General features: G+C 64.4%; 60 protein-coding genes and 1 pseudogene (2 of these 61 cut by a window edge). 29 read left to right on the plus strand and 32 right to left on the minus strand.

The window, feature by feature from the left end:
• A pseudogene (locus EGH24_RS01455) lies at positions 1 to 566 on the plus strand (aconitate hydratase) (it extends 1,408 nt beyond the left edge of the window).
• Positions 567 to 698: 132 nt separating this feature from the next.
• Complete coding sequence (locus tag EGH24_RS01460; RefSeq protein WP_142978394.1) at positions 699 to 1,190, plus strand: DUF4395 domain-containing protein; 492 nt, start codon at positions 699 to 701, stop codon at positions 1,188 to 1,190.
• A gap of 22 nt (positions 1,191 to 1,212) precedes the next feature.
• Here the strand turns inward: EGH24_RS01460 and EGH24_RS01465 are convergent, their stop codons facing one another.
• Positions 1,213 to 2,796, minus strand: a complete 1,584-nt coding sequence (locus EGH24_RS01465; RefSeq protein WP_142978396.1) for an FAD-binding domain-containing protein — start codon at positions 2,794 to 2,796, stop codon at positions 1,213 to 1,215.
• Positions 2,797 to 2,860: 64 nt separating this feature from the next.
• Entirely contained in the window at positions 2,861 to 3,703 is an 843-nt protein-coding gene (locus EGH24_RS01470) for a bacteriorhodopsin (RefSeq protein ID WP_142978397.1), read from the minus strand.
• Positions 3,704 to 3,843: 140 nt separating this feature from the next.
• On the opposite strand from EGH24_RS01470, the gene EGH24_RS01475 reads away from it, so the two are divergent.
• The 11 genes from EGH24_RS01475 to EGH24_RS01525 all read left to right on the plus strand — a co-directional run bounded on the left by EGH24_RS01475 (position 3,844) and on the right by EGH24_RS01525 (position 12,434).
• Positions 3,844 to 5,820, plus strand: a complete 1,977-nt coding sequence (locus tag EGH24_RS01475; protein ID WP_142978398.1) for a bacterio-opsin activator domain-containing protein — start codon at positions 3,844 to 3,846, stop codon at positions 5,818 to 5,820.
• A gap of 77 nt (positions 5,821 to 5,897) precedes the next feature.
• The gene (rimI, locus tag EGH24_RS01480; protein ID WP_142978399.1) at positions 5,898 to 6,392 is read left to right on the plus strand and encodes a ribosomal protein S18-alanine N-acetyltransferase; all 495 of its coding nucleotides are present in this window, start codon (positions 5,898 to 5,900) and stop codon (positions 6,390 to 6,392) included.
• A gap of 36 nt (positions 6,393 to 6,428) precedes the next feature.
• The gene (locus tag EGH24_RS01485) at positions 6,429 to 6,833 is read left to right on the plus strand and encodes a DUF5810 domain-containing protein (RefSeq protein WP_142978401.1); all 405 of its coding nucleotides are present in this window, start codon (positions 6,429 to 6,431) and stop codon (positions 6,831 to 6,833) included.
• Between the two features lie 22 nt (positions 6,834 to 6,855).
• Positions 6,856 to 7,272, plus strand: a complete 417-nt coding sequence (locus EGH24_RS01490) for a DUF5809 family protein (protein WP_142978403.1) — start codon at positions 6,856 to 6,858, stop codon at positions 7,270 to 7,272.
• Positions 7,273 to 7,392: 120 nt separating this feature from the next.
• Positions 7,393 to 8,622 (plus strand): translation initiation factor IF-2 subunit gamma, encoded by a 1,230-nt coding sequence (locus EGH24_RS01495; RefSeq protein WP_142978404.1) that lies wholly within the window; start codon positions 7,393 to 7,395, stop codon positions 8,620 to 8,622.
• 16 nt (positions 8,623 to 8,638) lie between these two features.
• On the plus strand, positions 8,639 to 9,010 hold the full coding sequence (locus EGH24_RS01500; RefSeq protein ID WP_142978780.1) for a DUF188 domain-containing protein: 372 nt from the start codon (positions 8,639 to 8,641) through the stop codon (positions 9,008 to 9,010).
• A gap of 1 nt (position 9,011) precedes the next feature.
• Positions 9,012 to 9,590, plus strand: a complete 579-nt coding sequence (locus EGH24_RS01505; protein ID WP_142978405.1) for a DNA-directed RNA polymerase — start codon at positions 9,012 to 9,014, stop codon at positions 9,588 to 9,590.
• Positions 9,591 to 9,788, plus strand: coding sequence for a transcription elongation factor subunit Spt4 (gene spt4 / locus EGH24_RS01510; protein ID WP_142978406.1), 198 nt, complete (start codon positions 9,591 to 9,593; stop codon positions 9,786 to 9,788).
• Between the two features lies 1 nt (position 9,789).
• Entirely contained in the window at positions 9,790 to 10,362 is a 573-nt protein-coding gene (locus tag EGH24_RS01515; protein WP_142978408.1) for a GTP-dependent dephospho-CoA kinase family protein, read from the plus strand.
• Entirely contained in the window at positions 10,355 to 11,716 is a 1,362-nt protein-coding gene (gene truD, locus EGH24_RS01520; protein WP_142978409.1) for a tRNA pseudouridine(13) synthase TruD, read from the plus strand. Before EGH24_RS01515 ends, truD begins: the two co-directional genes overlap by 8 nt.
• Before the next feature lie 184 nt (positions 11,717 to 11,900).
• Positions 11,901 to 12,434: a type 1 glutamine amidotransferase domain-containing protein gene (locus tag EGH24_RS01525; protein WP_142978411.1), complete on the plus strand. Its 534-nt coding sequence runs from the start codon at positions 11,901 to 11,903 to the stop codon at positions 12,432 to 12,434.
• A gap of 142 nt (positions 12,435 to 12,576) precedes the next feature.
• On the opposite strand, the gene EGH24_RS01530 is transcribed toward EGH24_RS01525, so the two are convergent.
• On the minus strand, positions 12,577 to 13,110 hold the full coding sequence (locus EGH24_RS01530; protein WP_142978413.1) for a DoxX family protein: 534 nt from the start codon (positions 13,108 to 13,110) through the stop codon (positions 12,577 to 12,579).
• Between the two features lie 130 nt (positions 13,111 to 13,240).
• Here EGH24_RS01530 and EGH24_RS01535 point away from each other — a divergent pair, with 130 nt between their 5' ends.
• The 4 genes from EGH24_RS01535 to EGH24_RS01550 all read left to right on the plus strand — a co-directional run bounded on the left by EGH24_RS01535 (position 13,241) and on the right by EGH24_RS01550 (position 16,938).
• A complete protein-coding gene (locus EGH24_RS01535) occupies positions 13,241 to 13,966 on the plus strand; it encodes a DUF2103 domain-containing protein (RefSeq protein ID WP_142978415.1) in 726 nt (241 codons plus the stop codon).
• 258 nt (positions 13,967 to 14,224) lie between these two features.
• On the plus strand, positions 14,225 to 14,692 hold the full coding sequence (locus tag EGH24_RS01540) for a hypothetical protein (RefSeq protein WP_142978417.1): 468 nt from the start codon (positions 14,225 to 14,227) through the stop codon (positions 14,690 to 14,692).
• A gap of 35 nt (positions 14,693 to 14,727) precedes the next feature.
• The gene (locus tag EGH24_RS01545) at positions 14,728 to 15,750 is read left to right on the plus strand and encodes a PAS domain-containing sensor histidine kinase (RefSeq protein ID WP_142978418.1); all 1,023 of its coding nucleotides are present in this window, start codon (positions 14,728 to 14,730) and stop codon (positions 15,748 to 15,750) included.
• A gap of 48 nt (positions 15,751 to 15,798) precedes the next feature.
• Positions 15,799 to 16,938: a PAS domain-containing sensor histidine kinase gene (locus EGH24_RS01550; protein ID WP_142978419.1), complete on the plus strand. Its 1,140-nt coding sequence runs from the start codon at positions 15,799 to 15,801 to the stop codon at positions 16,936 to 16,938.
• Between the two features lie 225 nt (positions 16,939 to 17,163).
• On the opposite strand, the gene EGH24_RS01555 is transcribed toward EGH24_RS01550, so the two are convergent.
• From EGH24_RS01555 to EGH24_RS01570, 4 genes are all read right to left on the minus strand, one after another.
• On the minus strand, positions 17,164 to 18,723 hold the full coding sequence (locus tag EGH24_RS01555; RefSeq protein ID WP_142978420.1) for a hybrid sensor histidine kinase/response regulator: 1,560 nt from the start codon (positions 18,721 to 18,723) through the stop codon (positions 17,164 to 17,166).
• A 111-nt stretch (positions 18,724 to 18,834) separates the two neighbouring features.
• Positions 18,835 to 19,944: a M20/M25/M40 family metallo-hydrolase gene (locus EGH24_RS01560; protein ID WP_142978421.1), complete on the minus strand. Its 1,110-nt coding sequence runs from the start codon at positions 19,942 to 19,944 to the stop codon at positions 18,835 to 18,837.
• A complete protein-coding gene (lysA, locus tag EGH24_RS01565; RefSeq protein WP_142978422.1) occupies positions 19,941 to 21,176 on the minus strand; it encodes a diaminopimelate decarboxylase in 1,236 nt (411 codons plus the stop codon). Before lysA ends, EGH24_RS01560 begins: the two co-directional genes overlap by 4 nt.
• 72 nt (positions 21,177 to 21,248) lie before the next feature.
• Complete coding sequence (locus EGH24_RS01570; RefSeq protein WP_142978423.1) at positions 21,249 to 22,088, minus strand: 2,3,4,5-tetrahydropyridine-2,6-dicarboxylate N-succinyltransferase; 840 nt, start codon at positions 22,086 to 22,088, stop codon at positions 21,249 to 21,251.
• Between the two features lie 254 nt (positions 22,089 to 22,342).
• Between EGH24_RS01570 and EGH24_RS01575 the strand changes: the two genes are divergently transcribed.
• Both EGH24_RS01575 and EGH24_RS01580 read left to right on the plus strand, forming a co-directional pair.
• Positions 22,343 to 23,038, plus strand: a complete 696-nt coding sequence (locus EGH24_RS01575) for a DsbA family protein (RefSeq protein ID WP_142978424.1) — start codon at positions 22,343 to 22,345, stop codon at positions 23,036 to 23,038.
• Positions 23,038 to 23,631, plus strand: a complete 594-nt coding sequence (locus tag EGH24_RS01580) for a hypothetical protein (RefSeq protein WP_142978425.1) — start codon at positions 23,038 to 23,040, stop codon at positions 23,629 to 23,631. The genes EGH24_RS01575 and EGH24_RS01580 overlap by 1 nt, the downstream gene beginning before the upstream one ends.
• Here EGH24_RS01580 and dapB read toward each other — a convergent pair whose 3' ends face one another.
• The gene (dapB, locus tag EGH24_RS01585) at positions 23,632 to 24,402 is read right to left on the minus strand and encodes a 4-hydroxy-tetrahydrodipicolinate reductase (RefSeq protein WP_142978426.1); all 771 of its coding nucleotides are present in this window, start codon (positions 24,400 to 24,402) and stop codon (positions 23,632 to 23,634) included.
• Complete coding sequence (gene dapA, locus EGH24_RS01590; protein WP_142978427.1) at positions 24,399 to 25,313, minus strand: 4-hydroxy-tetrahydrodipicolinate synthase; 915 nt, start codon at positions 25,311 to 25,313, stop codon at positions 24,399 to 24,401. Before dapA ends, dapB begins: the two co-directional genes overlap by 4 nt.
• Positions 25,314 to 25,667: 354 nt before the next feature.
• Here dapA and EGH24_RS01595 point away from each other — a divergent pair, with 354 nt between their 5' ends.
• The 3 genes from EGH24_RS01595 (at position 25,668) to EGH24_RS01605 (ending at position 28,415) form a co-directional block, all read left to right on the plus strand.
• Positions 25,668 to 26,282, plus strand: coding sequence for a hypothetical protein (locus EGH24_RS01595; RefSeq protein WP_142978428.1), 615 nt, complete (start codon positions 25,668 to 25,670; stop codon positions 26,280 to 26,282).
• 100 nt (positions 26,283 to 26,382) lie between these two features.
• Positions 26,383 to 26,841: a PH domain-containing protein gene (locus tag EGH24_RS01600; protein WP_142978429.1), complete on the plus strand. Its 459-nt coding sequence runs from the start codon at positions 26,383 to 26,385 to the stop codon at positions 26,839 to 26,841.
• Positions 26,838 to 28,415: a PH domain-containing protein gene (locus tag EGH24_RS01605; RefSeq protein ID WP_142978430.1), complete on the plus strand. Its 1,578-nt coding sequence runs from the start codon at positions 26,838 to 26,840 to the stop codon at positions 28,413 to 28,415. Before EGH24_RS01600 ends, EGH24_RS01605 begins: the two co-directional genes overlap by 4 nt.
• Before the next feature lie 6 nt (positions 28,416 to 28,421).
• On the opposite strand, the gene EGH24_RS01610 is transcribed toward EGH24_RS01605, so the two are convergent.
• A complete protein-coding gene (locus tag EGH24_RS01610) occupies positions 28,422 to 29,072 on the minus strand; it encodes a bifunctional 4-hydroxy-2-oxoglutarate aldolase/2-dehydro-3-deoxy-phosphogluconate aldolase (protein ID WP_142978431.1) in 651 nt (216 codons plus the stop codon).
• A gap of 227 nt (positions 29,073 to 29,299) precedes the next feature.
• Here EGH24_RS01610 and EGH24_RS01615 point away from each other — a divergent pair, with 227 nt between their 5' ends.
• The gene (locus EGH24_RS01615; RefSeq protein ID WP_142978432.1) at positions 29,300 to 30,817 is read left to right on the plus strand and encodes a winged helix-turn-helix domain-containing protein; all 1,518 of its coding nucleotides are present in this window, start codon (positions 29,300 to 29,302) and stop codon (positions 30,815 to 30,817) included.
• A gap of 50 nt (positions 30,818 to 30,867) precedes the next feature.
• Here the strand turns inward: EGH24_RS01615 and EGH24_RS01620 are convergent, their stop codons facing one another.
• Entirely contained in the window at positions 30,868 to 31,626 is a 759-nt protein-coding gene (locus EGH24_RS01620) for an ABC transporter permease (RefSeq protein ID WP_142978433.1), read from the minus strand.
• Positions 31,623 to 32,606 (minus strand): ABC transporter ATP-binding protein, encoded by a 984-nt coding sequence (locus EGH24_RS01625; protein ID WP_142978434.1) that lies wholly within the window; start codon positions 32,604 to 32,606, stop codon positions 31,623 to 31,625. The genes EGH24_RS01620 and EGH24_RS01625 overlap by 4 nt, the downstream gene beginning before the upstream one ends.
• A 254-nt stretch (positions 32,607 to 32,860) precedes the next feature.
• Here EGH24_RS01625 and EGH24_RS01630 point away from each other — a divergent pair, with 254 nt between their 5' ends.
• Positions 32,861 to 33,877, plus strand: a complete 1,017-nt coding sequence (locus tag EGH24_RS01630) for an aldo/keto reductase (RefSeq protein ID WP_142978435.1) — start codon at positions 32,861 to 32,863, stop codon at positions 33,875 to 33,877.
• Between the two features lie 24 nt (positions 33,878 to 33,901).
• On the opposite strand, the gene EGH24_RS01635 is transcribed toward EGH24_RS01630, so the two are convergent.
• From EGH24_RS01635 to EGH24_RS01650, 4 genes are all read right to left on the minus strand, one after another.
• Positions 33,902 to 34,138 (minus strand): SelT/SelW/SelH family protein, encoded by a 237-nt coding sequence (locus EGH24_RS01635; protein ID WP_142978436.1) that lies wholly within the window; start codon positions 34,136 to 34,138, stop codon positions 33,902 to 33,904.
• Between the two features lie 69 nt (positions 34,139 to 34,207).
• On the minus strand, positions 34,208 to 34,795 hold the full coding sequence (locus EGH24_RS01640) for a response regulator (RefSeq protein WP_142978437.1): 588 nt from the start codon (positions 34,793 to 34,795) through the stop codon (positions 34,208 to 34,210).
• Between the two features lie 106 nt (positions 34,796 to 34,901).
• Positions 34,902 to 35,594, minus strand: coding sequence for a DUF7546 family protein (locus EGH24_RS01645; protein WP_142978438.1), 693 nt, complete (start codon positions 35,592 to 35,594; stop codon positions 34,902 to 34,904).
• Positions 35,595 to 36,938, minus strand: coding sequence for a heme o synthase (locus EGH24_RS01650; protein WP_142978781.1), 1,344 nt, complete (start codon positions 36,936 to 36,938; stop codon positions 35,595 to 35,597).
• 272 nt (positions 36,939 to 37,210) lie between these two features.
• Here EGH24_RS01650 and coxB point away from each other — a divergent pair, with 272 nt between their 5' ends.
• Both coxB and EGH24_RS01660 read left to right on the plus strand, forming a co-directional pair.
• Complete coding sequence (gene coxB, locus EGH24_RS01655) at positions 37,211 to 37,939, plus strand: cytochrome c oxidase subunit II (protein ID WP_142978439.1); 729 nt, start codon at positions 37,211 to 37,213, stop codon at positions 37,937 to 37,939.
• Positions 37,940 to 38,121: 182 nt separating this feature from the next.
• Positions 38,122 to 39,903, plus strand: coding sequence for a sensor histidine kinase (locus tag EGH24_RS01660; RefSeq protein ID WP_142978440.1), 1,782 nt, complete (start codon positions 38,122 to 38,124; stop codon positions 39,901 to 39,903).
• A 16-nt stretch (positions 39,904 to 39,919) separates the two neighbouring features.
• On the opposite strand, the gene EGH24_RS01665 is transcribed toward EGH24_RS01660, so the two are convergent.
• Positions 39,920 to 40,570, minus strand: coding sequence for a hypothetical protein (locus EGH24_RS01665; RefSeq protein WP_142978441.1), 651 nt, complete (start codon positions 40,568 to 40,570; stop codon positions 39,920 to 39,922).
• Positions 40,571 to 40,697: 127 nt separating this feature from the next.
• Here EGH24_RS01665 and EGH24_RS01670 point away from each other — a divergent pair, with 127 nt between their 5' ends.
• Positions 40,698 to 41,432: a DICT sensory domain-containing protein gene (locus EGH24_RS01670; RefSeq protein ID WP_185903205.1), complete on the plus strand. Its 735-nt coding sequence runs from the start codon at positions 40,698 to 40,700 to the stop codon at positions 41,430 to 41,432.
• Between the two features lie 40 nt (positions 41,433 to 41,472).
• Here the strand turns inward: EGH24_RS01670 and EGH24_RS01675 are convergent, their stop codons facing one another.
• Positions 41,473 to 42,474 carry a transcription initiation factor IIB gene (locus EGH24_RS01675; RefSeq protein WP_142978443.1) on the minus strand — a complete coding sequence of 334 codons (1,002 nt, stop codon included), beginning with the start codon at positions 42,472 to 42,474 and terminating at the stop codon, positions 41,473 to 41,475.
• Between the two features lie 233 nt (positions 42,475 to 42,707).
• On the opposite strand from EGH24_RS01675, the gene EGH24_RS01680 reads away from it, so the two are divergent.
• Positions 42,708 to 43,442, plus strand: a complete 735-nt coding sequence (locus EGH24_RS01680; protein WP_142978444.1) for a helical backbone metal receptor — start codon at positions 42,708 to 42,710, stop codon at positions 43,440 to 43,442.
• 6 nt (positions 43,443 to 43,448) lie between these two features.
• Here EGH24_RS01680 and EGH24_RS01685 read toward each other — a convergent pair whose 3' ends face one another.
• The 7 genes from EGH24_RS01685 to EGH24_RS01715 form a co-directional block, all read right to left on the minus strand.
• Complete coding sequence (locus EGH24_RS01685) at positions 43,449 to 43,778, minus strand: hypothetical protein (RefSeq protein ID WP_142978445.1); 330 nt, start codon at positions 43,776 to 43,778, stop codon at positions 43,449 to 43,451.
• A gap of 3 nt (positions 43,779 to 43,781) precedes the next feature.
• Positions 43,782 to 44,099 (minus strand): MarR family transcriptional regulator, encoded by a 318-nt coding sequence (locus EGH24_RS01690; RefSeq protein WP_142978446.1) that lies wholly within the window; start codon positions 44,097 to 44,099, stop codon positions 43,782 to 43,784.
• 92 nt (positions 44,100 to 44,191) lie between these two features.
• Positions 44,192 to 45,349, minus strand: coding sequence for an SPFH domain-containing protein (locus EGH24_RS01695; protein ID WP_142978447.1), 1,158 nt, complete (start codon positions 45,347 to 45,349; stop codon positions 44,192 to 44,194).
• 61 nt (positions 45,350 to 45,410) lie between these two features.
• On the minus strand, positions 45,411 to 46,064 hold the full coding sequence (locus tag EGH24_RS01700; protein WP_142978448.1) for an NfeD family protein: 654 nt from the start codon (positions 46,062 to 46,064) through the stop codon (positions 45,411 to 45,413).
• Between the two features lie 59 nt (positions 46,065 to 46,123).
• On the minus strand, positions 46,124 to 46,330 hold the full coding sequence (locus EGH24_RS01705; RefSeq protein WP_142978449.1) for a DUF7312 domain-containing protein: 207 nt from the start codon (positions 46,328 to 46,330) through the stop codon (positions 46,124 to 46,126).
• A 46-nt stretch (positions 46,331 to 46,376) separates the two neighbouring features.
• Positions 46,377 to 48,128: a pyruvate kinase gene (gene pyk, locus EGH24_RS01710; RefSeq protein WP_142978450.1), complete on the minus strand. Its 1,752-nt coding sequence runs from the start codon at positions 48,126 to 48,128 to the stop codon at positions 46,377 to 46,379.
• Between the two features lie 175 nt (positions 48,129 to 48,303).
• Positions 48,304 to 48,678 carry a response regulator gene (locus tag EGH24_RS01715; protein ID WP_142978451.1) on the minus strand — a complete coding sequence of 125 codons (375 nt, stop codon included), beginning with the start codon at positions 48,676 to 48,678 and terminating at the stop codon, positions 48,304 to 48,306.
• Positions 48,679 to 48,809: 131 nt separating this feature from the next.
• Between EGH24_RS01715 and EGH24_RS01720 the strand changes: the two genes are divergently transcribed.
• Complete coding sequence (locus EGH24_RS01720; protein ID WP_142978452.1) at positions 48,810 to 49,511, plus strand: TVP38/TMEM64 family protein; 702 nt, start codon at positions 48,810 to 48,812, stop codon at positions 49,509 to 49,511.
• 20 nt (positions 49,512 to 49,531) lie between these two features.
• On the opposite strand, the gene EGH24_RS01725 is transcribed toward EGH24_RS01720, so the two are convergent.
• The 7 genes from EGH24_RS01725 to EGH24_RS01755 all read right to left on the minus strand — a co-directional run.
• Entirely contained in the window at positions 49,532 to 49,954 is a 423-nt protein-coding gene (locus tag EGH24_RS01725; RefSeq protein WP_142978453.1) for a GtrA family protein, read from the minus strand.
• The gene (locus EGH24_RS01730; protein WP_142978454.1) at positions 49,955 to 51,379 is read right to left on the minus strand and encodes a sulfatase; all 1,425 of its coding nucleotides are present in this window, start codon (positions 51,377 to 51,379) and stop codon (positions 49,955 to 49,957) included.
• Positions 51,380 to 51,458: 79 nt separating this feature from the next.
• Entirely contained in the window at positions 51,459 to 53,606 is a 2,148-nt protein-coding gene (gene metG / locus EGH24_RS01735; protein ID WP_142978455.1) for a methionine--tRNA ligase, read from the minus strand.
• A 113-nt stretch (positions 53,607 to 53,719) separates the two neighbouring features.
• Complete coding sequence (hepT, locus tag EGH24_RS01740; RefSeq protein WP_142978456.1) at positions 53,720 to 54,148, minus strand: type VII toxin-antitoxin system HepT family RNase toxin; 429 nt, start codon at positions 54,146 to 54,148, stop codon at positions 53,720 to 53,722.
• Positions 54,141 to 54,572 (minus strand): type VII toxin-antitoxin system MntA family adenylyltransferase antitoxin, encoded by a 432-nt coding sequence (mntA, locus tag EGH24_RS01745; RefSeq protein WP_142978457.1) that lies wholly within the window; start codon positions 54,570 to 54,572, stop codon positions 54,141 to 54,143. Before mntA ends, hepT begins: the two co-directional genes overlap by 8 nt.
• A gap of 75 nt (positions 54,573 to 54,647) precedes the next feature.
• On the minus strand, positions 54,648 to 55,736 hold the full coding sequence (gene mfnA, locus EGH24_RS01750; protein ID WP_142978458.1) for a tyrosine decarboxylase MfnA: 1,089 nt from the start codon (positions 55,734 to 55,736) through the stop codon (positions 54,648 to 54,650).
• 87 nt (positions 55,737 to 55,823) lie between these two features.
• Positions 55,824 to 55,985: the 3' portion of a PhzF family phenazine biosynthesis protein gene (locus tag EGH24_RS01755; RefSeq protein WP_142978459.1), read on the minus strand. Its footprint extends 756 nt past the window's final position; only the last 162 of its 918 coding nucleotides appear in the window; its start codon lies beyond the right edge, outside the window; the stop codon is at positions 55,824 to 55,826.

The raw sequence follows: 55,985 nt of genomic DNA on the forward strand, positions 1-55,985 counted from the left end.
TCGNNGGNNNGNCCNTNCTNAAGATGGANGACAACATCACGACCGACCACATCATCCCGGCGACCCAGGACATCCTGATGTACCGGTCGAACNTCNNNAAGCTCTCNGAGTTCACNCTNTCNCGNNTCGACGACACGTTCGCNGAGCGCGCNCTNGAGNNCGACGGCGGCNTCCTCGTCGCNGGCGAGAACTACGGNCAGGGCTCCTCGCGTGANCACGCNGCNCTNTGTCCGATGTANCTCGGCATCGAGGNCGTCNTCGCNCAGAGCTTCGCNCGNATCCACNNNGCGAACCTGTTCAACTTCGGNATCGTCCCGCTGACGATCGACGAAGAAACCTACGCCAAGATCGACCAAGGCGACGACATCGTCGTCGCCGACGACATCGGTGCCGGCGTCCGTGATGGCTCCGAGGAATTCACCTGCCGCGTCAACGACGACTGGGAGTTCACCGCCGAACTCCACGCCTCCGAACGCGAGCGGGACATCCTCGCCGCCGGTGGCAAGCTCTCGTGGACGAAAAATCAGGCGACCGGCGGCAGCGGTGCCGCACCCGCCGACGACTAAACAGCGCCACAACGCCACGAACACCGGATTTTCGCTATTTTTCGACCGGAGCGGATCATCGCTACTGAGGCGTGTGTGACAGAGCAGTCAGACCGCGGCAACGTTATCCGGCCACCGTCTGTCTATCAGTGTATGAGTGGACCGTCTGTAGCAGCGAGTGAGAGCCCCACGACCACGAATCCGACAGCCATGGTCGACCCACGAGCCCCACGGTTCGGGCAGGGCATCACTGCACTCGGCCTCGCCGCTGGGATCGGCCTCCAGCGGCCCGCGTTCGTCTACGCGATCACGGCGGTCCTCGTCATCGCCGCGCTCTCGAAGTGGCGGCTCGATCCCTACGGGATCATCTGGAAACAACTGCACGCTGTCGTCGGCGCGCCAGCCGACCGCGAGGCCGCCGCGCCGCATCGCTTCTCGAAGCTACTGGCCGCGATCTTTACCTCGGTGGCAAGCGGCTGTCTCATCATCGCCGGGGCCGGCGGGATCGGCTGGATGAGCGTCGTTGGCTACGGGGTGGCGACCGCTGTCGTCGGATTGGCGGTCGCGTCGTCAGTGTTCGACTACTGTGTCGGCTGTAAGATGTATCGACAGGTGGCGTTCTTCCGGCGGCTGAACTGGATCTGAGCGACACCGCCGAGATAAGCGATCAAAACTCCGAGAGCGACGCTTGGTCGTCGTCGGTGTCGGCGGTCGCCTCGTCGGCAGACGGCTGTCCGCCGGAGCCGCGGCCGCGACGCGACAGCGACGCTCGTTCGGCGACCTCGGGTCGCTGGAGCGCGCGGCGGGCGTCGTCCCGGACCGCTTCCAACTTCGTCTGAATCCGCTCGCGTGCGGCCTCGTACTCGACGATTGGATACGGATAGTCGTCGCCGATGTCGACGCCGTACTCGTCCTGTACGGCCAGCGGCGTCTTCTCGGGCTGATCGAGAAATTTGTCCGGGAGAGGCCTGAGTTCGGGCACCCACTCGCGGATGAACTCGCCGTCGGGGTCGTTGTCGCGGACCTGCTTGCGAGGGTTGTAGATGCGCAACATGTTCGTGCCGACGACGCCAGCCTGCGTCTGGAACTGGGTGTAGTTGATCGCCGGATCGGCGTCGATCAGGTGGTAGTAGAACCAGTCCGCACCGATCTGCCAGGGTTGCTGGCACAAGTCACAGAGAAACGACGCACACATCGCCCGCATGCGGAAATTCAGCCACCCCGTCTCGCGCAGACAGCGCATCGAGGCGTCGACCATCGGATACCCCGTTTGGCCCTGTTTCCATGCGTCGACGAGTGCGGGGTCGTGGTTGTCGGCGTGGAACTCCTCCATAACGGGGTTGACTGCGGTATCAAGCCACCCCGGCCAGTCGGCGAGTTTTTGCGTGTAGTGGCGGTTCCAGTACAGTCTTGAAATGAACATCTGCTTGCCGCGGCAGTCGGGAGCGTGCTCGTCGATGTGCTGATAGACTTCTCGTACCGAGAGACAGCCAAACCGGAGATACGGTGAGAGACGGCTGGTGCCGTCTTCGGCGTCGCTCGGTGCAGAGATGTTACCCGGATACGACCGGATCGAGTCGGCAAAGTGGTGGAGTCGACGCCGCCCGGCCTCGCGGCCGCCGCGCGGGACGCGCTCTTTGGTCGGGTCGATATCGTAAGCATCGGCAACGCGGTCGGGCGTGAGCGGCGTCTCAAGCGTCACAAAATCGGCGTCGCCGCTGTCGACAGCGTGCTGGTCGGCTGTAAACCACGCTTCGACGTGATCGCTCCATCCCTCGCGGGTGTCTGCGGCTTCCCGAATCAACCCGTCGCCAGCGACGAACTCGACATCGGCTTCGGCAGCCGCGGCGTTGTCGCGCTCGCGTCCGTAGCGACCTGTCGGCTCCGCGCTGGCGACGACCTGCCAACCCTGGTCGCGGAACCGGGAGAGGATCTCGACGGGATCGCCGTGTGCGTACGTGAGTCCGCCGCCGAGGCTGTCGTACTGGCTGTCGAGAGCAGCCAGCGACTCGTGAAGGAACTCGCTGCGGGCGTCGCAGGCCAGCCCGCTGTCGCGGTAAAACGTCGGATCGAAAACGAACAGCGGGAGCACTCGGTCGGCGGTATCGACCGCGGCGGTGAGGGCGGGATGGTCAGCCGTCCGCAGGCCACGGCGGTGCCAGACGACGACACCCGACTCGGCGGCCGCATCGACAGCGGGAATCGCGTCGATCGTGGGGGCTGTCGAAATCGGTGTCGCCGCCTCAGTCATCGTTGTCTCGCATTGGATCCGGAGCAATATAATAACGGAGTCGGTCGGGGTGCTGCGGGGCGACTCAGTCGTCAGCCGGCGTCGCCGAGCCGACCGTGCCGGCGGCGATGGTGGCGACGAGGGTCTCGTTGTTGACGACCCACCGCAGCAGCAGGAAGCCGAAACCGTACTTGGCGACCCAATCGAGGATGCTGTAGCCCCACGAGGTCTGGGCGACGCTGAGCAGAGCGAAGCCCTCTGCACCGAGCGCCCAGAGGATCGGGTAACCCAACCACAGCACTACAGTCAGGACTTTCAGCGTGTTGAAGATGTCGTCCGTCCCGGCGGCCGCGGCGTCCTTCGGCCACTCCACGAGCAGGATGTAGAGGACGGCCACGAAGAACGCACAGCTGATCAGATACCAGAACCAGCGCAGCAGCAGTGAGGAAGTCGTCAACGCCGCGGCGAGGCCGGTGACACACATCCCGACATCCATCACGACGGCGGTGAAGATCTTCGTGAGATCAGAGCCGGCCAACAACCCAAGCGCAAGCAGGATCATCGGCGTCGAGAACGCCCACGTGAGATACCGGCCCCACATCGTGAGAACCTCCTCACCGGCTAGCGGATGCCCGGCCGGCATCTCAAGGAAACTGATTGTCAGCCCCGAGACGAGTCCAGTATAGCTGGAGATCGAGACCAGCGGCACCATCAACGTCGCCACGAAAATCAGCTTCGCTCGGGGGTCGTCGACGCCGCGACCCATGTAGACGAACAGGAGGATTGCGATCCCGGCGAGGGCGATGTTCGACCAAAACGAGAGGGCCAGCGACTGGTTGGCCGCGACCTCCTGAAAGATCTCGAATTGGGTCTCCGGGACGGTTGTCGATGCGACTGTCAGTAGGTCGGCGAACGCGGGGACTGTCATAATCCACGTACAGTTACAGGACGCATGCGGGTAAACACCACAGCCTGACTAGTCAGATGCGACGAGACTGAACCCGCTCCAGACCGTCGCTACCTGTGGGACCGGGTCTTATTTGATGGTTCGGTCCAAACTAACATGGTATGGTATCGCCGCGCGTATTGGTCGTCCACCCGCCCGATGGCAGTGATCGCCTCCGGGCCGCACTGGAGAGGGCAGGCTGTACCGTCCGCCACGTCGAGACGGCCTCGGCCGCGCTGGCAACGCTGACGACCGAGGACGTCGACTGCCTCGTCACCGAACGCTCGCTGCCCGGCGACGACGGCTGTGAACTCCGGGCTGCCGTCCGGCAAATAGCACCATCGCTGCCGATCGTCTTGTTCGCCGACGGTGACGCGGACGCGGTGTCGACCGTCGAGTTCGACGGCGACCGCGACAGCTACGTCGACAAACGCGCTGACAACGCTGTCGAGGACGTCGTCGAAACGGTCCGCCGTGTCGCCAGCGACGAGGCCGAACGGTCACAGGACATCTCCGGACACGAACCCGCCCCCGAAGAGTTGGTCCGGGCGATCGAGGAGGCCCCGATCGGCGTCAGCCTGAGCGATCCGGAGCTGAGCGACGACCCGTTGGTCTACGTCAACGAGCAGTGGGAGTCGTTCACCGGCTACGACACCGACGAGGTGCTCGGGCGCAACCCGCGGCTGCTACAGGGACCGGGAACCGACCCCGAAACGGTCGGCGAACTCTCGACGGCGCTCAACGAGGAGTCCTCGACGACCGTCGAGGTACGCAACTACCAGAAGGACGGCACACCGTTTTGGAACGAGCTCACCATCGCCCCGATCCACGACGAAAACGGCGAGCTCGCCCACTACGTCGGCTTCCAGATCGACGTGACCGACCGCCGGCAGGCCGAGGAGCTTGCCACCGAGCGCGCCGAAAAGCTCAGCCGCGAGCAACAGAGCCTTCAGCGCGTCCTCGAACGGGTCAACGGCCTGCTCAGCGAGGTCGCCGGCGTCCTCGTCGAGGCGACCGAGCGGCAGGTGATCGAGGATCAAGTCTGTGCAACCGTCGCCGACGAGCCCGGGTACGGCGGCGGCTGGATCGGCCGCCTTGAGGGCGACAGTCTGACGATCACTGCCAGCAGCGACGAAGCGGTCGCGTCGTCGATCCCGCTGGCCGAGTTGCCGACGGCCGTGCGAGAAGGGATCGAAGCCGACGAGCCACGCGAACTCCCGGCCGGGACGGACACGGCACTCGATCCACAGGTGGTCGGTGCCGATCGACTGCTCGTCGTCCCGCTCTGCTACGGCGACCGGCAGTACGGCGTGCTCGGCGTCTACGGGACCGATTCTGAGGCCCTCGATCAACGCGAAAAGGACGTACTCGCCTCGCTGGGGACGATGATCGCCAACGGCCTCCACGCCGTCGAAACGACCCGGATCTTGACAACCGATCAGGTGGTCGAACTCCGAGTCGGCATCAGCGACGCGTCGTTCCCGCTGTCGGCGATCGCCGCCACGCTGGAAACGACGGTCGAACACGTCGGGACGACCCGCTCGGCGGACGGGCAGTGTGAGTGGTACGTTACCGCTCCACAAACAGGCGTTGACGCCAGCGAGTTAGCGTCGCTGCCGTTCGTGTCGGCTGTCCGCACCGTCTCGGAAACCGATGCCGAACGCACGCTGTCGGTGAGCGTCGAGACACCGGCGTTCTACGAGCAGTTAGCCGACCACGGCGCGGTCGTCACAGGACTCAGCGCGACCGCCGAGGGTGCGGAGCTGACAGTCGAAGCCCCGCCGGAGCAGGCTGTCCGCTCGCTGTTGGACGCGTTGCGGGCGCAGTACGACGGTGTCGATCTCCGCGGGCGCACCGAGCGCGACCGCCGGGACCGCGGGCGCAACGAGTTCACCGCCGAGATCGACGAGAAGCTGACCGACCGCCAGCGAGCCGCGCTTGAGGCCGCCGCGCTCAACGACTACTTCGAGTGGCCCCGCCCGGTCGACGGCTCCGAGATCGCCGAAACGATGGATATCACGCGGCAGACGTTCCACCAGCACCTCCGAGCCGCCGAGCGAAAGCTGGTGGCGACGTATCTCGACACCGGCGGAGCATAGTCGGCAGCGGCGGGGGCAGCCGAGCCACATTGCACCGACCCTGCGTATTTTTTACCTCACACTGCGTACCCCGGCGTGTGGCAACGCGCTCGAAACAGGGCCCGGACAGCGTCTCCATCCGACAGGCGACCCGCGCCGACCTGCTGTCGATCTACCGGATCGAAAAGCAGGCCTTCGATCAGCCGTGGCCCTATCCCGCCTTCGAGAAGTTCCTCGGCGAGCCGAATTTTCTGGTCGCCATCGCTGACGACCACATCGCTGGCTACGTCGTTGCCGACACGACACCCAACGCCGGCCGCGACATCGGCCACATCAAGAACCTCGCGGTCCACCCCGCCAAACAGGGAGAGGGCCTCGGCCGGAGCCTCCTCCAGCGGGCGATCCTCGGGCTGACTGTCGCGGACGCTGCCCGAATCAAACTCGAAGTCCGGGAGGGCAACGTCCGCGCTCGGAAGCTCTACCGCGATGCGGGCTTCGAGCCGACCAAGCGGCTGCCCCGCTACTACGACGACGGCGAGGCCGCCCTCGTCCTCGTCAAGGGGCCGGAGCCGACCGCCGATCTGGGTCGATAGCGGCACTGTTTTTTCCGCGACGAGCGTAGCGAGCCTATGGGTTATCTGTGTCCGGTCTGTGCGGCCCCGTTCGGCGGCGGCGAGCCGCTGGCCGACCACCTCGCCGTCAGCGCGATCCTCCACGGCGGCGACCACGAGGCGTGGCTGGACGACACCGTCGATGACTGGGGGTCGATTTCGCGGGCCGACCTCGGCGAGCGCGTCGTCGACCACGCCGAGGAAACCGACGACCACGAGCATATCGGCGAACACAGCCACCGCGATCCAGAGCCGGCAAGCGGGCTGCCGAACGGGATCGATGCGCCCGAGGATGCCGCCGTTGATGGCGATGCGGCCCTCGATGGCGACGCGCAAGCGGTCCTCAGAGAGGCCCGCGAACTCACGCAGGAAATGCAGGGCGACGAACGAAGTGAGAGCGACGACGAACGAAAAGAGTCCTAACGCGGCGGCGACTCGGACCGGTATGGAGATTGACGGTATCTACGCACCCGAAACCGCCGACGACGCGGGGGAGGCGTACGAGTCGCTGGGGTCGACTGCCCAAATCGTCGTCAAGGAGACGGCGAAGGCGATGGAGTTGAGCAACGACGAGTACGCCGAGCGCGTGACGAGCGAAGTCATCGAAACCGCCCGGGACGCGTTGTTCGCGTCGCTGTTGGAGGTTTTCCACGGCGACCGCGATGCGTTTGAGGCGTGGTGTGACGACCATCCCGAGTACACGGTTGAACGGCTCGGCAGCGACAACGTCGACTCGGTCGTCTGGCACCCGATTCCGTTCGCCGAGACGGTCATCGCGGCGACGTATCAAGACGAGCCAGCGGCAGCCGCGGCGACGGTTCGACGGCGGGCATTCGGCGAGCAGTACCGACCCGCATTCTGATCAGCCGCTGTTCTGATTGGCTGCCGGCCGCGCCATTGGCTGCTGAGACGCACCCAGAACAGCACCTTTATCACTCGCTCAGGGCGAACGTCCGGTACGACTACTCTGAGGAGGCCAATAGTGACACAAGAGACTACACAACCGGAGGTGAACATCGGNCTNGTCGGNCACGTCGACCACGGGAAGACGACGCTCGTNNANGCNCTNNNCGGNNCNTGGACNGACCAGCACTCCGAGGAGATGAAACGCGGNATCTCNATCNGNCTCGGCTACGCGGACACGACGTTCCGCAAATGCCCCGATACCGAGGAACCCGACTGCTATACCGTCGACGAGGAGTGCCCGAACGGCGAGGCCAGTGAGCCACTCCGGACGGTTTCCTTCGTGGACGCGCCCGGCCACGAGACGCTGATGGCGACGATGCTCGCCGGTGCGTCGCTGATGGACGGCGCGGTGCTGGTCGTCTCGGCGACCGAGGACGTGCCACAGGCCCAAACCGAAGAACACCTGATGGCCCTCGATATCATCGGGATCGACAACATCGTCATCGCCCAGAACAAACTCGACCTCGTCGACCGCGAGCGGGCGATGGAGAACTACGAGCAGATCCAGGAGTTCGTCGAAGGCACGGTCGCCGAGGACGCCCCTATCGTCCCGATCAGTGCCCAACAGGAGACGAACCTCGACGTGCTGATCGGCGCGATCGAAGAGACGATCCCGACGCCGGACCGCAGCGACGACGACAACGCCGAAATGTTCGTCGCCCGGAGCTTCGATATCAATCGCCCGGGGACGACGTGGGAGGACCTCACCGGCGGCGTCGTCGGCGGCAGCCTCGTCAGCGGCGAACTCTCCGCCGACGACGAGATCGAACTCCGCCCCGGCCGGGAAGTCGAGGAGGGCGGCCAAACCGAGTGGCAGCCGTTGACGACGACGATCCGGTCGCTGCAGGCCGGTGACGGCTATCCTGACTCGGTGGGGCCGGGCGGCCTCATCGGCGTCGGTACCGGCCTCGATCCGAGTCTGACGAAGGGCGATTCGCTGGGCGGGCAGGTCGCCGGCGAACCCGGCACGCTGCCGCCGACGCGGAACGGTTTCGAGATGGATGTCGAACTCCTTGACCGAGTCGTCGGCGAGAACGACGAGGTCGAGGCGATCTCGACGGGCGAACCGCTGATGTTGACCGTCGGTACCGCGACGACCGTCGGCGCGGTGACCAGCGCGCGGGACGGCGAGTGCGAGGTCAACCTGAAACGGCCGGTCTGTGCCCGCGACGGCGCGACCATCGCCATCAACCGCCGGGTCGGCGCGCGCTGGCGACTGATCGGCATCGGCACGCTGCGAGCGTAACATGGTGACCGTCGGGATGGATACCAACGCACTCATGATGCCGGTCGAATGTGATATCCGTGTGTTCGACGAACTCGACCGGCTGTTCGGCCGCGACGTCGCCGAGTTGGTCGTCCCGTCGGCCGTCCTCGACGAACTCGACCGGCTCGAATCGGGCCACGGCGAGGCAGCCACCGCCGCCAGCGTGGGAAAAGATCTTGCCGGTCGGTGTCGTGTCGTTGAAACGAACGTCTCATATGCCGACGACGCAATTGTCGAGTTAGCCACCGACGGCGAATTCGATTACGTCGTCACGAACGACGCCCCACTCCGTGATCGCCTCCTATCCCACGGCGTTCACGTTGTCAGCAGACAGGGCGAAAGCAACCTCGGGATAACAGCACCATAATATGTACAAACGGGTACGACTCAAAGATACGGTCGAAGTGCCGCCGGAACAGCTGGCGGATGTGTCGCCACAGCGGGTCAAACGCCTGCTGCAGGACAAGCTAGAGGGACGAATGGACGAAGACGTCGGCAGCGTCGTCAGCGTCATCGAGGTCCACGAGATCGGCGAAGGGACCGTGCTGCCGAACCGCCCCGGCGTCTACTACGAGGCCGAATTCGACGCAATCACGTTCGATCCCTCGATGCAGGAAGTCGCCGACGGCACCGTCGTCGAGGTCGTCGAGTTCGGCGCGTTCGTCGGGATCGGCCCCGTCGATGGCCTGCTACACGTCTCTCAAATTTCGGACGANTANCTCGCNNNCGACGNNGAGAACCAGCAGCTCGCCTCNNNNGANTCNAACNGNGNGCTCGGNGTCGNCGACGCNGTCCGGACNCGCATCGTCACGAAGAGCATCGACGAGCGGAACCCNCGNGACTCGAAGATCGGCCTNACNGCNAANCAGNNCGGCCTCGGCAAACACGAGTGGCTGGAGCGGGACCGCAAGCGGCGCGAGCAGGACGCAACGGCGGAGGGAGCCTAGATGGCGGACGACCGGCTGGCCTGTCGTGAATGTCACTACGTCAACGAGCCGGATCGGCAAAACTGTGAAAACTGTGGCTCCTCCAGCCTCACCGAGGACTGGGCCGGCTACGTCATCATCTCCCATCCCGAGAAAAGCGAGGTCGCCACCGAAATGAACGTCAGCGAACCCGGCAGCTACGCGCTGAAGGTCCGATAGCGTGCTCAGCCTCCCCGAGTCGCTGCGGAGTGAGCTCAAACCCCCACTCGGCGAGATCTATACCGACCCGACAGCTCTTCTGACAGCGGCCGACGAACACGCAGCCACGGCTGGCGACGAAGCCCCGACCCTGATCAGCGTCGGCGATGTCGTCACCGCCCACCTCGTCGAAGCCGGCCGCCAGCCCGACGTAGCCGCTATCGACGGCCGCACCGAACGCGAGCCCGTCGACGACGAGATCAACGCGATTCTCGACGACCTCGCCGGCCGCCGCGTCGCTGTCGAGAACGAACCGGGGACGCTCTCGGAGTCGCTGTTGGCCACACTCAAAGACGCGATCGCCAGCGACGATCGGGTCACGATCAGTGTCGAAGGCGAGGAGGATCTGGCCGCGTTGCCGGCGATTCTACTCGCAGCGCGGGGCGCGAGCGTCGTCTACGGCCAGCCCGGCGAGGGGATGGTCCACGTCGCTGTCGACGACGCTGTCGCCGAAACAGCGCGCGATCTTCTCGCCCGCTTCGACGGCGACACCGAGGCTGCGTTGGCGATCTGTGATGGATCAGCCGATGCGTGAGTCCCACCCTATCGAACAGGCGGTCGGCACCGCTTATTACGTGAGCGACGCCGACGGCATCGGCGGGCAACTCCGCGTCAAGCCCGCGGATTTCCGGGTCGAAGAGATCGAGAACTTCGACCCCGAACCGCTCGACGCCGACGCCGGAGCCTACCCTGAAATTCTCATGCGGGCGACGCTGCGGTCGTGGGATACCAACGATTTCGCCAGCCGGCTCTCGGACGCCCTCAACGCGAGCCGCGAGCGCGTCTCGTGGGCCGGCACGAAGGACAAACACGCGGTGACGACACAGCTGTTTTCGGTCAGCAACGGCGACCCCGATGCCATCGCCGACCTCGATATTCGAGCCGCCGAGATCGACGTTCTCGGCCGGACGGGTCGCCCGATTTCCTTCGGCGACCTCCACGGGAACCGCTTCGAGATTCGGGTCCGCGAGGCCAACGCCGACGCGAGCGAGCGCGTGGGCGAGATCACCGATGATCTGCATGCCTTCGGTGGCAACGAGGATGATACTGCTGTCGCCGGAATTCCGAACTGGTTCGGCCAACAGCGGTTCGGCAGCCGGCGACCGATTACCCACGAAGTCGGTCTCAACATCGTGCGCGGCGAATGGCGCGAAGCCGTGCTGTCGTACGTCGCCAATCCTTTCGAAACCGAACCGGAAGCGACACAGGCCGCCCGCGAATTCGTCGCCGACGAAGCCGCCAGCGACGACCCCGACTGGGGGGCCTGCCTCGATGAGTTGCCGGGCCAACTCGGCTACGAGCGGTCGATGGTCCACCGGCTCGCCGAGGACGGCGCGTCGGCGGCGGAGGACTTCCGGCACGCACTCGAAGCCGTCCCGTGGAACCTCCAGCGGCTCTTTGTCAATGCCGCCCAGTCGTTCGTCTTCAACCGGATTCTCTCGGAACGACTGCGCCGCGGACTGCCGTTTGATCGCCCCGTCGACGGCGACGTCTGCTGTTTCGTTGATAGCGACGCACCTGAGGGACTGTACGCGCCCGACACCGACAGGCTCCAGCGCGTTTCTGGAAGCCGGGTCGACGTGATGGAACGCCACTGTTCGCGCGGCCGGGCGTTCGTGACCGCGCCGCTGGTCGGCACCGATACCGAGTTGGCCGACGGCGAGCCCGGCGAGATCGAACGCGAGGTGCTTGCGGAGGTCGGTATCGAGCCGGCGGATTTCGACCTGCCGGACGATTTCGGCTCGACTGGGACGCGGCGGGCGATCCTGTTGCGGACCGATCTGCGGGTCGACCCCGAGACGATGACCTTCGAGTTCGCGTTGCCGAGCGGGTCGTATGCGACCGCGTTGCTGCGGGAGTATCTGAAAGCCGATCCGCTTGCGTTGTAGCTCCTCGACAGTGGGCTAACGCACGGCCTGCTGAGGCGGCTCTCCGTGTTTGCTCGGTTGGCCGAAACAAAAGATTATCTCGAAGGCGGGCTAGACTGCTGTACAGTTGGGCAGCGACCGGGCGGAGCCGACTGGACAACGCACGTCCGGTACGGCTGGTTCACGCGCCCAACGGTGAGCATACATGAAACTGGAAGACACACGACTCGCCATGTTGGTCGGACCGGGCTTCGAGGATCTGGAGTTCTGGGCCGTTTACATGCGAATGAAGGAAGAAGGGGCAGAGATCGATGTCGTCGGCACGGACGCCGGCGTCGAGTACACGGGCAAAAGCGGCGGGCTCACCGCCGAGACCGAGGTGGCGGCCGAAGATGTCGATCCGGCGGCGGTTGACGCAGTGTTGGTCCCGGGCGGCTGGACGCCCGACAAGATTCGCCGCGACCAGTCAGTGCTCGACCTCGTCCGCGAGGTTTACGAGGACGACAAGATCATCGGGCTGATCTGTCACGCCGGGCTGGTCGGCATTTCCGCCGGCATCGTGGAGGGCTCGGACGCGACAGGGTCCAAGGGCATCAAGGACGACCTCATCAACGCCGGCGCGAACTGGGTCGACGAACCGGCGTTCCAGGACGGCAACATCGTCTGGGGACGTGTCGTCAAGGACATTCCCGACTACTGCCGCGTCCTGGTGGACGCACTGGCCGAGCAGTCCGCATAGGACGTCGTCTCGACTGACGATGCGCCCTCAATTTTACGCGGCACGGGCTGACTGACTCCGGAGATACGCTGGTATGTTCGTGACGAGAGACGTAGATACCGTAGCAAAAAGCCGCCAGCAACAGAGACGTGACGACCGCGTGCTACCCAAGCAGGTAGCGCAGCCACGGTCGTTGTTCGACGAACTCGGTGTCTTCGAGCACCGCGTCGATGCCGGCGACCCGGCCGGCCGCGAGCACGCCGACGATGGCGAACATCATCAGGCCGAGCAGGTCACCGTTGACGTAGCCGTGGGCCCAGTCGGCGTTCCCGAGGTAGAACATCACCATCAGGAACCCACCGAAGAACGCGGCCAGCCGCGTCAGGGCACCGACGATGAGTCCGAGGCCGATCATGAACTCGCCGATCGGGATCATGAAGTTCGTGAACTCTAGGAGCCACGGCGTCTCCGCGACGAAGCCGAAGAGCCACGCGATCGGGCTGTCGGCGTTGGCGAGGTAGCCAGCCGCGGTGAACGGCTCGCCAGCGACGAAGGCGAACTTCGTCCAGCCGGCATGCAGGAACCAGTAGCCGGTCACGAGCCGCACGAGCAGCAGCGTGTAGCCGGCTCCCGTCCCGAGGTCGTTGAACTGCCGTCGGAGGCCGAGGCCAGTCGTTGTGGTTTGGTTGGTTGTCATTGGTGATCCCTCACAGGTGAAGAGAGGGGCTATACGGGCTTAAACCGCGACGGGCGTTCTCAGTCGCTGGGAACCGCTCGCCGCGAGCGCGGACCGAACGGCGTTTTACGCTCCGCCGGCTCGGGTCGGTATGGAGTGCCGGCAGTGTCACACCGACCTCGATCGGCCGGGCGACTACTGTTTGGTCTGTGACACCGCCAACTGCGACGCCGTCGTCGCCGTGTTCGAGCGCGACGCGGCGACGTTGACGATGCTCGACGGCGAGGAAATCCGCGGCGAGACGACGATCACGACGGTGCAGGACGACGACCACGACGATCGGGCGACCGTCGTCGAACTCCGGAACTTCGCCGGCCGCGTCGCCGACGAGATCCGCCGCAAGCGACCCGAGACGGTCTTCGCTGCCGGCGAGCGCGAGCCGCTGCGGGAGACCCGTAAACAACTCCACTACGAGTTCTATCGCGTGCCCGACGACGACCCAGTCGAAACGGTCCTCGACCGTCGCGGTGAGTCGGCTCTCGATGTCGTGGATATTCCGCCACGCGAGAAGATCGGCGGCAGCCACTCGACGATTATCGGCGGCCGCGCCGGCCGCAACGCCATCAGCATCGTCGCCGACCACCCCCACATCAAGAAGATCATTCCCGGGCCAATCGACGCCGGCGGCAAGGGCTCCCAAAGCAGCCTCAGAGCAAAGATCACCCGCGCCGACGACAACGGCAACGTCCGAATGTTGCTGCGGGACGGCTCAAGCGTGCAAGAAAATCGGTTGGTGACGACCGCTCGGGATCTTGAAACCGGCGAGCGCGTCCGGGCCGACCTGAACGCCGCCCTTGAAGAGGCGGAGTTACAGTAACCGACGGCGGGCAGCGAGTCGTCGGGATGAACGACGGTCGAAGAGCCACTGCAATCCGACGATTGTGCTTCTGTCCCGCATATAGGCCACCTCGCGGCTAGAGCATATTTATTCCATTCTATACAACTAAATAGATTATATTGCTGTGTTTGTTTTCTTTCTTTCCGTTTTCGGTGTACGATCATGATAGAAATCTGCAAAAAACTTATTACTACACATCGAGGTAATCCACCTGCGAAGCAGGAAACCCACCAACACATGAGTACGAACGTCCCCGAACAGACCGTCCGAAACGGCTCTGTTCACCAATCGTCCCCACCCGAACCGAGTGTTCCAACGGCTCCCGCGTTCGACATTCCCGAGTCGCCCCCGGCGGCCGAAACGACGATCTACCGCGATCCGAAGACAGTGATCCGGATTCGCCCAACTGCGTCGGCCAGCGACGAACTCTGCCTGACGATGTATCACCACATGACAGCAGAGACGAAACAGCTGACGCCAGCCCAAACCTCCAACTGGCGCGAGGAGTCCGTCGACGCCTCGCCGAACACGATCAACGCGCTGCCGGATGCGCTCTCCGACCGCTACGTCGCCGCTGTCGAGGAACTCATCGACAGCTTCGGTCTCAGCATCATGCGGCCGTCGACCGGCTACGGCGTCTGTCACCGCCGTCACGACACGGTCGGTAAACACGGCATCGTCTCCTTCCGAACGCGACTCGGCTAACGCGGCCTGTTTGCCGACCCTTCGGCCCACCCACCATGACAACGACACCACCCACGAACGCGACGAGTCGGTTCGAAACGTTGTTCGAGCAGTTGAACGACCCGGTTGTCGAGTTCAAACTGGACGACGGTGAGCCGATCATAGTCCAGGCGAACGCAGCGTTCCGCGAGGTGTTCTGCGTCGTCGACAGCGTCGCTGGCCTCCCGCTCAACGACCTCATCGTCCCGGCTGACCGACAGGGCGAGGCGACGGATTTCGATGAGCGGACCGCCGACGGAAAACCGAACCGGGCGGTCATCGAGCGGACGACCGCCGACGGCACCCGGAAGTTCCTCTATCGGAGTGTGCCGATCGGTGAGAACCACGGCTTTGCGATCTACAGCGATATCACCGCCAAACTCAGACAGGAACGGTATCTCGACGTGCTCCAGCGTGTCCTCCGGCATAACCTCCGCAACGACGTGAACCTCATTACCGGTCACGCCGAGCAGGCCCTCGAAACGGCCGAAAACGAGGCCACACGCGACGCCCTCGAATCAATCACGGAGACCGCGGACAGCCTCACACAGCTCTGTACGGAGGCACAAACGATCCGCAATGTGCTTGGCGAGTCGGCAACGCTGGAGCCGACAGCACTCACACCGATCGTCGACAGCGTCTCGAAAGACTGCCTCCGCCGGTTCCAACAGGCGACGATCACAGTCGACTGTCCGGACGACCTCACAGTGCAGGCTGATGGCCGACTGCGGATCGTCGTCGATAGCCTCGTCGACAACGCGATCCGCCACAATACGTCGTCAATGCCGAAGGTAACCGTGGCGGCGAGCGTCGACGACGACACCGTCGAACTCACCGTCAGGGACAATGGGCCCGGGATTCCCGAAACCGAACGGGACATCGTCCTCGGCGACGCGGAAATATCGCCGCTCTCCCACGGCAGCGGGCTCGGCCTCTGGCTCGTGAAATGGCTCACCGAAAGCTACGGCGGTCGCCTCGACATCGCTGCCGACGACGGCGGTAGCGTCGTCCGGGTTCAGCTAAAGCGTGTGCCCGCCTGACCGAAAGCGTCATGCGGACTGCCAGCGACTGAGTAGTGTTGATTCTATATGAGTAATCCCAGCGACGACACGGCGGCCCCCTCGGAGTTCCCAGTCGACGGCTCGGCCGGCGTGTTGGCCGCCTTAGACGGGGCGGAGACCGCGATCTTCGTGCTGGATCCGACGTTTGCCGTTCGGTGGATCAACGAGGCGACGGCGACCTATTTCGGACTGGACCGCGATGCGGTGATCGGCGCGGACAAAGCCGCCCTCATCGAATCGCAGATCGCGTCGATCTTCGAGCGGCCTGACCGTTTCGCCGAAACCGTCGGCGACACCTACGCCGACAACACCTATATCGAGGAGTTCGAGTGCCACGTTCTCCCCGGCGAGGACCGCGAGGAACGCTGGCTGCTCCATCAGAGCCGCCCGATCGAGAACGGCCCGCTGGCCGGCGGCCGCGTCGAACACTATACCGATATTACCGATCGGAAAGCCCGCGAAGCGGAACTCAAACGCGAACGCGATCGGCTTGAGGAATTCGCTGGGGTCGTCTCGCATGACCTCCGAAATCCCCTGAACGTCGCCCAAGGCCGGCTGGAGTTACTCAGCGACGAGTTCGAGAGCCAGCATCTCGAGCCGCTTGGAGGCGCGCTCGCGCGCATGGGCCGGATCATCGACGACGTTCTGTGGCTCGCCCGTGCGGGCCGCGACATCGGCGACACGGAGGCCGTTGATCTCGGGGGCGCCGTCACGGCGGCATGGCGCCTCGTCGGTGACGAGACGACCGACGCTGAACTCATCGTTGCCCCGGAACTCGACGGCCACCGGATCGAAGCCGACAGCGACCGCCTCGCCCAACTGCTGGAAAACCTCCTCTCGAACGCCATCGCCCACGGCGGCGACGACGTAACCGTGCGGGTCGAGCCGACCGCCACCGGGTTCGCAATTGCGGACGACGGTCCTGGCATCCCGCCGGCCGACCGAGAGCGAGTGTTCGAGTCCGGCTATTCGTCAGTGCCAGACGGAACGGGATTCGGACTTCGGATCGCCTCACAGGTCGTCGAAGCCCACGGCTGGGAGATCAGCATTGCCGAAAGTCCGGATGGTGGAGCACGCTTCGAGATCAGTGGGATCGAAGCGTGCGGGAGCGGGTCCGGGACAAACGCCGGGGAGAAAACCGACGAAACTCCCCGGACGGGGGATTGACGGATCGACGGCCGTTCACTCGGGCAGGGATGAACAGCCGAATAATACTACGCGTTTGTTAACTAAAACATGTCGTCAGTGTTGTATCAGGTTCATAATATTCTTAGTATCTTCTGTAGTGGCTCTTTTGAAAGCAGTATCTGTACATTCGCCCTATGCCAAGATCGGTGCGTCGATTCGAACGCAGGCCACTATCGCCGCGGATCGCTCTGTGGTGTAACGACGCTACCGGACGTTCGTGAACTCGAAGCGCGCGCCGCCGTCGAAGCTCTCGGTGAGTTCGACTTCCCAGCCGTGGGCTTCAGCGATCTGTTTGACGATCGAGAGCCCGAACCCGGTGCCGTCCTTCCGTGTCGTCTCGCCGGCATCGAAAACCGATTCCCGGCGACCCTCGGGAACGCCGGGGCCGTCGTCCTCGACGAAGAAGCCGAAGGTGCCGCCCGTGTCAGCCCGCGTTGAGGTGTACATCACGTTGAGCAGGCCGACCCGGATCGTCACCGGGGGCGTGCTGTGTTCGATCGCGTTCCGAAATAGGTTCTCGAAGATATGCGAGAGGCGGTTGCGGTCGCCGTGGACGGTGAACTCGTCGACGACCCGGAGTTCGGCGTCCTCGCTTTCGATCACGTCCCAACAGTTGTCGAGCAGCTCGGCGATCTCGACGGGCTCCTTGTCGTCGACGGTCTGGCCCTCCCGTGCCAGTGTCAGGGTGTCCTCGATGATGTCCTCCATCCGGTCCATCGCGTCGACGACGGTCTCCAGATGGGAGCTGTCGCACTCGGCTTGGGCGAGTTCCAGCCGACCTTGGGCGACGTTCAGTGGGTTTCGGAGGTCATGCGAGACGACGTTGGTGAACTCCTCAAGCCGGTCGATCTGGCGTCTGAGCTCCTCCTCGCGGCGACTGCGTTCGAGTTCGTAGCCGACCCACTGGGCCAGCGTCTTGACGGTCAGTTTCTGGGCTTCGATCAGCTGTGGGTCCCGCGGCTCGGTCCCGGCGAAACACAACGACCCGAAAACCTCGTCTTCGAGCATGATCGGCGCGCCGACGTAACACTGGAGGCCCAACTCGGAGTACGTCGAGAGTTCCGCGAGCGCGTCGTGGGCTTCGGCGTTGTTGATGCCGACGGGTTCGGCGTTGTCAACGACAAGCTTGCAGTAGTTTTCCGAGAGCTCGCTCGTCATGCCGATTTCGATCCCCTCGTGGTCGCCGGCCACCGAGAGGATCTCCAGATTGCGGTCCTCCACTCGAGTCGCGTAGGCGACAGGGTAGCCGAGTTCGGCGGCCCCGACCTCAAGGGCGCGGTCGAGTTTCTCCTCGAAGGAGAGCTCCGACTGGTTGGTTACCGCATAGAGTTGGGAGATCGCAGAGGTCGACTGTCGCCACGGGTCGGCCGTGTTCTGCTCGCCGGCGTAGCTGATCGAGGTCTCGATCCGCGTCGCCAACAGCTCGTAGTCGGTACCGGCGTCGGTTTTCGGGACGTAGTCGGTCGCACCGGCGGCGAGAGCTTTGCCGATCAGATCGACGGAATCGGGATGGGTAAACAGCAGGATCGGGAGCTTCGGGTCCGTTTCGTGGATCGAGGCGATGAAGTCGATCACGTCGACTGCGGCGTGGGGTTCGACCACGAGACACTCGAACGGCTGTGACTCGTAGGCCTCGTGAGCCTCGGCAGCGGTTTCGACACTGACGATCGAAAAAGTCCGCTCAGCAGTCAACGTCTCGGCCGCCTCGGCAAGCGGATCGAGAGACTCCGGAGCCCCCAGATGAAGAACACGAAGCGTCGACATTACCGGGGATACCCCATGATAGTTTATAAATATTGGTTTGTTGAGACCAAAACCGATAGCCAGAAGCCGGGAACGCCCCCGTCGCGGTTCTGACGAATATCGACAGCGAGATCAGACGAGCGTTGTCAGCGCGGTTTCGACGGCGTCAGCAGCCGCACGCACGTCCGAGAGCCGGACGTACTCCCGGCTCGCGTGGGCGACCGGCCCCTCGTCGTCAGCCAACACGCCCGGACCGAAGACAACTGTGGGCGCAGTCGCCGCGAAGTACGACGCCTCCGTCGCCGCCCCGAAGGCGCGGATGTCGCCGTCGCTTGCGGCCGCCAGCGTCGTGACCAGTTCGGCGTCGCTGTCGGTGACAAACGGATCGGGAAACGGCGTGTCGGCACGGAGCAAGTCGACGGCAACGTCGCGGTCAGGTAGTTGGTCCGCAAGATAGGCCTGCAGCGATTCCCGGAACCCGTCGCTCGTTTCAGGCGGAACACTCCGCCGGTCAACCGTGAGCCGACACTCATCCGGCACGCGGTTGGTCGTGTCGCCGCCGCTCAGTACCGTTGGCGTCAGTTTCGGCTCGCCCAGCAGCGGGTCGGCCTCGGTGCCGACAGTGTCGTCGTACGCCGAGAGAGCGGTCAGGACGTGGCCGATCAGGTACATCGGGTTCTCGTCGGCCGGGACGCTGGCCGCGTGGCCGCCGGCTCCCGACACCGTGATCTCAGCTTCACACTGTCCGCGAGCAGCGGTACAGACATCGAGGTCGGTCGGCTCGCCGACGATGAAACCGTCGGCCGACAGCCGATCGGCAAGCGCGGCCGCGCCGATCTGCGTCGTCTCCTCGTCGGGCGTAATCGCCAGCGTCAGCGTGCCCTCGTCAGGCTCAGTTCGGAGGAACGCCGCCAGCAACGCCGCCAGCGGCCCTTTGGCGTCGCAGGCTCCCCGCCCGCGGACGACATCGCCGTCGGGCTCGTAGGAGATGTGCGGGGCGACGGTGTCGATGTGGGTGTTGAGGACGATGTGCGGCGAGGCCGTGGCACCCTCGTCAGTCACGTCACCCACGCCGCGACTGACGAGGACATTGCCGTCGTCATCGACGTGTGGCGAATGGCCCGCGTCGGTCAGCGTGTCGACGAGCAATTCCCGCATCTCGTCGACGCTTTCGTGAGAGGGTGTTTGGACCGCTTCCGCGTGAAACTCCTCGATATCGAAGCCCGTCGTTGCCGCAGTCACTGTTCTACCCGGGTGACATCGTCGAGCGTTTCGCGCCGCCGGACGACGCGGTCGTCGCCGCCCTCAAGCGCGACTTCGGCGGGTCGCGGCTGGGAGTGGAACTGGCTGGCGAGTTCGTAGCCGTAGGCACCCGCGTTGCCGATGGCGAGGATGTCGTTTCGCTCGGGCCGCGCGATGGGCCGGTCGGTGGCGAAGACATCCGCGCTCGTACAGACTGGGCCACCGACCGTGACAGGTTCTGCCTCGCGGTCGGGCGCGCTGACGTTCCGCATCGGGTGATAGGAGCCGAACATCGCCGGGCGAATGAGGGTCGCAAGGCTGGCGTCGACGCCGACGACGGTCGCCGCCGGGGTTTCCTTGATCGTATTGACAGTCGTCAGAATGAGCCCGGCATCGGCGACGATGTAGCGGCCTGGTTCGAGTTTGAGTTGGGCGTCTATGTCGCCGACCGCCTCTCTGACCATTTCGCTCGTCGTTTCGAGGTCGAGCGGCGGTTCGTCCTCGCGGTACGGCACGCCGAAGCCGCCGCCGATGTCGACGAATTCGAGATCGCCGACGCGGCGGGCCATCTCGCCGACGCGTTCGATGGCCTCGCAGTGGTCTTCGAGGTCGTCGGTCAGGACGCCGCTGCCGGCATGCGAGTGGAGGCCGACGAGGTCGAACTCCTCGCGGACGCGCTCGGCGACTTCCGGGACCTGGTCGTATGGAATCCCGAACTTGGCGTCGTTTCCAGTGGCGACTTTCTCGTGGTGACCCGTCCCGATGCCGGGGTTGATTCGGATGGCGATTCGGCCGTCGTAGCCGCGCTCGGCGAGGCGGTCGAGGGTGTCGGTCGCACCGATGGTGATCGTCAGGCCGGGCGCGTCCTCAGCGAGATCGACGGCGTAATCGAGATCGTGGTCCGGGGGGTTGACCGCGGTGTACTGGAGGGTATTCGGATCGGCTCCGGCGTCGATTGAGCGTTGGAGTTCGCCCCAGGCGGCACACTCGATGTCCGCGCCGACTTCGAGCAGGGCCGAGAGAACGGACTGGCCGGTGTGGGCCTTCGCGGCGTACATGACGTGGGCGTCGGGAAACGCCGCCGAGAACCGCTGGTAGTTCGCCTGGACGCGGTCGAGGTCGATAACGTACAGCGGCGTGTCGTGGGTCGCCGCCAGCGACCGGAGCCGCTGGTCGTCCCAGTCGGCCAAGCGGCGGACGGGCGGGGAGTCTGCGAGATCGGGTACAGCCATTACCTGTTGTGGGGGCGGTCAGCGATTCAATGCTTTGGTTCGGGCTGCCACCAGCTTACTCGACATCGTAGCCTACTCTCGCAGGGCGTCTTCTTGCTGGGTCGCTTCCAGGGTCTCCTCTTCAACGTCGGTGGCGACGACGGCCGGCTTGTACGCGCCGCCATCGAAGAGGTCGTGCTCGCTGACGGAGGATTCGACAAAGCGGGTGAAGGCCCGCCGCTCCGAGGGGAGGTGGCCGTAGATGACTTCCTCTTCAACGAGATCGTAGACCGGGATACGCGGGGTGAGCAGCGTATTTTCGCCGATAATCGAGTTTTCGCCGATCTTGAAGCCCGAGGTAACACGGCAGCCTGCGCCGAGGGAAACACCGTCCTCGANNANNACCGGCGCGCCTTCGACGGGTTCGAGNACGCCGCCGANNAGCGTGTTCGCGCCNAGNTTNACGTCGGNGCCGATCTGTGCACAGGAGCCGACCGTGTCACAGGAGTCGACGAGCGTGCCGTCGCCGACGTACGCGCCGATNTTGACGAAGNNNGGNNNCATCATGATGNNGTNCNNGCCGANNTAGGAGCCACGGCGGATCGTCGTTCCGTCTGGCGTGTTGCGCGTGCCGCGTTCGGCGAGGTCGTCGGTGCGGCGCAGCGGGAGTACGTCGTTGTAGCTGACGCCGCCGTACTCCTGGGCCTGGTTGTGCCGGAGGGTGAAATTGAGGAGGATGCCCTCCTTTACCCACGCGTTGGCCTCCCACGAAGTAACGTCGTCGCCGGTCTTCTCGGCGGCGCGCACCTCGCCGGTTTCGAGGGCTTCGAGGAACGCGTCGAGCGTTGCGATATCCTCGTCAGTGGCTTCGTCGGCCGTCAGCCCGTCGTCATAGCGACTCCACAGGTCGGAAATCTCGGATTCGAGTGTCATATGTAGGCTCTCTCGCTGAGAGGTTTGTATTCGATGGTTTTCGGCAATGCGGAGACAGCCGAACGGCCGACAGCCACGAGCAACACCGGTCGCTGTGGGGCTGAAGTCTAGAGAGTCTCCGAACGGAGTCCAGACGTAGTTTGAAAAACCCTCATGAGGGGAATTGCCGAAGTAGTCGGTACGCATGGCACATCCGCTCTCAGTACGGCATCGTCAGCCATCTACAGTACAGCCACCACTCGGGGTGTCGAATCGTGACTAAGCGAACCCGGCGAAGCCTCCTCGGTAGTGCCGGCGCGGCAGCGAGCCTGACGCTCGCCGGGTGTATGGGTGGTGGTAGCGGCAGCAGTGGCAGCAGCGGCGAATCATCCGACGGCGTCGCACTGGCCGACCACCCGCTCGGCGAGAACCTCGCCGAGTGGCCCCACCTCGGCCCCGATCCGTTCGAGGCACCGGCGACGCTCGTCGTCCTTGACGATCCCTCGTGTTCCCGCTGTGCGGCCTTCCATCAGGGCACTGTCGCCGAATTAGAATCCCAATACGTCGAAAGCGGCGATCTCTCCATCGCCGTGCGACCGTATCCGGTCGTCTACGCGTGGGGCGAGCCTGCAGCCCACGCGCTGGAGGCGACGCTGGCCCGCGACGAAGCGGCGTTCTGGGCTCTCCTCGATCACTATTTCGCCGAACAGGGCTCGTTCAACACCGACAACGTCCTCGATCAGACCGAAACGTGGCTCGGAGACAACACTGATCTCGACGCGGCAGCCGTCATTGATGATGTCGATTCAGAGGCAATCACGAGTCGGGTCGAGGCGACGCTGGCGGCTGGAGAAGAAGCCGGTGCGGGCAACATAACCCCGGCGAGCTTCGCCTTCGTCGACGGTGCACTCCAGACCTCGCTGAACGGAAGCGTCAGTACGAGCACTGTCGAAACCGCGCTCAACCTCTGATGTCCAAACGGCTGCCAACGCGGCGGGCGGATCTGCGACTCATCGGGCGGACGCTCCGGCTCGTGCTGTCGATCCCGGCGTATGCCGGCTTCGCGGTGCTCACCGCGTGGGGGGCACTGACGGCGTTCGCCCTCTCGCAGAACCTCACGCTGACAAGCGACCTGATCGTCGGCGGCTCGCTGCCGCTTGCGGATCGGCTCGTCCTCGTCGTCGAGCAGTACCCCTTCGTCGGGACGAACTACAGCGCGCTCGACGGGGCAGCACTCCTGCTCGTGGTGTCGCTCGTCGGTGCGAACCTCGCGCTCGTCACGTACCACCTCCGCGAACACGACCTCTCGGCGGCCGGCAGCGGCGGTAGTCTGCTCGGCGTCGCCCTCGGCGTACTCGGCGCGGGCTGTGCCGCCTGCGGCTCGGCACTCCTGCTGGGCGTCCTCTCGCTGTTCGGCGCGAGCGGACTCGTGTTGCTGTTGCCACTCGGCGGGCTCGAACTCTCACTACTGGCGGTCCTCGCGCTGTTGCTCTCGACCTATTGGGTCGCCGATGGGATGCGCGGCGGTGAGATACAGGGCTGTCCGGTCGATATCGGACGGTAGTTACGCGTCGTCGATGACCTCGAAGAAGTCGTACCACCCTGGCTCCCGTCCGGCCAGCCACTCGGCAGCATCCAGCGCGCCGTCGGCGAAGATACTCCGGTCGCCGGCGCGGTGGGTCAGCGATAGCGTCTCGTTGCTACCGCCGAGCAGGACCTCGTGTTCGCCGGCGATATCGCCAGCGCGGCGAGCGTGGACGCCGATTTCGTCGGCCGATCGCGGGGCCTCGCCCTCGCGGCCGTGGACGCGCTCGCTGAGGTCGTCGCGGACACCCTCAATGTCGTCGAGCAGCGTTTTTGCGGTGCCGCTGGGCGCGTCGCGCTTGGCGTTGTGATGCGTTTCGGTGAGTTCGATATCGGCATCGGGGAGGGCTGCCGTCGCCTCCTGTACGGCGAGGCGGAGAGCGGCAACACCGCGGGAGAAGTTCGAGGCTTTTAGCACTGCCGTCGATTCGGCTGCGGCTCGCAGCGCGTCAAGTCCGTCATCGTCGAAGCCGGTCGTGCCGGTGACGAGCGCGACGCCGTGTTCGACGCAGGCGTCGGCGTACGCGAGGGCCGATTCAGGGCCGGTGAAATCGACGACGACATCGGGCTCGTACTCAGCGAGTAGTTCCGCGAAATTGTCGCTGGATTCGATGACAACACCCGAAATCAGCTCGTCGACCGGACTGCGGTTGACCGCGAAGGCGACCTCGATTGCCTCGCGGTCGGCGGCAGCGGCGAGGACTTCCCGACCCATCCGACCGGCCGCGCCAGTGACGGCGATCTCGGTCATTCGGTCGTCGCCTCCGCCTCAGCAAGGTCGCTGTCGAGTTCGTCGAGCCGCGCTTGGAGTTCCTCGCGGTGTTCCTCGGAGAGTTCCGTCAGCGGCGAGCGGATTATCTCGGGCGTGTAGCCACGCATTGCCATCGCGGCTTTGACCGGGATCGGGTTGGTCTCGACGAACAACTGGCGGGTGAGCGGCCCGAGTTCGTGGTGGATCGCGCGGGCGAACTCGTAGTCGCCCTCCAAGGCCGCGCCGACCATCGCACAGGCGCGTTCGGGTTCGACGTTGGCCACGACGCTGATCGCGCCGTCGCCGCCGGCGGCAAGGATGGGGAGTGTCATCCCGTCGTCGCCGGAGAGGATGGCGAAGTCTTTGCTGCGTGTGCGCTCAATGACCTCGGAGATACGGTTGAGATCTCCCGAGGCGGCTTTGTAGCCCGCGATGTTCGGGTGGTCGGCGAGGTCGACGGCAGTGTCGACGGCGATGTTGCGGCCGGTTCGGCTCGGGACGTTGTAGATGATCTGCGGGAGATCGACCGTGTCGGCGATCTCCTCGTAGTGCTCGTACATCCCCTGTGGTTCGGGTTTGTTGTAGTACGGCGAGATGAGCAGCAGGNCGTCNGCNCCGGCGTCGGCCGCNNGCNGNGANAGGTCNAGNGCNTCGNNNGTGTTGTTCGANCCGGNGCCNGCGATGACNGGCACGTCCTCGACNGCGTCGACGNNNGCNTCGATGACCTCGACGTGTTCGNCGTGTGAGAGCGTCGCCGACTCGCCGGTCGAGCCCATGGGAACGAGGCCGTCGACGCCGGCGGCTTCGAGCCGTTGGGCGTCCTCGCGGAGCGTTTCTGTGTCGATCTCGTTGGCTTCGGTAAAGGGGGTCACCATCGCCGGGAAGACCCCGCTGAAGTCGATTTGTGTCATGGTCGTGTTGGATGGGGTGGTCTGTATGGTCTGGAGACTATACGAGGTGAGTAAAAAGGCCCGAAACGGGGTTGCCACGCCCGCAACGAGCGATCAGACGGCGCGCTTCTTCGGACGAGCGGGTCGCACTGCTATCGATGGGCTGCCAAGCGGGGTGATAGCAGTGTGGATCACACCGAAACATGGACCGCAATCCAACTTAGGCGTTGTGTCTCCGGGCTCCGCGGTCGGAAACGCTGGGCAGCCGGAGTACGCCGACGGATTCACCGAACCATAACGAGACTGTTAGAAGAGCGAATGGGTGTTGCAAGCGTCTTAGAAACGTTTTAGCTGTTGTGACGCAACAACTCAGATATGATGCACCGTCGTGATTACCTCCTCGCGGTCGGTGCGACAGTCGGCCTTGCCGGATGTACCGCCGGCTCAAACCGACCGGATGATTCGGGCAGAAACGCTACCGACACAGACTCGGAATCAACCGACGAAATCGAAACGGATCCCGAAACGACCGTCACCCCGACGGAGCGGGTTCGACAGTTCTACCGGGCCTTGCTCGCCGAGAACACCGACGCATTAAACGCGAAAATCGTCCATCCGGCGTCGCCGACGTATCCCGTCGCCGAGAGCCACGTTCCACCCGAAGCGTTCACGCAGTTCGAGGACGTGAAAATCGCCAGCGTCGAAGAAGTCTCGGTGCAGGACATGGTCGTCCAGCGGCTCGGCAACCCCATGCAGATGAAAGACTGGAAAGAGGAGCTGGGAGCCGACGATCTGCAGTACGTCCACACGACGTTCTACGTCAAGAAGCCGGGCGAGGAGCAGGCCTACGAGGCGGATACGGTCGATTACGCGGTCGAAGACGACGGGATCTGGTACGTCCGCTATGACGCGAGCAAATCGACCCACGGCCAGCAATCCGACGCCAGCCGCCATCCCAACTCTAGCCAGCAATCCAACACCAGTCAGTAAGCGACTTCAACAGCACTTGCCCGTGTGATATTGAGACTTATACAGCCGCCACCAGTATAGGCGGTATGGACGTTGGCCCTCACCCGCGGGAGGCGCGTCGATGAACGCCCTCCATCCCCGGATTCGGATCGTCTGGATACTGCGGTCGCTGATCGGCGCGGCACTGCTCGGCGCGGCCGCCACGGGGATCGCCATTTTCCTCTCGGAACCGCTGACGATCCCGGCGGTGCTGACGGGGCTGTTCGTCATCCTCGGGGTCATCCATGCGATCCTGCGATACCGGAACTGGCAGTACGTCGTCGGCGACGACGCCCTCTATCTCGAACGCGGCGTGCTCACGCAGGTCCACACTGAGGTCCCGCTCGTCCGTATCCAACACGTCGATTCCCGGCGGTCGGCCTTCGAGCGACTCGTCGGCCTCGCCAGCACGGTCGTCTACACCGCCGGCTCCCGAGGTGCGGACGTGACGATCCCGGGCCTGACGCCCGAGGCCGCGCGCGACCTCAGAGAGCGGCTGAAGGGGCTGGCGATCGAGGCCGACGGGGAGGACGCGGTGTGAAGTTAGCCCCGGCGTCGATCCCCTACCGCGTCTTCCAGAAAGCAGGCAGAGTAGCGATCTCGCTGGTCTTCCTCGGCTCGATCGGGACGGAGTTCGCCATCGGTCGGGAGTTAGTGATCGCTGGCGTCGGCGTGATCATCCTGCTGACGGCGGGCTACGAACTCGCCTACTACCGGCGGTTCAGATACGAATTTACGAAAGATACGTTCGACGTGAAATCGGGGGTACTCAACCGCCGGGAGCGGGAAATTCCCTATGGTCGGATCCAGAACGTCGATATCAGCCGAAACGTCATCCAGCGACTGCTGGGGTTGTCGGCGGTCAACCTCGAAACTGCCGGCGGTGGCTCGACAGAGGCCGCGATCAAATACGTGACCGCCGAGGCAGCCACTGGGATTCAATCCGAACTCCGCGAGCGGAAATCGACGCGGGGCGACAGGGAGCCGGCTGAGGGTGCCGACACGGACGAAGCGACCAAGAAACAGACGGCAGCCGAGGACGAACTCCTCTTCGAGATCGCACCCTCGGAACTCGCCTTGGCCGGCGTGCTCTCCTTCGACCCTCGCGTCCCGGGGCTGTTGTTTGCGATCTTCACAGGGTCGATCCCGTTCGTCTCGCCGGTGATACCACAGACCGACTCGCCGGCCGTGTTGTTGGGCGTCGGGGTTGTCTTCCTCATCGCATTGGTTGTCCTCTCGTGGCTCGTCGGCGCGGCCTCGGCGATCGTCAACTACTGGGGGTTCCGACTGACCCGGTCGCCGACCGAACTCCGGTACGAGCGCGGGCTACTCAAGCAGTATAGCGGAACGATCCCGTTCGACAAGATCCAGACCGTGACGATCAGCGACAACCCTCTGAAACGGCAGACTGGATACGCGACGCTGGCGGTCGAAACGGCGGGCTACGCGCCGGGACAGGCGAACGAACGCGGCAGCGAGGCGGCCGTCCCGATCGCTAGCCGCGACCGCATCAAACGGCTGGCCGAGGAGATCGACGGCTGTGAGACAGTCTCGTTCAACCGCCCGCCGAAACGGATTCGACGGCGGTACTTCGCACGGTACCTGATCGGGCTGGCCGTTCTGACGGGCGTGTTGTACGGTATCGGGCAGTTGCTCGCCGCCGAAACGTTCTCGTGGTATCTGCCGCTGGCGGGGCTGGTTCTCGCACCGATCGCGGCCCACTACAAGTGGCTCCACCGGGGGTACGCCCTCGGCGAGGACCACCTCATCACGCGGAACGGCGTCTGGCGCCGCGAAACGAAACGCGTCGCCTACCACCGGATACAGACCGTCATCGACGAGCGAACGATCTTCCAGCGGCGGTGGAGCGTCGCCACCGTCGTCGCCGACACCGCCGGCTCGCTGTCGCTGCTCGGCAACGACGCCGCCGCAGTCGATATCGACGCCAGCGACGCGATCTACCTGCGGAGGGTGCTCAGAACGCGGTTGCAGGCTGCGTTGGCCGAGCGGCGACAACAGCGTAATAGTGTCCCGGCGGCGGCATCGACACCGACGCCGGATTCGGAGACACTCGCTGACGACAACGAAGCCGCAATCGGCGACGAAACCGAATAGCGTCGGTTACTGTCGGGCGTCGTCGATGACGGCGCGGAACCGTTTGGCGGTGTCAGTAATTTCCTCGAATTCGCCGCGGGCGGCAGCCTCGTAATCGACGAGCGCGCTGCCCGCGCCGACGCATTCCGCGCCGGCGTCGATGTAGTCGCCGGCGTTGTCGGGGCTGACACCGCCAGTCGGCATCAGCGGAATCTGCCCCAGTGGCCCTTTGATCGAGCCGAGATGGCCCGGGCCGAGCGACGAGGCCGGGAAGACTTTCAACAGGTCCGCGCCGGCCTCATAGCCGGTGATCGCTTCAGTCGGCGTCATGATCCCCGGCGCGACGAGCGTCCCGTAGCGGTTGCAGGTGTCGATTACGTCCTCATGGAGGCTCGGGCTGACGACGAAATCCGCGCCGCTGAGCATGACCGTCCGGGCGGTCTCGCTGTCGAGGACGGTGCCGACGCCGATAGCGATCTCCTCATCGGCGAAGGAGGCGTCGAGTTCCTCCACCATGTCGGCGATGCCTGGCGTGTCGGCGGTGAGTTCGATCCCGCTGACGCCGCCGGCGACGAGAGCGTCAGTAATGTCGATTAGCGTGTCGGCATCGACCCCCCGGAGGACGGCGACGACACCGCTGTCGCGGAGTTGTTGGAACACGTCGTGTTTGGTGCGCATGGTCGATGTAGCGGCACCCACCGTAGTAAAAAACAGGGATCGGCCCCGTGGGGAGCGACGTGTGTCGGGTTTTCCCCGGAAATCCGTGTACAAAGGCGTTAGATTGATTACTGTCGCTTCGAGTGAACAACCCGTATGAATACAGGAGTCGACGGGGTGGGGTCCGTCATGAACGGTATCGGCAGTCAACTGCGCGGCGAGACGGCAGCCAGTGAGGTGAGCGACCGATGAAGAAACCGGTCGACTCCGCCTCCTTCAGCGAGACTGAGACGGCGATCCTCACGGCCGCATTGCAGAATCCCGAGGCGACGAACGCCGACATCGCCGAGGAAACCGGCGCGCGAGTCGCCCTCGTCCGGGATGTCCGGGAGGAACACGAAGACAACGTCGAACTGCCGGACGACTACGACGAGTCGGCGGCGACCGGCGGCGTCGACGCCGACGGCGACCTCAGCGCGGCTCAAGAGTCGATCCTCGAGTACGCCGCCGACAACCCGGATGCGACCAACGCCGACATCGCCGACGCGACGGGTGCGCGCGTCACGCTCGTCCGTGATACGCTGGCCGAACACGGCGACAGCGTCGAATCGACAGGTAGCAGTGGCGGCGACAGTGGAAGCGACAGCACGGCCGCGGCCAGTAAGGAGTCCAGCGACACCCAGCAGGCCATTCTCGATTACGCCGACGAGAACCCGGATGCGACGAACGCCGAGATCGCCGACGAAGTCGGCGCGCGCGTCACGCTCGTCCGCGACACGCTCGCCGAGCACGGCAGCGGGAGTTCAAGCAGTAGTTCATCCGGCAGTAGCGGCGGGAGCAGCACCGGCAGCGATAGCGACCTCCAGTCGGAGATCGTCGACTACGCCGACGAGAACCCGGAGGCAACGAACGCCGAGATTGCCGATGCCGTCGGCGCACGCGTCACGCTCGTCCGCGACACGCTCGCGGACAACGACTACAGCAGCGAGATCGAGACCGCCAGCGGCGGCGAACTGCCGGCCGGCGTCAGCGCGAGCATGCTCAACGAGACCGAGCAGGCGATCCTCGAACTCGCCCAAGAGGACGACGAGCTGACCAACGCCGACATCGCCGAAAAGACCGGCACAACCGTGTCGGTCGTCCGCGATACCCGTGTCAAACACGAGCCCGGCAAGTCCGCCGACTACGGCGGCGAGGGCACCATCCAGGAAGACGACGAAGACGACGAGGAGGAGACGGCCGACGAGACCGACGAGTCCAGAGAGTGGACGCCCGGTGATCCGACCGAACTCCAAGAGGAAATCCTCGAAACCGCCCTCCAGAACGAGGAGCTAACCAACGCCGAGATCGCCACCGAAACCGGCGCGCGACTCACGCTCGTCCGCGACACGCTCACCGACTACGACGACCTGACGCTGGACGATCTCGAAGACGGCGTCTCCTCGTCGTACGAGCCGGAGGAACCCTCGGGCCGGGGCGACCTCAGCGATACCGAGCAGGCGATCCTCGACGCTGCCGACGAAGACCCCGAGGCGACCAACGCCGAGATCGCCGAACAGGTCGGCGCGCGCGTCACGCTCGTCCGCGACACACGCGAGAACTACAGCGATCTCGGCTCCGGCAGTTCGGGTGGCGACGCCGAGAGCAGCGCGGCCGACGCCGGCGCGGCCGGTAGCGACGACGGCCTTTCGAGTGGGCGGCTCATCGCCCTCGCAGTCATCGTCCTCGTGCTCATCATCGCGGTCGTCCTGCTGGGCGGCTCGTAAGCACGACGGCCGACAGTCGTACCGTTTCCGTACTACCCCAGTTCTGTTTTTCAGTCAGTTCGGGGAATCGCGTACGCGCCAGCGACGAAGAAGGCGACCGCGAGCGCGGCGAGGACACCCAACTCGGTAGCGTAGGGCTCACCCGGCGTGTAGGTGATCGCCCGGACACCACGAGCGAAGTACGTCAGCGGCGAGAGATCGACCAGTGGCCCGAACCACGCCGGCAACTGGTCGAGCGTGATGAACGTATCCGAGAGGAACAACAGCGGCAGCGCGATCGTGTTGCTCGCGGCGATCACGCCGTCCTGCGAATCCGCCAGCCGCCCCAACAGCGCGCCGAAGCCACAGAAGAGGACGACGGCGAGGACGATAAACGGGAGTAACAGCAGCAGGCCGACGACAGGCGGGACACTCGCCGTCGTCAGCAGCAGTACCAACCCGAGGATGAGCAGGCTGGCGAGGCCGATGATGAGCACGTTGACCGCGGTGTGGGCCAGCAGCCACTCGCCGCGGGTCAGCGGCGTCGTCGCCAGCTTCTCGAAGCGGTTGTCGTCGCGGTGGCGGGCGATTTCGCTGCCGACACGGGACAGCGGTGTGAAGAGGACGACCGTGGCGAGATAGCCCGGCAGGTAGTAGCCCGCCGGCTCGGCGAACAGTCCGCCGTCAGTCGGCTGCGTTCGGACCAACACCCCGAAGATTACGACTAGCAAGACGGGGAAGAAGAACGTGAAGAAGACCGCCGTCTTGCGGCGAAGGAAGGAGTGCCACGCGGCGGTCGCTTCCGCGCGAATCCGGCGCGAGCGGCTCATTGGCGACCCTCCTGCGTTGCGGCGGTGTCGGTCTCGGCAGTAGAATCAACAGCCGGGGTAGCGGTCGCACTGCGCGAGCCGGCGCCCTCGAAACTCTCACCGGTCAGTTGGAGGTACACGTCTTCGAGCGTTGGTTCGGACCACGTCAGCGACTCATACGGGAGGTCGGCCGCCGACAGCGCGTCGACCGCGTCGCCGATATCGACCGGTGATACGTTGTCGACGACGACTGCGGTCGGCTCGGCAGTCGCCGCGAAGCCGGCGTCGGCAAGCGCGTCGGCAGCGGCCTCGCTGGCGTCGGTATCGATGACGAGCCGGCTGCCGCCGCCGTGGTCGGCGATCAGTTCATCGGGCGTCCCGACGGCGACCAGCTGCCCGTCGCGGAGCAGGCCGACACGATCCGAAAGCCGCTGGACTTCCGCCATCGAATGGCTCGTGAGGAGGATCGTCGTCCCGCCGTCGGCCAGTGTTTCGAGTACTGACCACAGTGATCGCCGGCCGGCGGGGTCGATGCCGGTCGTCGGCTCATCGAGGAAGAGCACGTCGGGATCGTTGACGAGCGCGATGCCGACACAGACCCGTCGCTGCTGGCCGCCCGACAGCGTCTCATACCAGCTGTCGGCCGTCTCCGCGAGGCCGACCGTCGAGAGGATTTCGTCAGTATCGCGGGCGGTTTCGTAGAGGCCGCCGTAGTAGTCGATGAGTTCGCGGGCGGTGAGCCGTGTCGGCGGCGAAAACGACTGCGGCAGCAGGCCGACCCGGTCGGCGTCGACGTCGGTCGGGTGGCGGTCCTGGACCCGAACCTCGCCGTCGACGGCCGTGGTGCCGGTCAGCGCGCGGACGAGCGTGGTCTTGCCCGCGCCGTTGGGGCCGATAAGCCCGAAGACTTCGCCGTCGGCCACCGAGAGGTCGACGCCGTCGAGAGCGACCGTCTCGCCGTACCGTTTCGTCACGTCGGTGGCGACAAGGGCCTCGTGCATACGCCTCCTCAGGGGGGTTTCGGCCTAAGGATTCTGTTTCGGCGGCGTGTGAGGGGCTAACAATTTTGTAACTGGATTTGAAACAATAGTATATGGACAGCCGAGCGTACCTCTCGACGGTCGGGCTGGCCATGATGTTCGTCGTCTGCGTTGCGATCAGTCTCACCACAGGGATGGCTGTCTTCTTCTGACCGGGTGGTACCGCCGGCTCGTCGGATAGGTTTTGAGCCTTGGCTGCGAAGGCGGAGCCACAGATGGATTACCGACAGCTCGGCGCGACGGGAACGCGCGTCTCGGAACTCTGTTTCGGCACCTGGCGGTTCGGCCGCCGGACCAACGGCGTGCTGGAAACCGACGAGGACGACGCCCACGAACTGCTGGACGCCTTCGCCGACCACGGCGGCAATTTTATCGATACCGCCAACATCTACGGCGACCCCAACGGGACCAGCGAGTCCTACATCGGGAGCTGGCTCGAAAACAGGGATAGGGAAAAGTTCGTCATCGCCTCGAAGGTGTACTTCGAGTACGACGAGACCAACCCCAACGGCTCCGGCCTCTCGCGGACCCACATCCGAAACCAGATCGACAAAACCCTCAACAATCTCGGCACGGACTACCTCGACCTCTACTACATTCACCGCTGGGACGACGACACACCCATCGAAGAAACGCTGTCAGCACTCACCGGCCTCGTCGAAGACGGCAAAGTGAACTACCTCGGCGCGTCGACGATGGCGGCCTGGAAACTGACGAAAGCCCTCTGGAAAGCCGATAGCAACGATTACCAGCGGTTCGATGTCGTGCAACCGTTGTTCCACGCAGGCTACTACAAAGACGTGGAAGACTACCTCTCAGTCGCGGCCGATCAGGATCTGGCCGTCTGTCCGTACTCGCCGCTCGCGGGCGGTTTTCTCACCGGGAAGTACACCCGCGCCGATCCGGACGATCCGACCGCCGTCGAAGCACCCGACGGCTCGCGGGCCAGCTTCGACGACCGCTTCGAGCGGTTCTATCTCTCTGAGCGCGGCTGGAAAGTCCTCGACGAGATCCGCGCTGTCGCCGACGAGGTCGACGCCACGCCCGCACAGGTCTCCTTGCGCTGGCTGATGGATCAGGACGCCTTCACCTGCGTCCCGATCATCGGCGCGCGGACGGTCGACCAACTGGAAGAAAACGTCGCCGCCGCCGAGGTGTCGATCACCGACGACCAACACGATCGCATCACCGACGCCCGATTCAACGAGGACGGCGTTCGCTGGGGGCACTGACCAGCCACCGGCCCGCGCGGCGGCTTACGCCGACAGCTGCGAGCGAACCCGGCGAACGATTTCGTCGACGTCGAACCCGTCTTCCTCCTTGTCGAAAACGACCTCGTCGTCGACGCGGACGACGAAGATTCCGTGATCGCCCATCACGAGCGAGACGCGATCGAGATCGTCGGCGAACTGTTGGAGGATCGCCTCTTCGACGGTGAGCGCGCGGTCCAGCATGCCGCAGGGAACGCAGTATTCGATTTCGACGGTTGCCATCGATCCCACAAGGGGCGGCTGGCGGAAAAGAGCGAGGGGAACCGAGAGCGGGATGAGCGCGGCGAGCGTTCAGTCGTCGGCCTCGGCGTCGGTCCGGTGGATGCCGCGGAAGGCCTCGCTCAACTCGGTGTCGGGGAACTCATCGAGCGTCTCGTTGATTTCGTCCTCCAGTTCGTCGATCCGGGCTTCGAGGTCGTGGTACCGCTCGTCGTCGAGTTCGCTCGGCGCGAACTCCGAGGAGAGGGTGGCGTACTTCTTGCGCGTCTCGTAGTACTCGAAGACGAGGTCCTCGTATTGGTCGATCAGGAACGCCTGCTCGACGGCCGTCAGCAACTCCTCCTTTGAGACGGGTTTCGTCAGATAGCCCTCACACGGCATGTCGATGATGTCCATATCGGGATCGACCGCCGTCACCATGATCACTTGGCAGTCGGACTCCCAGTCATCGATGTGTTCGAGCAGTTCGTCCCCCGACATCCCCGGCATCCGGCGGTCCAACAGCACGAGGTCGATCTCGGAGGTGAGTTCCACCAGTGCCTCACCGCCGGTGAAGGCGACCCGCGCCTCGTACTCGTCCTGTAGGTGGTGGGCATGTAACGCCGCCAGTGACTCCTCGTCTTCGACGATGAGGATAGTCTTCTCGCTCTCGGTGTCCATCAGCGGACCATTTACGGCCGGACCCAAAAATCATTGCGTTGCAACGGGTCGTTGCGGGCGTCGAATCTGACACTGGGTCGTCAGTAAATTGAGACAGCCGACTCGGTCAGTCCGAACCGAGCCGGAAGCGTGCGAAGATCGTCGGCCGCCAGTAGAGCAGCCCCGCCGTCAGCAGGAAGACCGCCGTCGACACGCCATAGGAGACCTGCAACGCCGAGGCGACCAACAGCGAGCCGCTGCCGGTGACCGCCGAGGCAAGCGAGACGACGATCGGCCACGAGCAGGAGACACAGGAGAACAACCCCAACAGCCCCGCGGCCGCCGAGCCCGCGGCGTCGATGACGGTCACGTAGACCAAATACGCGAGGGCAGCGTAGCCGATGAGGTAGTTCGGGATAAGGTTGATCGTCACCCGTTCCCCGCTGTAGAGTAGGGCCGGCCCGTAGCCCGGCGGCAACGGCGCGAACCGAAGCCCGGTCGCCTCCGCGCCGATCCCCGCGCCGACGAGCCCGCCGGCGAACGCCAGCAGCCCGAAGTATGTTGTTCCCACCAACAGCCCGCGGCGACGCGTGCGCGTCGACACGCCCGACAGGTCCGGCCGGCTGTTGACGACGACCCACGCGGCGACGTTGATCCAGATAGCCGCGTAGGCGACGAGCCGCAGCGATTCGACGCTCGCCGCGGTAAGCAGGACGTAGAGCGTACCGACCAGCAGTTGGCTGTTCAGAAACAGGGCCCAGAAGAGCCGGCGACCGGTCGGAATCGGGATCGACAGCCCCCCGTCGGTAGCGAGGGCCATCTATAGGAGGAGCCCCTCGACGACGATGGCCAGCAGGACGAGCCCGAGGTAGGCGTTGGAGGCGTGGAACGACCGGAACGCCGCCGCCTCGCTTTGCTCGTAGTGGAGCCGGATGACGAACCAGAGGAAGACGCTCCCGAGCCCGACGGCGACAGCGACGTAGAGCCAGCCGAGGGCGTCGGCCGCGGCCAACGCCGCCCCCGCGAGCAGCGTCGCGCCGAAGTACCACAGGATGTGTCGCCGNGTNGNCGTCTCGCCGCGGACGACCGGCATCATCGGGAACCCGCCGCGNNCGTAGTCGTCCTTGTANGCNANNGCGAGGNTGTAGAAGTGCGCGGGCGTCCAACAGAAGATGAACGCCGCGAGCACGAGCCCGCCAACGCCGATCGAGCCAGTGACGGCGGCCCAGCCGATCAGCGCGGGCAGCGCGCCCGCGGCCCCGCCGAGGACGGTGTTTTGGACCGTGTTCGGCTTGAGAATCAGCGTGTAGACGACGCTGTAAAACAGGATGGCGACGAGCCCGAGCGCGGCGGTCAGGAGGTTGACCGTGGCGAACAGCCCAACGGACAGGCCAGTCAGCAGCAGCCCGAAGGCGACGGCGTTCCGCAGCGGGATCAGGTCGGTCGCCAGCGGCCGGTCGCTGGTACGGGCCATCCGGCGGTCGATGTCGCGTTCGAGAATGTGATTAAACGTTCCTGACGCGCCGATGGCCAGCGAGCCGCCGGCCAGCGTCGCGCCGACGGCGTAGGGTGTCAGCCCCGGCCCGCCAGCGAGAGCCATCGCGGCGGCGGCGACGAGACAGAGCAGCCACATCAGCCGCGGTTTCATCAGGCGGAAATACGCAAACAGCGTCGCCTTCGTCTTGGCGGCCCCGGTCGGCACCGGCGGTCGCTCGTCGGGATCGAGCGGGTCCGACATTTCGGGCTCGCCGGCGGGTACGTCGTCGGGGTCGCCGGTTTCGGCCTCCAGCCACCACGTCAGCGCGGCCAGCAGACTCCCGAAAATAGTCATGCCAGCCAGCAGGTGGATCGCGGAGGTGACGCCGGTGCCGCCAGTCGTCGCTACCACGGCACCGAGGCCGGCCTGCGCCGGGTAGACGAGTAGGGCGACCGCGAGGGCGAGGCGGACGCGGCGGCGCGTGTCGGTTCGCCACGCCTCGATGGCGACGGCGAGGACGCCGATCCCGACGACGACGGCGACGAGTCGGTGACCGAAGGCGAGCCAGCCGTCGGCGGTCGTCGGCAGCGACCAGCCGCTCCCGCAGGCCGGCCACGCAGTACACACTGCGACCGCGTCGCTCAACGCCGTCGCCACGCCGACGACGAGCAGCAGGTAGACGCCCATCGTCGTCGCCGCCAGCAGAGCCGGAAACCGATCCGGTACTTGACTCGAAAAACTCACTACCGGACATTGGGCATCGATGTATATATGCGCCGTGTTTTGCCTGTGAAACGCGAGCGAAACCGAGGACGGATGGCCGCGAGCGTCGGCAGTCGAGTGCGGACAGCAACCGAGACAGAACGGCACGCCGTGGCGCGTTGCGTACTGCGGTTCCCGCACCGTATGAGCGCGGAGTCAGCAGGTATTTACGCCGGCCACTCCAAGGCGAGATACGGATGAACACAAAGCGTCTCGCACTCGCTTCGCTGTGCTCGGCGGTGCTGGTTACGCTGCTGGCACAGCCGGCCGCCGCCCAGTCGGTGTCAGCCGAGCTGATCTACGGGCTCAACGAGAAGCTGCTGGTGATCGCCATCCCGATCACGCTGCTCGTTGAGGGAATCTTGATCTACGCTGTCCTGAAGTTCCGGAACAACGACGAGCCGAAACCAACCAAGGAGAACCGCCGGCTCGAAATCACATGGACACTCGCCACCGCGGTAATCCTGCTGTTCGTCGGCGTCGCCTCCTACGGCGTGATGGCCCAAGACACCGTCGAGTTCACCGGCGGCGAAGAGGAGATCGCACCCGACGAGAACGATGTCCTCGTGGAAGCCAACGCCTACCAGTGGGGTTGGAACATGCACTACCCCGAGCAGGACATCTGGGCGAACGGCACCGGCGCGGGCCCGACAGTCGTCGTGCCAGCGAACCAAGACGTCTATATTCAGGTCGCCTCCGATGACGTGATACACGGGTTCCACGTCCCCGAGTTGGGCCTGAAGACCGACGCGATTCCGGGGCAGCCGAACTACCTGAAGACCAACATCAGCGAGACGGGAAGCTATCAGGGCTACTGTTCGGAGTACTGTGGCCTCGCCCACTCGAATATGTACTTCACTATTGAGGTCGTCGATCAAGCCGAGTACGACCAGTGGGTCGCCGAGCAGTCGAGCGGCGACGCGTGAACGGCCCGGCGTCGACGACGCAGGTCGCCAGACGCTATTGCTCGTATCAAATCAGACGAACGACACCCATGAGAACCCCGTATCGAGGGCCGTTATGACCAGTACGCTTATGTCGATCTTGGCACCATTTGTCACTCACATTGGCAGGACTCAGCATCGATCCGACAGCAGGTGGTAGTCCGATGCTGCAACAGCTGACGGTAGACACCGTCGGCACGTCGCTGCCGCTGTTCGAACTCTATCTGCTTGCGTTCGGGGCCGCAGCGATCGCCTGTTTCGGAAGCCTGCCGCGTGCCTACCGGATCAAAGAACAGGACACGCGTCGCGGGTTGGTCGCGCTGTTGGCGACGAGTGGGACCTGGGCAACCCTCCACATCGGCTATCTCGCCGCGCCGACGCCGAGCCTGCAGTACGGCTTCTATATGATCGGTTTGGTCGTCGGTCTCAGTACGGTCGGGCCGTGGCTCTACTTCTGTTCGGCCTACACCGGGCGGTCGCTGCACCACAACACCGCCTACCAGCGGGTCGCCATCGGCATCTACCTCGGGATCGTTGCGATCAAACTCACGAACCCGCTGCACGGACTGTATTTCAGCGCGTCGGTGGCGAACGTGCCGTTCCAACACCTCATGATCGACCACGGCACCATCCACTGGCTGGCGATGGGGCTTGCGTACTCACTCGCCTTGGTCGGCATTTTCATGTTGTTCGAACTCTTCACACAGGTCGATTACGACACCAAGCCGTTCGTCGTCCTCGTCGCCCTGACATCCCTGCCGGTCGTCTTCGACATCGCCGGCTATGTCAGTACAGCCCTGATCGATATTACCTACTCCGCGATCGGCGTCGCCATCTTCGCCGTCGGCGTGCTGTTCATGTACACCGACGAGTTCGAGTCGATCCAGCTGGCCGGCCAGTACGACGATCCGGTGATCGTCCTCAGCGAGGATCGAGAGGTTCGGGATGCCAACCGCGCTGCCGAAGCACTGTTTCCCGAACTCGCCGACGCGACTGGCGAGGAACTCGAATCGATCCTGCCGCAGTTGGATGCGGCCGTGGCGACCGACGAGATCTTCAAACTCGAAAACGGCGGCGACGAGCAGTACTACCAGCCGGCGACGAACCAGTTCAGCGCGAGTCGCGCGCAACTCGGCAAGCTTGTCGTCCTGACGGACGTGACCGAACAGGAGCGATACCGCCAGCAACTCGAACGCCAAAACGAACGGCTCGAACAGTTCACCGGGATGGTCTCTCACGACCTCCGAAACCCCCTGAACGTTGCGCAGGGCAACAGCGAGATCATCGCCGAACTCCTCACAGCCGCGAAAAACGACGACGGGAGCTACGAGCCCGTCGACAGCGACACGCTGGGAACCATCGGCACCGCGGCCGACACGCTGACGCGAACGCTAACGCGGATGGAGATCCTGATCGACGACCTGCTCGTGTTGGCACGAGAGGGCCAAGAAATCGACGAAACGGAGCCCGTCTCGCTGGCGAAAATCGGCGAGGGCTGCTGGTCGATGGTCGACCAGAAGGGTGCCGAGTTCGTCGTTGTCGACGATCTGATCGTCGAGGCCGACCCCGATCGGCTCCAACAGCTGTTCGAGAACCTGTTTCGCAACGCGATCGAACACGGCGGCGACGAGGTGACGATCCGGATCGGCCCCCTCGACGACGAATGGGGGTTCTACGTCGAAGATACCGGCCCCGGCATCCCTGAAGGCAAACGCGACACCGTGTTCGAATCCGGCTACACGACCAACCGCGATGGCACCGGCTTCGGGCTGAGCATCGTCTCGGAGATCGTCGAGGCCCACGGCTGGCGGATCGATCTCGCCGAGAGCGTGGAGGGTGGCGCACGGTTCGAAATCACGATCGACGGCGACAACGAGGGCGTCGCCGACACTGAAGAAACAGAACCGACGGACGAACCAAGCGGAGAAGCCGGCCGCGCCGAGTAATCCTGCTGAGACGGACTTAGAGCGTGTAGATCAGTCGCTGATTACCCGCGTCACTGTTCGAGGGAACGGTGTGAACCACCTTCGCTATGTCGACGCCCTGTGGCAGTTGTTCGACCGGCGTGATCACGCGGGCGCGGCAGCGCGGCTCGATCACGACTTGGTTGGTGTGACAGCCCGGAGCCAACTCCGAGGAATCGAGCGAAACGTGGGCTTGCTCGTAGGTGTAGCCGTCGCTGCCGATGAACGTGGTGCGGCGACTCAGCCAGTGGATCGGCGCGTCGCTGACGTTCTCGACATCGAACATCGCACAGTATCGCACTGCCCCCGCGTCGGCGACCGTATCGCGCTGGTGGGCATAGACGAGATCCGCGATCGACACCTTCGGAACGCCGACCAGCGTGGCGGTCAGCATGTCGGTCTCGATGGTCAGCGACGGGCCCGACTGCGACCGAATGCGGTTCGTGACGGTCGGATCGGTGACGACTGTCGTGTCGGCAGTCGGCGACGGCGTCTCAGTCGCCGGCGACGACGCGTCAGGCGCGGACGACTTCGCCGACAGATCGCGCCACTCAACCGCCGACGAGTCCGGTGGTGCCGACTCGCCTGTGGTATCAGCCCGGTCCGCCTCCTCGTCTGTTTCCACTGCCCGGTTGAGTGAACGCTTCATACGTCCTAATTCGGACGATATCATAATAAGTGCTATGCATATTGTGCTGACATATGTTGCCAAACCCCGTAGCGAGTGCCACCCGTTCGGAGCAATCTATTTATTCACTGAGCGTCGAGATAACGCAATGTCCCTGTCAGATGTTATCGAGTATGTCAAACGGAAGGAGAAGACCCTGGTCGTCTTCAACCCGCCGGCCGACAGCACGCTTATTGCCGACCTCAGGGACTACTTCTCGACGCAGAACGTCACTGTCACGGGCAAACAGACGAGTTCCGGCGAGCCCCAAAACGTCGCCGTCCTCCGGCTCAACGGCGATGTGCTGGCCTCCGTCCCGGTCGCACAGCTCCGGGAGCTACTGACCGGCGGCGGCCTCCGGGAAACGGGTGTCGGCATCGACGACACCGACTACCATGAAATCCTCCAGCACCTCAAGGAGACGACGTTTACCTCCTACGACAAAGCCGAGATGGTGAATATCTCCCATGAGATCGAGGACCGCGCGCTCCGTGTCGGCAGCGGCCGTCTCCTCGCCGGCTTTCAGGAATCCGCGAAACTGGCCAGGCAGGCCGACCGCTACGAGCGGTTAGCCACCAAACCGCTGGACATCCACACCTTTGCGATCCCGGGTGACTCCGTCGATGTCGACAGCATCACACATCACACCGAGGCGACCGCAGAAATCAGGGAGTCGTGGTTCGTCGTCTTCGACGGCGACGGCGAGAACGGCTACAAGACGGCGTTGCTGGCGACCGAGCAGACCCCCAATCAGTTCTACGGCTTCTGGAGCGACGACCCCGAGATCGTCGACACTATTGGCGAATACCTCGAAACGACGTACCTCACAGCGCCACCGCAGTAAAAGCAACCACGAAACCGACCGCTGAACCGTACCCGATACCTTAGACCAGCATCTCTTCTTCGGCTTCCAGCAGNTCGTGGTANCGGTTGCGGATNGTGACNTCGGAGATGTCGGCGACCTCNNNNACNGCCGCCTGCGTNGTCTTNTCGTTNGTGAGCANCGCGGCNGCGTAGACGGCNGCNGCNGCGAGGCCGACCGGCGATTTGCCGCTGTGGACGCCCTGTTCCTTGGCGTTTTTCAGCAGCTGCTTGGCGCGCATCTCCGATTCCTCGGAGAGTTCGAGCGAGGAGGCAAACCGCGGGACGTACTGCTCGGGATCGGCCGGGCGCACTTCAAGCGAGAGNTCGCGGACGACGTAGCGGTANGTCCGNGCGATCTCGNNTTTCTCGACGCGNGAGACGTCGGCGATCTCNTCGAGGCTNCGAGGGACGCCGGCCTGCCGNGCGGCGGCGTAGACGGCCGCGGTGGAGACGCCCTCGATGGAGCGGCCGGGGAGCAGGTTCTCGTNGAGCGCGCGCCGGTAGATGACCGACGCCGTCTCGCGGACGTTCTCCGGCAGCCCGANNGCCGAGGCCATCCGGTCGATCTCGCCGAGCGCCTGTTTGAGGTTGCGCTCCTTGGAGTCNCGCGTTCGGAAGCGCTCGTTCCATTTGCGGAGCCGCTGCATCTTCTGGCGNTGCCGCGCGCCCAGCGAGCGGCCGTAGGCGTCCTTGTTCCGCCAGTCGATGTTGGTCGACAGCCCTTTGTCGTGCATCGTGTTCGTCGTCGGCGCGCCGACGCGGGACTTCTGATCTTTTTCGGCACTATCGAAGGCTCGCCATTCGGGACCGCGGTCGACGGAGTCCTCGGTGATCACGAGGCCGCAGTCGTCACAGACGGTTTCGCCGTGTTCGTCGTCGGTGATGACGTTGCCGCTGCATTCGGGACACTGGAGGCCGGCGTGGTCCTCCTCGGTCTCGCTTTCGGTTGTCGATTCAGTACCCCGCTGTCGCTGGCGGGTCGGCGAGCGGTCGGTGGTCGAGGTAAACGATTGGTCACTCATTGTCTGGGCCGCTCCCTGTATGGGGGAAAGACGTATCGGGAGCTATCGTCTTTTAGACGAGGACAGAATGTTACTTAAGCAGTTTGGTATTGGCGCGCGACAGCACCGCTACCGGTCGAAATGCGGTGAATGACCCTGATAGTTTGCCGACAGCCGACAGCTGCTCGTCCGACACCTATCAACGTTAGAAAATAAAACAGGAGCCTTTTGCGCGCCGACCGCCGACCGCCAGTATGGTCTCACGGATCGTCTCACTGGCACCGAGCGCGACGGCGACGCTCTCGGCACTCGGCATCGCCGACCGCGTTGTCGGCGTGACAGCCCACTGCGATCTCGACCGCCCGACGGTCGGCGGCTGGCTGAACCCCGACTACGAGACGATCGCGGAGCTGTCGCCAGATCTCGTCTGTACCAGCGACGGCCTCCAGCGAGAGATCCGCGACGAGTTGCGGGAGCGAGACTACCGCGTCCATCACCACGAACCGAGCCGGCTCGATGAGGTGCTGGCGGGGTTCAAGTCGTTGGCGGCTGCCGCCGGTGTCGACGACGCTGGCGAGGAGTTGGTCGCCGATTGTCGCCAACGACTCGATGCGGTCGCCGAGCGAATCGCCAGCGACGACGACCGCCCGGTCGTCTACTGTGAGGAGTGGTCCGACCCACCGATGGCCGCCGGCAACTGGGTACCCGACGCAGTCGAAGCCGCCGGTGGTCGCTATCCCTTCGTCGATCCGGGTGACCGCTCACAGGAAGTCGACCACGGGGCCGTTGTCGACACCGACCCCGACCACGCCGTGTTACACATCTGCGGCACCGGCGACGACGTGTCGGCTGATCGCTTTGCCGACCGGGGCTGGTCGCTGGATGCCGAGGTCCACGTCGTCGACGACTCGCTACTCAATCAGCCGAGTCCGAAACTGATCGACGGGATCGAACTGCTCGCTGCTCGGTTGTCTCCCGAGCGATCCTAACTTGCGCTACCGAACACCGAGGTAGCCAGCAGCTTCGCTGGCGATCTCCTCTGTCGCTGCCGCAACGAGACGACCCTCTTCGGCCGTAATATCGGCGTGACGGATCGACACGACAGTCCACGGGTTCACGTAGCTCTCCCGGGGAAGGCCACCGGCCGCGAAATCCTCGTCCGTGAGCGGGATAGCCGCATCACGGCTGGTCGTCGTTATCGCCACATAGAGAGCCTCCTCATCGCTGAACGGATGGCTGTCATCGCTCAGACACACGTAGGGACGGTAGTCGTAGTCAGCGAACAGGTCGGGCCCTTTCACTACGGTGCCGCGTTCGTACGCCATCGGTCACTCCTCGCCGTAGTAATCGTCGGTCGTCGATGCCGAACTGGCCCCAGTCTGTGCCGCATAGGAGGCGAGGCGGTCATCCTCAGCGATCGCCCAGTATCGGCCGCGATGCCGAACGAGCCCCCGATCATCGAGACGCGACAGCACGGCACCGACGCTGCCGCGTTTGATCCCCGTCGCCTCGTGGATCTCCGTCTGGGTAAACGCCTGCTCGCTGTTCGTCGCAAGGAATCTGAGGACCTGATACGGTTGGGTGCCCTCCTGTATATCGAGGACATCCGCGGGTTCCTCGTCGAACTGATCGATGCTAATCGGCATGTGTAATAGAACGTAATAGATCGCAATAAGTCTTCGGGCGCGCTGTCGCTTGCGGCGCGGAATAGAAAACAAAATAGCCGGCGGCGAGCCGCTTACTCGGTCTCTTCTTCGGTCACGAGTTCATCGTCGTCGACATCGGCCTCATCGATGTCGGGCTCCGGAATATCAGGCTCGCCGACATCCGCGCCACCGCCGGCGATGTCGGCCTCGCCGGATTTGATCTGTTCGGCCTCCTGTTCGAGCTGTTCGATATCCATCTCGGCGGCCTGATCGATCTCGCCGAGGATCTCGTCGATATCGTCGAGCCCGAGCATCTTGCGGGTCTCGGCGTCGAACTCCTTGCCTTCGAGGCCTTCGGTCTCCTGCACGTCGCTGCCGGTGAGCGTCTTGCCGTAGCGGCCGACCAGCGAAGTGAGTTCCTGCGGCAGGATGAACGTCGAGGACTCGCCTTGGCCGATGCGTTCGAGGCTCTCCATCCCACGTTCGATGATCGCACGTTCGCCCATCGCTTCGGCCGACTTGGCGCGGAGGACGGTCGAAATCGCATCACCCTGTGCTTCGAGGATCTGACTTTGTTTCTCACCCTGTGCGCGAATGATGTCGCTCTGTTTGTCACCCTCNGCNGTCTCGACNGCNNNGCGGCGNTCACCNTGNGCNTCGAGGATCATGGCACGGCGACGGCGCTCGGCGGACGTCTGCTGCTCCATCGCCTGCTGGACGTCCTTGCTCGGGTTCACCTCGCGCACCTCGACGCTCTCGACGCGCACACCCCACTCGTCAGTCGGTTCGTCGAGTTCGCGGCGGATACGGGCGTTGATCTCCTGCCGCTTGTTCAGCGTGTCGTCGAGTTCCATGTCGCCGAGGACCGCACGCAGCGTCGTCTGTGCGAGGTTCGAGACGGCGCGCTTGTAGTCGTCGACCTCGAGGAACGCCTTCTTCGCGTTCATCACTTTGATGTAGACGACCGCGTCGGCAGTCACCGGGGAGTTGTCCCGCGTGATCGCTTCCTGCCGGGGCACGTCGAGCGTCTGGGTCCGCATGTCGAACGCGTACGTCGCGGAGACGAACGGGACGANGAGGTTGAACCCCGGNTCGAGNAGCNNNNGNTACTCGCCGAAGACGGTCAGGGCCTCTTTCTCGTAGGCATCGACGATCTCGACCGTCTGCCAGATGGTCACGGCGACGACTGTCAGGAACAACAGCCCGACGGCCAGCGTCGTCAACTGTAGCTGGAGGACGAGTGGATCCATAGCTAACCTTGGGCTGAGACCGCAATAAGGGTTGGCTTCGTGACGGATTTTTGACGGTCGATTACCGGTCGCGGTCGACCTCTTTTTCCAATTCGACCTCGCGGTCGTGATCGGCTTCGGCAGCGTCGATTTCGGCTGGATCGACCTCGGGATGTTCGTCGGCGAACGCCGCGGCCGCCGACTCGTCCTGTGCGGCCTCCCGGCCCGCGGCCAACTCGCGGTCGATGTCGTCCTCGATGGTTTCCAGCGACTCGACAGTGACGACGTTGCCACCGCCGGGATCGATCACCATCACATCGGTCCCTTCGGGTATCTCGCCCTCCATCGACCGCGCGGAGTAGAAGGGGTTGAAGCCGCCGCCCTGGAGCTTGACCTCGCCGCCGGTCGGCGTGACCTCCTCGGTGACGCGGCCGGTCATCCCCTGTAACGTATCGGAGTTGCTGGTCTGCGCTTGGCCTTTTCCGCCGTAGATATCGAACTCATGGTACACGTAGAACGCGAGAATCCCGAACAGCAGGACGAACAGTCCGAGCGCAAATGGCCCGAGGAACGGGAACGCCAGCCCGACCAGTCCCGCACCGAGCAAGCCGACACCGGCGACGATGAAGTTCGCCCCCGGCGCGAGGGCTTCCGCCAGCGAGATCAACAGCCCAGCAGTGACTAACAGCAGCGGCAGCGTCTCCGGGCTGACCAGACTGGAGATCAACAGCGACATAGGTGGCCTACGGCGGCGACGTGTTTAATGGTTGGAGAATTTCGGGGTGGAAGCAAGGGTCATAGTCCGGTTGCGATCACGGCGACCGTCAACAGCACGCCCAGCGCGACGAACGCCGCATGCTCCGCGGAGATCGACTCCGGTTCGATGGAGTCGGACTCCGGAGCCGCGGGCTCGGCCTCCGGACCGACATCGTCAACCGCGAACCGCCACTCATCGGCGTCGTCGGCATCGTCAGCATCGGCGGGGTCTGCGGACTGACTCATAGATACAGGAAGGGCAGCGACGCGTTTAGTTCCCGCGGCTCGGGGCTCAGCGGGTCGCCTTCTGGATCACGTCGCCGGCGAAGACGATCCCGCGCTCGCCATCGACGCTGATGTGGTCGCCGTCGTCGATATGATCGGGGAGGACGACACCGGTGACCATCGGGATGCCCAACTCGCGGGCGACGACGGCGGGGTAGCCGGTGAGGCCGTCGCGGCTGTCGATGATGCCGGCGAGGTTGTCGAGACCACCGGTGAACTCGCCGTCAAACTCGTCGTCGACGGCGACGATCGCGCCCTCGGGCACCTCGGAGAGATCGCCGTCGGTAATGCGGTACACCGGGCCGGCCACGCGACCGCCGGTGATCGCTTTCCCGCTGGCGATCTGCTCGGCGGCGACGTGGACTTTCAGCATGTTCGTCGTGTTCGCGCCCTCGATCTCCGAGAACAGCCCGGAGATAGCGACGACCGTATCGCCGCTTTCGGCCGCGCCCGCGGACATCGCTGCCTGTACGCTGCCTTCGAGGATGTCCTCGACGTTCTCCTCGTACTCGGAGATCTGTGGGGTAACGCCCCACACGAGCGCGAGTTGGCGGCGTACCTGTTCGTTCGGGGTCGTAGCGACGATGGGGACCAGCGGCCGGAATTTGGCGGCTTTCCGGGCGGTGTAGCCGGATTCGCTGGCGGCAACAACCGCTGACGCGCCGATATCGCGGGAGAGATAGCGGGCAGACCGCGCCAACGCCTCAGTTCGGGAGCCGTCGGTCGCCGTCGGGACGCGCTGTTCGACGGTTTCGGCGTACTCATCGGTCGATTCGACGCGGCTGACGATGTTGGCCATCGTCTCGACGACTCGGACCGGATGATCGCCGATGGCGGTCTCCCCGGAGAGCATGACTGCGTCGGTGCCGTCCAGCACGGCGTTGGCAACGTCGGAGGCCTCCGCCCGTGTCGGCCGCCGGTTGGAGATCATCGAGTCCAGCATCTCGGTCGCCGTGATGACCGGCACGCCGTTGTTGACACACTTCTTGATGATGCGTTTCTGGATGACGGGAATGTCCTCAAGCGGGAGTTCAACCCCGAGGTCGCCGCGGGCGACCATGACGCCGTCGGCCGCGCTGATGATCGAATCGAGGTTTTCGACCGCACCGGCGCGCTCGATCTTGGCGACGACGGGGATGTCCGCGCCGAACTCCTCCAGTTTGTCGGCGATGGCGTAGACGTCTTCGCCGTCGCGGACGAAGCTGGCGGCGACGAAGTCGGCCTCCTTGTCGGCGGCGAGTTTCAGTTCCTTCTCGTCGCCCTCGGTGATGAGGTTGATATCGAGATCGACGCCCGGGATGTTGACGCCCTTCCGGCTTTTGAGTTTGCCGCCGTTGGCGATCTCGGCGGTGACTTCCTCGCCGTCAACGTCGGTCACGGTGGCCTCGATCCGGCCGTCGTCCAGCAGGATGCGGTCGCCGACGCCGACACCCTTGATCGATACCGAGAGGCCGACCCGCTCGCTGGTGGAGGTATCGCCCGGCGCGAAGACGACCTCCGAGCCCGCCGCAAGGTCGACGTGGCCCTCGATCTCGGCGGTTCGCACTTCCGGCCCTTTGAGGTCGACCATCGCCGCAAGCGAGCGGTTGCCTTCGGCGTCGACCTCACGGATACGGTCGATGACTGCCGCTCGGTGCTCCGTCGTCCCGTGGCTTGCGTTGAGCCGGGCGACGGACATTCCCGCCTTGTTGAGCGCACGGATCGTCTCCGTGTCGCTGGAGGCTGGCCCGAGCGTACAGACGATTTTCGCGTTTCGCATGGCTTCCGCTACAGCCGTCAGCTTAAAAAAGCCCCACGATACGATTTGTCACCCCCGATTGGAGCGACCGATTGTCAACGAATCCACTCCCTTCCGCCACAACTACCGACTAAACTGCCGATCAGCCGGACCCCCAGCCAGCGAAACCCCGTCATCGACGACCACAGCAACACCCTCACGTCGTCACGGGCGAATCGAGGGCATCGTCGAGTTCCGCACCCAGATCCTCGGCCTCGAACGGTTTCGTCACGTAGCCGTCCGCGCCGGCCTTGGCAGCCTCCCGCATCTTCTCCTTCTGGGAGACGCTGGTCACCATCACGATCGTCGTCTCCGGGGATCGCTCCTTGATTGCCGCGAGGGCTTCGATCCCGTTCATCTCCGGCATCATAATGTCCATCGTGATCAGGTCCGGCCGAGCCTCCTCAAAGGTCTCGACGGCCTCCTGCCCGTTTTCGGCGATCCCGACGACATCGACCCACTCGTCTAACGTCTCGGAGACGAGGCTGCGCTGGAACGCCGAGTCATCGACAACGAGTGCTTCATGACTCATAGCCGTCGTTGGACCGGCGCGAGTATAACGATTCCTCTCGGCGTCAGCCGCGACAGCCCTTGCTGTCGAGCCGCCACCAACGCGGTCATAACGGGTAGGTTCAAGGCCTTCTGTCCGCCAGTGGGACCCACATGAAGCTGTTCTCCTCGAAAGAGGATCGGCGGAAGACCATCGCCCTGTTGGTCGCCGTCGTCGTCGCCTTCGTCGGGCTCTACGTGGCCGCCCGCCGGTACGCGCCGTTCGTCTTCGACAGCAGCGAGCTGCGGCTCTGGATCGAAGGGTTCGGCGTCTTCGCGCCGCTGGTGTTCATCTTCCTGCAGGCCGCCCAAGTCGTCATCGCGCCGATCCCCGGACAGGTCGTCGCGCTCGTCGCTGGCTATCTCTTCGGACCGGTCTACGGCACCATCTACAGCCTGACGGGCGTGCTCATCGGCAGCGCGATCGCCTTCAGCCTCGCCAAACGCTACGGCCGCTCTTTCGTCGAAACCGTCATCGACGACGCGATCATCGACCGGTTTGATGCCTTTGTCGAGCGCGTCGGGGCCCCCGGCCTGTTCGCGTTCGTCATCATTCCCGGGTTGCCCGACGACGCGATCTGCTTTTTAAGCGGACTGACAACGTGGCGACTGCGGACCTTTCTGGCCGTGATCGCTGTCGGCCGACTGCCGGCGTACGTTATCACGGTCTATGCGGGCGGCCAGTTCGCCGGCGGGCGGTTCATCGAGGGAATCCTGCTGGTCGCCGTCGTCATCACGCTCTCGGCGGTCGGCTACTACAAACAGGACGCCGTCCGGGATTTCGTGACGCGACTCGAACCGCGGCTACCGTTCTGACGCGTCGATTCCGCGGTGTCTCAGCCCCACGTCCACCGCGCATCAAGCACGTAGCGGTAGATCCCGCTGACGAAGATGGCGATGGCGTTGGCAACGAGGTACAGCAGCCCGACCCACTCGACGAAGGCGTAGAGAACGGCCAGCTGTAGCGGGATCGCCGTTCCGCGGACAATGTTCGTCTTCAGGAGGCCGACGAGGTAGTCGGTCCGGCCGGTGTTCTGTGCGTCCTGAAACGTCCACGCGTTGTTGAGGACGTAGGAGAGGACGATCGTGATCTCGATGGCGATCGTCGCGCCGACGAGGTAGTTCAGGTCGCCGAGATCGACGAACAGCCACAGTAGGACCATCTGTACCCCGGCGGCGAACGCGCCGACGGTAACGAACCGACGGAGCCGGACGGCCAGCGGCCCGTATAGCAGCGAGCGGACGAACGACCGGAGCACCTATTTATACCCCAACGCCGTCAGCTGTGCTTCGAGGTCCTCATCGACAGCGTCCGCAGACGCGGACTCTGACTCGCCGGTGATCAGCTCCACGTGGGCGGCGGCGATCTCGTCGAACCGCTCGATGACAGCGGCCGCCTCCGGCGTCGGGTCAGCCGACAGATCGGTCTGCTGGGTCGGATCGTCCGGCCGGTAGTACAGTTCGGTCGCGCCGGTCTCGGTGTGTTCGATGTAGATCCAGTCCTGATCCCGAACGCTGACGAGCAGTTCGCCGTCGGCCAGCGATCGCGGGATCGGCTGGGTTGTGACCGACTCGCCGCGAACAGTCACCGAGACGACGGGCTCGTCGGCCGGCGGCGTCCCGTCGCGGACTGTCGGCCACAGTGACTGGCCGCGCCACGATGACGGCGCGTCGATCCCAAAGAGGTCGGTTACCGTCGGCGGGATCGCATCGAGGCCGACCTGTCGGTCGACGCGGCGGGCATCGGTTCCGGGAACGTCGACGATCAGCGGGACGTTGAGCAGTTCGTCGTAGAGTTTCGGATAGTGGGCGAGATGACCGTGCTCTTGGAACTCCTCGCCGTGATCGCCGGCGACGATGACCGCGGTGTCGTCGTCGATGCCGTTGGCAGAGAGGGCGTCCATCACGCGACCGATGCTGGCGTCGACCTGCGAGACGGTGGCCTGATAGAGCATCCGGAGGTCCGCCAGCGTCTGGGGGCCGACCTCCCAACCGAGGCCGGTTCTGGTGTGGGCGCGCAGCATCCGGTGTGTGCCGACGACGTTGTCGGAGACCTCGCGGATGTACCGCGGCGCGGGGACGTACGGCGTGTGGGTGTCCATGTAGTGGATCCACAGGAAGAAATCGTCCTCCCGTTCGATGAACTCGATTGCGGTCTCCTCGATATCGAACATGCGGGAGGCATCGAGAAACGGCCGGTCGTCGCTGTCGCCGTTGAGCCACGAACGCGCCCGGCGTAGCGGCGACGTCGCCAACTGGACCCACGCTTCGACGGTCGGATGCGTAGCGAGATACCGGCTGTAGATGCCGCCGCCGACGCTGGCGACGAACGGCTCGAACTCGTCGAAGCCGTCGTCGTACCCCCAGTGGGCGGTCAGAAAGCCGTTGGCGGCGTTGAACCCGCCGGTTGCGACGCCTTCCGCCGAGAGGGCCGACGCGAGCGTCTCCGAGTCCTCGACGCCGATGGCTCCGTTGTCGGCGAACACGGGCCGCGAGGCGAGGATCGACGGAAACGAAAACGGCGTCCAGTTCCCGTTGGCAAAGGCGTTCTCGAAGACCGTGCCGCGATCAGCGAGCGACTGCAGTGCCGGCGTGTGGCGGTCAGCCGCATAGGGACTGATCGCGTCGGGGCGAAGCGAGTCGACCGTGATGAGCACGGTGTTTGAGACGTCGGGCGGGTTCATTGAGATGAGACGGCTGCGTGGCCCGAATGACGGGGGGCCGCTATGAAAAGCCTGTTATTGTGCCATTGCTACAACGCCGCTACTGGATCCGTGTCCCGAGCGGCGACTCGCCGTGGGTCGTCAGCAGATCGGCCTCCTCGCCGGCGGCCAGCAGCATGCCGTTAGATTCGACGCCGAACAGTTCGGCCTTTTCGAGGTTAGCGACGATGATGACGCGGGTGCCCGGCAGCTCATCGAGGTCGTGGAGTTGTTTGATGCCCGCAACGAGTTGGCGGGTTTCGTGGCCGATATCGACCTGTAGCTTGGCGAGTTTGTCGGCGTCTTCGACGGGATCGGCCTCGATAATCTCGCCGACGCGGATGTCGATGTCTTGGAAGTCCTCGAAGCTGATCCGGTCTTCGACGATTGGTTCGAGGTCGGCGGCCTGTGCGTCGGTGTCGTCGGCAGTGGTGTCGTCGCTCATGGTGTCGTCGTCAGCGTCGTCGGCATCTGTATCGCTCTCCTCGTCAGTCGCATCGTCAACCCGCTGTTCCAGCTTTTCGTTGAGTTCTTCGACGCGTTCGGCCTCGATCTTGGCGAACAGCTCGTCCGGTTCGTCGAACTCGCCCTGCGGAGCCTCGCGGGCAACGTCAAGGGTCGCGTCGGCGACAGCACCGTCCTCGCCGAGTTGGTCCCAGAGTCGCTGGCAGGTGTCGGGCGCGACCGGCTGGAAGAGGACGGCCAGAGCCTTCGAGAGTTGGACGCAGTCGTAGATGACCTGTTCGGCGCGCTCGGGGTCGTCGTCGGTCAGCTTCCAGGGCTCGTTGCGCTGGATGTACTCGTTGCCGAACTGTGCGAGGTCGATGGCGGCGTTGCCGGCTTTCCGGATCGAGTAGTCGTTGATCGCCGCGATGAAGTCGTCGATGGCCTCGGCGATGCGGTCGTCGACTTCCTCGGAGACCGTCGCGTCGGGCGCGCCGCCGTAGTTGCGGGCGGCAAAGAGCAGCGAACGGTAGACGAAGTTGCCGAGCGTGCCCACCAGTTCAGTGTTGACGCGGTCGCGGAACTTGTCCCACGAGAAGTCCACGTCCTGCTGGAAGCCGCCGTTGGTGGCAAGATAGTAGCGTAGCAGGTCGGGATGGAACCCCTCGTCGAGATACTCGTCGGCCCACACCGCGCGGTCGCGGCTGGTCGAGAAGCCCTTGCCGCCCAGCGTGACGAAGCCGGAGGCCATGATCGCCCGCGGCTCGACGTAGCCCGCGCCGTTGAGCATCGCCGGCCAGAAGATGGCGTGATGCTGGATGATATCGCGGCCGATGACGTGAACGATCTCGCCGTCGTCTTTCCACGACTGCTCCCAGTCGTAGACATCGCTGCCGACCCGCTCGGTGTATTGTTTCGTCGAGGAAATGTACTCAATCGGTGCGTCAACCCAGACGTAGAGGACGAGGTCATCGGCATCGTCGCCGTCCGCGCCGTCTGCGTTGTCTCGATCATCGGCGTCCTCGGGATAATCAATCCCCCAGTCGAGATCGCGGGTAATACACCAGTCCTGGAGGCCGGATTCGATCCACTCCCGCGGCTGGTTTTGGGCGTTCGACGTGCCTTCCAGTCGGTCGAGGAATTCGGTGAGATACTCCTCGAATTCGGAGACCTCGAAGAACTTGTGGGTGCGTTCGTGGTACTCGGCGGGGTTGCCGGTGATCGAGGAGACNGGGTCNTCGANCTCGCCNGGTTCGAGNTGGCGNNNNCANCCNTCGTCNCACTCGTCGCCGCGGGCNNNNTCGCCGCAGTACGGACAGGTNCCCTCGACGTAGCGATCCGGGAGATGTTGATCCTCGATCGGATCGTAGGCGACCATGATCTCTTTTTCGTAAATGTGGCCGTTGGCGGCGAGGTCGCGGACGATCTCCTGGGTGAGTTCGGTGTTGGTTGCGTCGTGGGTGTGGCCGTAGTTGTCGAACTCGATATCGAACTGCGGGAACGTCTCTTTGTAGGTTTCGTGCCACTCAAGCGCGAATTCCTCGGGGGAGACNCCCTCCTNNNCGGCGTTGACGGCGANCGGCGTCCCGTGCATGTCCGANCCGNANACGAAGGCGGTNTGTTGGCCGAGCGNTNCGAGNGCNCGNGNGNNNNCGTCGCCGCNNACGTAGGTNCGCAGGTGGCCGACGTGCAGGTCGCCGTTGGCNTAGGGCAGCCCGCAGGTCACCACCGCAGGATCGTCGGTCGGAAACTCGTCGTGACTCATTGGCTATCCGTTGGCGATGAGAGCCTAAAAGCCGCTGATTCGTCGGCGTCGTGAGTGTGGCCCGACGCTCGTCACGGTGCCGGCAGCCGCCTCACTGACAACTGGCGTTGAGATTATCCCTGCTGTTGCACCCACTGTGCCACCTGCTGGCTGTAGGTGTCGTACACGTCGAGGCCGGTCTGTAGCGTCTCATACACCTCTTCGGTATCGACGCGGCCGTACTCGTGTGCGAGAACGTTTCGAAATCCGATTGCGGAAACGAGTGTTTCCATCGTCTCCTCGTCGATGACATCCTCGCGGTACAACACGCGAACCGCTTCCTTTGCGGTGCTGCCCTCGTAGCCGAAGGCACGCGTGGCGACGTGTTGGGCCAGATCCGAACAAGCTTGGATCGCGTTTTCGAACATCCGCTCGACTGCACGCTGTTGAGTCGTGCTCTGGAGAAACTCACTACGGGACAGCGTTTCCTGCTTCTCGCTGAGTTCGCCGTGGTACTGCTCGACCGCTTCGAGTTTGCGAGCGACGACCCGCTCGTCAACCACGCAATCCCTCCGCGGCGATCCGGTCGATCACGTCGCGCTGCTGGCTGCGAAGCGTGTCACGCTGGTCGTCGAACGCCGCTTCGATAGCCGTTTTGAACCGCTCGAAAGCACGATCATCACCACAGACGAACGTGCCGTTGACCGCATCGTGGGCGACATCGAGCGGCAGCGTCTCGATATCAGCGAGATCGACGAACGGGGCGTCGTCCTGCTGGAGATCGCCCGACAGGAAACAGCGTTTCTCGAATCGGTCACTGACGGAGAGATTGTCGGCAAATTTGACGGCGACATCCAGATCGGACGCAGGCGTCGCCTCGCCCGTACACTGAGAGCCGAAGGCAACGACGAACTCGACGGCAGGGTCATCACAGACCGACGCGTCGAGTAGGGAATCTACCTGTAGGTCTTCGGCTCCCGATTCCATATGTAAATTGACGCCACTTCGTCACAAAAGAATTCCGACGATCAAGATGTGATGGAACGAGGAAGATTCACTCAGCTACGACCGAACGCGATCCAGATCAGCGAGGAACGCCTCCAGCGATGCCCGACTCACGTGGGGCATACAGACGATCCGGAGGTCGCCGTCGGCCGTGCGGGCGATCCGCCACTCCTCGTCGCGCAAGGCATCGAAGGTCGCCGGCGACAGCGACGCCGTCACGAGCGGTAGCGTCGGTTCGACGACATCAATCCCGCGGTCAGCGAGTTCGTCGGCCAAGAACTCGGCGTTGGTCTGCTGCTCGCGGTACTGCTGGCGGTAGCCCGCCGGCCAGAGTTCGTCCATCGCGGCGACCGCGCCGGCGACGCCCGCGCCGCTGCGGGTGCCGGTCAGCGTCGCCTGCGAGGTCGTCTCCAAATACGGCGTTTCGACCGCCAGCGCGTCGACGGTTTCTCGCTCGCGGGCGAGTAAGCCGCCGGCCGGCACGGGCGCTTGGCCGAACTTGTGGGGGTCGATCGCCATCGAGTCGATGGGCGCGTCAGCGAACGACCACTCGTAGTCGGTGAACGGGAGGATGAAGCCGCCCCACGAGGCGTCGACGTGCATGCGTGCGTCCGCGTCGTGTGCGAGGTCAGCCATCGCAGGGATCGGGTCGACGCGGCCGTACTCGGTCGAGCCAGCGACGCCGATCACCAGTGCGGTGTCGTCGTCAACGGCGGCTTCCACCGCATCGAGGTCGGCCCGATAGTCGTCATCGACGGGGACCGTCCGGAGGTCGACACCGAGCATTTCGGCGGCTTTGGTGACGCTGAAGTGGACGCTCTCGGGAGCGACGATGTTTGCCCCCTCGGCGTGATCGCTGCCGACGCTTCCGTCGGCGCGGTTACGAGCGGCGTGGACGGCCTGAATGTTGGCCTCAGTCCCGCCGCTGGCGATGTAACCGTAGGCATCGTCGAGGCCGGCGATTTCGCCCAACTGCTCGACGGCTTCAGTCTCTAGATCCGCGACCGTCTGGTAGGTCGCTGGGTCGCCGGGGTTGGTTGCCAGGAACTCGACGGCGGCCTCGTGGGCACGGGGATGTGGCTCGGTACACATCGAGGAGAGCACCCGGTCGAACTCCTGTGGCTGCCGCCGCCGTGCGCGCTGCATTACCAACCCATAGCGGCGAAAGACGTTTAGCCGTTGTGTTCGATCCGGTATTTCAGTATCGTCCATTCACTTCCGCGGCGACGGGGTTCAGGCTTCGATGATTTCGTCGTCCTCGGCGTCGGGGATCGCCAGCGTCCCGTCGAGGGCGACGGCAGCCTCGCCGCCGACACGGACCTGTTTGCGCCCGCGGTCGTCAACGCTGACATCGACCCGGACGATCCCGCCGCGGTCGACGAAATGGCCCTGTTC

The sequence above is a fragment of the Halonotius terrestris genome (genome assembly GCF_006861665.1).
In the GTDB taxonomy this organism is placed as follows: Archaea; Halobacteriota; Halobacteria; order Halobacteriales; family Haloferacaceae; genus Halonotius; species Halonotius terrestris.

Coding starts and splice junctions, on each gene's coding strand:
- EGH24_RS01460 (WP_142978394.1), top strand. CDS start 699: ATGAGTGGACCGTCTGTAGCAGCGAGTGAGAGCCCCACGACCACGAAT.
- EGH24_RS01465 (WP_142978396.1), bottom strand. CDS start 2,796: ATGACTGAGGCGGCGACACCGATTTCGACAGCCCCCACGATCGACGCG.
- EGH24_RS01470 (WP_142978397.1), bottom strand. CDS start 3,703: ATGACAGTCCCCGCGTTCGCCGACCTACTGACAGTCGCATCGACAACC.
- EGH24_RS01475 (WP_142978398.1), top strand. CDS start 3,844: ATGGTATCGCCGCGCGTATTGGTCGTCCACCCGCCCGATGGCAGTGAT.
- EGH24_RS01485 (WP_142978401.1), top strand. CDS start 6,429: ATGGGTTATCTGTGTCCGGTCTGTGCGGCCCCGTTCGGCGGCGGCGAG.
- EGH24_RS01490 (WP_142978403.1), top strand. CDS start 6,856: ATGGAGATTGACGGTATCTACGCACCCGAAACCGCCGACGACGCGGGG.
- EGH24_RS01500 (WP_142978780.1), top strand. CDS start 8,639: ATGGATACCAACGCACTCATGATGCCGGTCGAATGTGATATCCGTGTG.
- spt4 (WP_142978406.1), top strand. CDS start 9,591: ATGGCGGACGACCGGCTGGCCTGTCGTGAATGTCACTACGTCAACGAG.
- truD (WP_142978409.1), top strand. CDS start 10,355: ATGCGTGAGTCCCACCCTATCGAACAGGCGGTCGGCACCGCTTATTAC.
- EGH24_RS01525 (WP_142978411.1), top strand. CDS start 11,901: ATGAAACTGGAAGACACACGACTCGCCATGTTGGTCGGACCGGGCTTC.
- EGH24_RS01530 (WP_142978413.1), bottom strand. CDS start 13,110: ATGACAACCAACCAAACCACAACGACTGGCCTCGGCCTCCGACGGCAG.
- EGH24_RS01535 (WP_142978415.1), top strand. CDS start 13,241: ATGGAGTGCCGGCAGTGTCACACCGACCTCGATCGGCCGGGCGACTAC.
- EGH24_RS01540 (WP_142978417.1), top strand. CDS start 14,225: ATGAGTACGAACGTCCCCGAACAGACCGTCCGAAACGGCTCTGTTCAC.
- EGH24_RS01545 (WP_142978418.1), top strand. CDS start 14,728: ATGACAACGACACCACCCACGAACGCGACGAGTCGGTTCGAAACGTTG.
- EGH24_RS01550 (WP_142978419.1), top strand. CDS start 15,799: ATGAGTAATCCCAGCGACGACACGGCGGCCCCCTCGGAGTTCCCAGTC.
- EGH24_RS01555 (WP_142978420.1), bottom strand. CDS start 18,723: ATGTCGACGCTTCGTGTTCTTCATCTGGGGGCTCCGGAGTCTCTCGAT.
- lysA (WP_142978422.1), bottom strand. CDS start 21,176: ATGGCTGTACCCGATCTCGCAGACTCCCCGCCCGTCCGCCGCTTGGCC.
- EGH24_RS01580 (WP_142978425.1), top strand. CDS start 23,038: ATGTCCAAACGGCTGCCAACGCGGCGGGCGGATCTGCGACTCATCGGG.
- dapB (WP_142978426.1), bottom strand. CDS start 24,402: ATGACCGAGATCGCCGTCACTGGCGCGGCCGGTCGGATGGGTCGGGAA.
- EGH24_RS01595 (WP_142978428.1), top strand. CDS start 25,668: ATGATGCACCGTCGTGATTACCTCCTCGCGGTCGGTGCGACAGTCGGC.
- EGH24_RS01600 (WP_142978429.1), top strand. CDS start 26,383: ATGAACGCCCTCCATCCCCGGATTCGGATCGTCTGGATACTGCGGTCG.
- EGH24_RS01610 (WP_142978431.1), bottom strand. CDS start 29,072: ATGCGCACCAAACACGACGTGTTCCAACAACTCCGCGACAGCGGTGTC.
- EGH24_RS01615 (WP_142978432.1), top strand. CDS start 29,300: ATGAAGAAACCGGTCGACTCCGCCTCCTTCAGCGAGACTGAGACGGCG.
- EGH24_RS01620 (WP_142978433.1), bottom strand. CDS start 31,626: ATGAGCCGCTCGCGCCGGATTCGCGCGGAAGCGACCGCCGCGTGGCAC.
- EGH24_RS01625 (WP_142978434.1), bottom strand. CDS start 32,606: ATGCACGAGGCCCTTGTCGCCACCGACGTGACGAAACGGTACGGCGAG.
- EGH24_RS01630 (WP_142978435.1), top strand. CDS start 32,861: ATGGATTACCGACAGCTCGGCGCGACGGGAACGCGCGTCTCGGAACTC.
- EGH24_RS01635 (WP_142978436.1), bottom strand. CDS start 34,138: ATGGCAACCGTCGAAATCGAATACTGCGTTCCCTGCGGCATGCTGGAC.
- EGH24_RS01640 (WP_142978437.1), bottom strand. CDS start 34,795: ATGGACACCGAGAGCGAGAAGACTATCCTCATCGTCGAAGACGAGGAG.
- EGH24_RS01645 (WP_142978438.1), bottom strand. CDS start 35,594: ATGGCCCTCGCTACCGACGGGGGGCTGTCGATCCCGATTCCGACCGGT.
- coxB (WP_142978439.1), top strand. CDS start 37,211: ATGAACACAAAGCGTCTCGCACTCGCTTCGCTGTGCTCGGCGGTGCTG.
- EGH24_RS01660 (WP_142978440.1), top strand. CDS start 38,122: ATGCTGCAACAGCTGACGGTAGACACCGTCGGCACGTCGCTGCCGCTG.
- EGH24_RS01665 (WP_142978441.1), bottom strand. CDS start 40,570: ATGAAGCGTTCACTCAACCGGGCAGTGGAAACAGACGAGGAGGCGGAC.
- EGH24_RS01670 (WP_185903205.1), top strand. CDS start 40,698: ATGTCCCTGTCAGATGTTATCGAGTATGTCAAACGGAAGGAGAAGACC.
- EGH24_RS01680 (WP_142978444.1), top strand. CDS start 42,708: ATGGTCTCACGGATCGTCTCACTGGCACCGAGCGCGACGGCGACGCTC.
- EGH24_RS01685 (WP_142978445.1), bottom strand. CDS start 43,778: ATGGCGTACGAACGCGGCACCGTAGTGAAAGGGCCCGACCTGTTCGCT.
- EGH24_RS01690 (WP_142978446.1), bottom strand. CDS start 44,099: ATGCCGATTAGCATCGATCAGTTCGACGAGGAACCCGCGGATGTCCTC.
- EGH24_RS01700 (WP_142978448.1), bottom strand. CDS start 46,064: ATGTCGCTGTTGATCTCCAGTCTGGTCAGCCCGGAGACGCTGCCGCTG.
- EGH24_RS01705 (WP_142978449.1), bottom strand. CDS start 46,330: ATGAGTCAGTCCGCAGACCCCGCCGATGCTGACGATGCCGACGACGCC.
- pyk (WP_142978450.1), bottom strand. CDS start 48,128: ATGCGAAACGCGAAAATCGTCTGTACGCTCGGGCCAGCCTCCAGCGAC.
- EGH24_RS01715 (WP_142978451.1), bottom strand. CDS start 48,678: ATGAGTCATGAAGCACTCGTTGTCGATGACTCGGCGTTCCAGCGCAGC.
- EGH24_RS01720 (WP_142978452.1), top strand. CDS start 48,810: ATGAAGCTGTTCTCCTCGAAAGAGGATCGGCGGAAGACCATCGCCCTG.
- EGH24_RS01730 (WP_142978454.1), bottom strand. CDS start 51,379: ATGAACCCGCCCGACGTCTCAAACACCGTGCTCATCACGGTCGACTCG.
- mntA (WP_142978457.1), bottom strand. CDS start 54,572: ATGGAATCGGGAGCCGAAGACCTACAGGTAGATTCCCTACTCGACGCG.
- mfnA (WP_142978458.1), bottom strand. CDS start 55,736: ATGCAGCGCGCACGGCGGCGGCAGCCACAGGAGTTCGACCGGGTGCTC.